We start from the raw sequence: 56,556 nt of genomic DNA on the forward strand, positions 1-56,556 counted from the left end.
TCGACTTCGAGCGGACCCACGACGACGCGCGCGTGGTGCGCCTGGAACGCAACTATCGCTCCAGTGCGCCGGTGCTGGCCGTCGCGAACGACCTCATGCGCGGCCGCGCGGGCGCTCTCGAACTGGTCGCCGCCCGCGACGACGAGGCGGTCGTCCCCACCGTCCGCGGGTTCGACGATGACGAAGCCGAGGCCACGGCCGTGGCCCGATCCATCGCCGATTCGATGAAGCGAGGCGTCGATCCGCACGACATCGCCGTGCTGTACCGCTCGCACGCGCAGTCGGCGGCGCTGCTGTCGGCGCTGTCGGCGGTGGGGGTGGCGGCATCCGTCCTGGGCGGGCGCAAGTTCTTCGACCTCCCCGAGGTGCGGCAGGCGCTCATGGCCCTGCGCGCGGCGTCGGTGGCGCCGCTGGAGACGGGCTTCCACGCCACGGTCCGTGACGTTCTGCGCGGCATGGGGCTCACCGACGATCCCCCCGAGGCCGGGGGCGCCCTCCGCGAAGCGTGGGAGGCACGGGCGGCGCTGCTGCGCCTGGCCGAAGAGGCCCCGGACGATATGGACCTCCGTGCGTTCACCGACGACCTGCAGGCGCGCGCGCGTGACCAGCACGAGCCGACGACGCGCACGGTGACGCTGGCGACGCTGCACGCGGCCAAGGGTCTGGAATGGGATCACGTCTACCTCGTGGGGGTGAGCGAGGGCCTGCTGCCGATCTCGTACGCGAAGACCTTCGAGGCCGTCGACGAAGAACGTCGACTCGCCTACGTCGGGGTCACCCGTGCCGCGCGCACGCTCTCGGTCAGCTGGGCACGGGGACGCGGCCGGATGGAACGCTCGCCGTCGAGGTTCCTTCGAGAGATCGGCAGTGGCAGTCTGCACTCGGTCGATGCAGCTGCCAGACCCGCCGGAACGAATCGACGCGCAGCCGCACCGACCGTGTCGTCTCGGCGATCGGCGAGCTGAGTAGCGAGCGCGCCGCGCGTCCGGCCTCGGCAGCCAGCGCCGCGTCGACGTCGGGTCTGGGCCGCGCGAGCAACTGCGCGGCGAGCGTCGGCCATTGCTCGTCGTGGTGGCGGGTCACCGCGTCGAGGCACGCGAGGCACGCGGTGCGCCCGGGGGAGACGACGGGGCCGACGGTGGCGCTCGCACCGTCGAGCGCGAGCGGCAGATGCACGACGTCGTCGCGCACGTACATCGCCGCGCGGCGGGGATCGACACGGTGCGACGCGAGCACGACGACCCGCGTCCCCCGGGGGACGGACTCGGTCACGCGCCCCGCCCAGGCGATCAGGCGCGTGCGGGGCGGGAGCGCCGCGAGCACCGCCTGCACCGCCCGTGCGGACAGGTCGTCGCCGGCCTGGAGCACGAACGGCGCGTGACGCCCAGCGCGGCGCAACGCCGGCGAGACCTGCGCGAGCAGGGCGTCGGCATCGCGATCGGTTCCGCCGTGCACACGCGTCAGGGCGCGCAGGGCCGGGGCCGTCGTGCCCTCTTCGAGGGCGGCGACGCAGGCGTCGACCCAGGCGTCGGCGCGGGGGATGCGCGCGATCGCCGGAGCGCCGAACTGCACGCTGCCGTCGGGGCGCCAGAGCGGGGGAGCGGAGGGGTCGAGTCTGATCATCGCCCGAGCATGACGCAGGGGTTGACCCCGGATGCCGTTATCCCCAGCCATCCTCGCCGGATTGCGCGTGGGGAGGACGGGACGGGGAACCGATGCCCGGGTCGGCGCGACGGCCGACCCGAGCCGACCGATCAGACGGGGCGCTGGTCGCCCGGGGTGCCGTCGTCGTCGCGCCGGTCGTCGTCGCGTCGCGCGTCGTCGGGGAGCACGTCGCCCGGGAGCACGTCGCCGGGGAGGGCCTCGTCCGCCGAGGAATCGGCATCCGGCGCGCCGTCGCGACCGTCGCCACTGGTCTCTTCGGCGATGAGCTGGGCGAGGGCGTCGTCCATGGCATCCGAGGGAGCCGCTTCGCCCCGTGATGCGGCGGTCAGACGGGCGATGAGGGCGGCGGGGTCGTCGATGTCGTCGGCCGACGGCATGAGGTCGGGGTAGTCCCACAGTGCGTCGCGTCCGGCGACACCCACGGCGTCGGTGACGGAGCGCCACATCGCGGCGGCCTCGCGCATGCGACGCGGACGCAGCTCGAGGCCGACGAGCGAACCGAGCGCCTGCTCGGCGGGCCCGCCCACGGCACGGCGTCGACGCACGGCCTCGGCGATGCGCGCGGCCGACGGGAGGCGCGAGGTGGCGTCTTCGGTGACGACGTCGACCCAGCCCTCGATCGTCGCCAGGAGGTTCTCGAGACGCGTCAACGCCGCCGTCTGCTCCTCGGAACGCGCCGGCAGCAGCGCGCCGCTCTCGAGCGCGCCGCGCAGCTCTTCGGGCTGCGACGGATCGAAGCGCGAGGCGAGGTCTTCGAGGGCGTCGGTGTCGACGCGGATGCCGTGGGCGAAGTCGCGCACCTGCGCGATGACGTGCAGCCGCAGCCACCGGGCGTGCCGGAAGAGGCGGGCGTGCGCGAGCTCGCGCGTGGCGAGGTACAGCGCGAGCTGGTCGTCGGGGATCTCGAGATCGCGACCGAAGTCCGCGAAGTTCTGCGGCAGGATCGCCGCGTCGCCCTCGGGCATGACCGGGATGCCGACATCGCCGCCGCCGACGACCTCGGTCGACAGGCGACCGACGACGTGCCCGAGCTGGGTGGCGAAGAGCGAACCGCCGACCGTGCGCATGAGCCGCCCGGCGCCCGCGATCATCTCTTGCATGTCGTCGGGCGCTTGCTGGCCGAGGGCCTCGGTCAACGCGTCGGCGATGCTGGTCGCGACGGGTTCGGCGAGCTCCTGCCAGAGGGGCAGGGTCGCGCTCACCCAGGCGCCGCGGGTGACCACGCGCGGGGGACGCGGAAGGTCCGAGATGGTCGTCGCTTCGCCGAGCCAGAGACCGGCGAGCGTGAACGCCTGGTCGATGTCGGTGCGCTGACCCGTCGACACGCCGAGGCCGTCCTGATTGGCGATGTGCAGGGCCTGGCGTTCGGCGAGGCTCCAGTCGACGCCCTCCTGCGTGCCGGCGAAAGCGCCCTGCAGTTGGTTCATCACCTGCTGCAGCATGGCCGGGTCGATCTGCATGCCCGACAGGCGCGACAACTGCTCGGGGTCGATGCCGCTGGTGTCGCCCGACATGAGGCGACGCATGAGTTCCTGGAACTCTTCTTCGGGGCTCCGGTCGTCGGCGCCTCGGTCGTCGTCTGCCACTTCAGCCGCCTTTCAGCCGGGTCATCGGGATCACGACCTACGCTAGTCGCACGCTTCCCCGCTTCCCCCGGCACGGCTCCTCGCCGCTTACGCCGCGCGCGAACGACCCGGCAAAGGATTGAGACCGTGACCCTGTTCGACGACAACGCCTCCGTCGTGCCCGCATCGCCGCAGCGGTGGCGGCGCAGCACCGTCGCGGGCCTGTGGTCGCTCGCGATCGCCGTGATCCTGCTGTTCGTGATGACCTTCCTGCCGTCGGCGTACGTCATCCAGCAGCCCGGCCCCGTGTTCGACACCCTCGGCACCTCGACCAACGCCGAGGGCGAGGAGGTGCCGCTGATCAGCGTGCCCGACGAGGACGACGACACCTCCACCGGTCAGCTCGACCTGCTCACCGTGCAGGTCAGCGGCAACCGCGAGCGCACACCGTCGTGGATCGAGCTCGCGCTGGCCTGGTTCGACCGCTCGCGCGCCGTGGTGCCGATCGACCGCATCTTCCCCGCCGGGCAGACGACCGAGCAGCGCAACACCGAGAACGCCGCCCTCATGACCGACTCGCAGGTCGAGTCCTCGGCCGCGGCGCTGCGGGCGCTGGGCTACGACGTGCCGCAGCAGATCGCCGTCGCGACGGTCGATGACTCGGGTGCGGCGGCCGGCCTGCTGCAGCAGAACGACGTCCTCACCACGGTCGACGGCGTCACGGCGCCGAACGTCGACGCCGTGCGCGCGGCGGTGCAGGCAGCCGCCGGTGCGCCGGTGACGATCGGCTACGAGCGCGACGGCGCAGCCGGGACGGTCGAGATCACCCCGCGCCAGACCGACGTCAACGGTCAGCAGCAGTACCTGCTGGGCGTCGGCCTCATGCTCTCGTTCGACCTCCCCGTCGACGTCAAGATCCAGCTGAACGACGTGGGCGGCCCGAGCGCCGGCATGATGTTCGCCCTCGGCATCATCGACAAGATGTCCCCGGGCGACCTCACGGGCGGACAGCACATCGCCGGCACCGGCACGATCGACGCCGACGGCAACGTGGGCCCCATCGGCGGCATCCGGCAGAAGCTCTACGGAGCACGGGATGCCGGGGCCACCTGGTTCCTCGCACCCGCGGCGAACTGCAACGAGGTCGTCGGCCACGTGCCCGACGGCATCCGGGTGTTCTCCACCTCGACGCTCCAGGAGTCGCTCACGGTGCTCCAGACGATCCGCGACGGAGGCGATCTCGACGCCCTCCCGACGTGTGGTTCGGGATCGTAGCATTCACGGCGTACCCCGAGAAGGGCGCGCCTAGGATGGGGGAGTGACCACGACCTCAGCGCCGAACCAGGCCACGCCCCCGAACCGCTCACGACGGATCATCTCGATCACCCTGGCGGTGATCGCAGCTCTCCTCGTCGCCTTCTTCGTCTTCGCGAACCTGTACTCCGATTGGCTGTGGTTCGCCCAGCTCGGCTTCACGGAGGTGCTGACCACCCAGTGGATCGCGCGCACCGTGATGTTCGTCGTGGGCTTCCTCGCGATGGCGGTGCCGGTGTGGGGCGTCATCCAGCTCGCTTACCGACTCCGCCCCGTCTACGCGCGTCTGAGCTCGCAGCTCGACCGCTACCAGGAGGTCGTCGAGCCGCTGCGCCGCCTGGCGATGTGGGGCATCCCGATCTTCTTCGGCTTCTTCGCCGGGTTCGCGGCATCCGCCCAGTGGGAGACCACCTGGCTGTGGTTCAACGGGGTCGCCACCTCGGTCACCGACCCCCAGTTCGGCCTCGACACGGGCTTCTACCTGTTCGGGATGCCGTTCTACGCGGCCGCGCTCGGCTTCGCCTCGGCCGTCGTGCTCGTCAGCCTGCTGCTCACCGCCGTGGTGTCGTACCTCTACGGCTCGGTGCGGGTCGGTCAGCGCGAACTGCGCATCTCGAAGGCCGCGCGCATCCAGCTCGCGATCCTCGCCGGTGTCTACCTGCTGCTGCAGGGTGCGAGCCTCTGGCTCGACCGCTTCCGCACGCTCGTCGAGCCGTCGGAGCGCATCACCGGACCGGGCTACGTCGGTGCTAACGCCGTCATCCCCGGACAGACGATCCTGGCGATCGCGGCGGTCATCGTCGCGGCGGCGTTCTTCGTCACGGCTTTCATCGGCCGCTGGCGCTACCCGCTCATCGCCACCGCGCTGCTGGTCGTCTCGGCGATCGTCGTCGGTGCCGCGATCCCGTGGGCGGTGAACACCTTCCAGGTGCGCCCGAACGAGCTCGCCCTCGAGAGCCAGTACTACCAACGCAACCTCGACGGGACGAAGGCCGCGTACGGCATCGACGGTGTCGAGAAAGAGGACTTCCAGGCCGAGACGCAGGCCCAGGCCGGTCAGCTGCGCAACGACGCCGAGTCCACCGCGCAGCTGCGCATCATGGACCCCGCGATCATCGGCCCCACCGTGCGTCAGCTCGAGCAGTACCGCGCGTACTACCAGTTCAACACCCCGCTCGACGTCGACCGGTACACGATCGACGGTCAGACGCAGGACACCGTCGTGTCGCTGCGCGAGCTGAACATCGGTCAGCTGGGCGATGCCGCGTCGTGGCAGAACACGACCCTCGTCTACACCCACGGCTACGGCATGGTGGCGGCGGCGGGCAACGAGCGCACCGCCGACGGCGACCCGGTCTTCCTCGAGCAGGCCATCCCCGGCACCGGTTTCCTCACCGACCTCAAGTACGAGCCGCGCGTGTACTTCGGCGAGCAGTCGCCGGCGTACTCGATCGTGGGTGGAGAAGAGGGCGGTGAGCAGATCGAGCTCGACTACCCGCTGGGTGCCGACGGGGGCAGCGAGACCCGCACGACCTTCGCCGGCGACGGCGGACCGAGCGTCGGCAACGTGTTCAACCGGCTCATCTACGCGCTGAAGTTCCAGTCCGAGCAGATCCTGTTCTCGGACTACGTCAACTCCGAGTCGCAGATCCTGTACGACCGCAACCCGAAGGAGCGCGTGCAGAAGCTCGCGCCCTACCTGACCCTCGACAGCGACCCTTACCCCACGGTCGTCGACGGACGCATCAAGTGGGTCATCGACGGCTACACCACGAGCGCGAACTACCCCTACTCGTCGGGCGTGTCGCTGTCGCAGGCCATCGCCGACTCGAACAACCCGGCCCCCACCTACGCGCTGGATGACATCAACTACATCCGCAACTCGGTGAAGGCCACGGTCGACGCCTACGACGGTTCCGTGAGCCTCTACGCCTGGGACGACGAGGACCCGCTGCTCAAGGCGTGGCAGAACATCTACCCCACGACGATCAAGCCGTGGACCGACATGTCCGCCGATCTCATGAGCCACGTGCGGTATCCCACCGACCTCATGAAGGTGCAGCGCTCGATGCTCGGCGTCTACCACGTCGACGACGCGCGCTCCTTCTTCCAGCAGGACAACCGGTGGACGACGCCGAACGACCCGCAGGACCCGGCCGCCTTCCAGCCGCCGTACTACCTGACGATGAAGATGCCGAGCCAGGACGACCCGTCGTACTCGATGTTCACGAGCTTCATCCCGGCCTCGCAGGGCGGGCAGGCTCGAAACGTGTTGACGGGCTACCTCGCCGTCGACTCGAACGCGGGCGATCAGAAGGGCACGAAGCGCGAGGACTACGGCCGATTGCGCATGCTGGTGATCGATTCGTCGACCACGGTGCCCGGACCCGGACAGGTGCAGAACACGTTCGACTCCGACACCAACGTGTCGTCGCAGATCAACATCCTGAAACAGGGACAGTCGCAGGTGCTCAACGGCAACCTGCTGACCCTCCCGGTCGGTGGCGGTCTGCTCTACGTGCAGCCCGTGTTCGTGCAGTCGTCGGGTGACACCAAGCTCCCGCAGCTGCGGCGAGTCCTCGTGGCGTTCGGTAACAAGATCGCGTTCGAGAACACCCTGAGCGAAGCGCTCGACACCCTGTTCGGCGGTGACTCCGGAGCCAACACCGGCGACGAAACGGTCACCCCGACCGACCAGGGCGACGGCACCGGGAACACCGGGGGCACCCCGACGGTCCCGGCCGGCGACTACGCGGCCGCGCTGGCCGAGGCACGCAGCGCCCTCGAAGCGCGTCAGTCGGCGTTGACGAGCGGAGACCTCGCGGCCTTCGCGACGCAGGACGCCCGCCTCACCGCGGCCGTCCAGCGCCTGCTCGACCTCGAGAGCGAAGGCCAGGGCGGCACGGTGTCGCTCGACCCGTCGGCGACCCCGACCCCCGAGGCCACCCCCGCGGGCTGATTCCGCTCACCGACGCCGGCGCTCCGCTCACGCGGGGCGCCGGCGTCGTCGTTCCCGCCGCGCATCCCCGTTGAGTGTCCAAGACACGCCGTGTCGCCCCGGCCCGGGACGGCGTTTCTTGGACACTCGACGGTGGGGTGGTGGCATCCCGGGCCCGTCCATGTGCGGTGACGGCCGCGACGCCGCGCTCACCGTGCCGCGCTCACCGCGGCGCCCACCCTGTTGAGTGTCCACGAAACGCCGCGTTACCTCGGCCCACAACGGCGTGTATCGGACACTCGACGGTGGGGTGCCGGCATCCCGCGCCCGCCCGTGCGCGGTGACGGTCGCGCTGCCGACCGCGACGCCGCGCTCCCCGCGCTGCGTACCCAGTCGAGTGTCCGAGACACGCCGCATCACTCCGGCCCGCAACGGCGTGTCTCGGACACTCGACGGTGGGGTGCCGGCATCCCGGGCCCGTTCATGCGCGGTGACAGCCGCGCTGCCGACCGCGACGCCACGCTGACCGCTCCCCGCGCCGCGCGCCCCGCGCTGCCCACCCCGCCGAGTGTCCACGACACGCCGCATCACCCCGGCCCGCAACGGCGTGTCTCGGACACTCAACGGTGGGGATGCCGCCACCCCCGCACCCGTTCGCGCGCGCGGACGGACGCGCGGGCCGAGCGCGGCGCCCGCGACGCGTCAGGCGCTCAAGAACCACCACCAGATCAGCAGCATCGTCGTGCCGAAGCCGGCGATCTGGTTGAGCCAGAGGAAGCGGTTCCATCCGGCGGTGGCGCGGTCGCTCTCGGCGTCGGTGACGTTGCGGTACGGCCAGCAGACGACGAGGTACGGGATGACGAGCACGGCGGCCAGCGGCCCCGGCCACGCCGTGAGCAGCATGGCGACTCCGGCCAGGGCGTAGGCGACGAGGGCGAAGCGCACGGTCCAGCGGGCGCCGCGCGCCGTGGCGATCGACGAGATGTCGGCGGCGCGGTCGGCTTCGACGTCCTGCACGGCGCCGAAGGCGTGCGACGCGATGCCCCACAGCGCGAAGGCGACGAGCACGGCGACGAGCTGCCAGGTCCACATCGCCCCGGCGAGCACGAGGCCGTACACGGCGGGCGAGAAGAAGTGGATGCTGCTCGTCATCGAGTCGGCGAACGGGCGCTCCTTCAGCCGCAGGGGAGGGGCGGAGTAGAACACGACGAAGAACAGGCTGATGGCCAGCACGACCCACGACAGCGGCGATCCGATGGCGACGAGGTACACCACGAACGGCACGCACGACAGCGCCGAGGCCCACAGGGTGATGCGGTGCATGCGCTTGTCGAGCACGGCGCCGTGGGTGCCGCCCTTGCGCGGGTTGCGCAGGTCGGACTCGTAGTCGAAGACGTCGTTCACCCCGTACATCGCGAGGTTGTACGGCACGAGGAAGAAGATCGCGCCGACGATGAGCGGGGCGTCGATCTGCCGGGTCGTGAGCAGGTACGCCGCGGCGAAGGGGAAGGCGGTGTTGATCCAGCTCACCGGCCGCGAGGACACGAACAGCTCGCGCAGCACGCGTGCGGGGGTGAGGGCGGCGGGGGTGGTCATGCGGGGTCCTTCCGCGACGAACGCGAGGGTGAGGGCTGCGGCGACGGAGACCGCGACGACAGCAGGGTGTACACCGCCGGCACGAGGAACGCGGCGCACAGCGGGTACGCGAAGTCCTCGATCGGGGCGAGGCCGAGACGCAGCCCGCTCAGGTGCTCCTCGGGGTACGAGAACAGGTCGACGGCGATCATGAGGTTGTCGAACACGAGGGTGAGACCCACGAGGACGAGGGCGGTGAGCCCCGACGAGGCCATGCGCTCAGCGAAACGCGGACGCCGGAGCGTGGCCAGCGTCACGAGGACCGTGACGATCACGAACGGCAACACGATCAGCGGGTACGTCACGGCCGCTCCCCGGGCGCCCCCGCGGGGTGCCGCGCCGAGACGCCGAGCCCCCGTCGCCGCGCCGCCCGCCGCTCGAACACCGCGAACATCACGATCGACAGGTAGCTGAGGAACAGCAGGAAGAAGACTTCCTCGAGGGGCAGGTGAGGGGCGAGCGTGACCCCGATGAACAGCGGGCTCTCGCCCTTGACGAACACTCCGGTGACGATGCCGACGACGTCCCAGACGAGGAAGAACGCCGTCGACAGCAATACCGCGGCACTGGTGCGCACCGGGGCGACGCGCAGGGCCAGACCGAACTTCAGATCGATCGCGATCATGCCGGCAAAAGAGAAGAGGATCGCGCCCAGGTAGATCCCCGGCACCTCAGACCGCCGTGTGCACGGGCTCTGCGAGGGGACCGGCGGAGGTGTCGCCCGTCAGGCGCTTGACCACGAGCTCCGCCGAGATCAGGCACATCGGCAGGCCGATCCCCGGAAGCACCGAGGTGCCCGCGTAGTACAGGTTGCGCACCTTGCGGGAACGGTTCTTCGGTCGGAAGATCGCGCTCTGGTTCAGCGTGTGCGCGAGTCCGAGCGAGTTGCCGTGCCACGCGTGCAGGTCGCTCGCGAAGTCCTCGGGGGCGATCGTGCGACGGACGACCACGCGCTCGGCAAGATCCGGGATGCCGGTCCACTCGGCGATCTGCGCGATGACACGGTCGGCGGCCTTCTCGATCCGCTCGTCGCCGGCTCCCGAGACGCCTCCGCGTCCGCTCACGGGGTCGGCGGGCACGGGGACGAGCACGAAGAGGTTCTCGTGTCCCTCGGGTGCCACGGAGTCGTCAGAGGCGCTGGGGCGGCAGATGTAGATCGAGGCGGGGTCGGGGATCTTCTTGTTCTCGCCGAAGATCGCGTCGAAGTTGGTGTGCCAGTCGTCGGTGAACAGCAGGGTGTGGTGGGTGAGCTGCGGAAGCTCGCCCTTCACGCCCAGCAGCAGCAGCAGGGCGCCGGGGCTGGGCACCTTGTCCTTCCACCACTTCTCGGGGTACTGGCGGTCCTTCTCTTCGAGCAGGTCGTTCTCGGTGTGGTGGAGGTCGGCGCCCGACACCACGGCATCCGCCGAGATGACGCGTCCGTCGGCCAGACGCACGCCGCGCGCGACACCCGACTCGGTGATGATGGCATCCACCGGCGACGAGGTCTCGATCTGCACGCCGCGCTCACGCGCGAGCCGCTCGATGGCCGTGATGATCTCGGTCATGCCGCCCCGGGGGTAGAGCACGCCGTCGCCGAGGTCGAGGTGGCTCATGAGGTGGTACAGGCTCGGCACCTCGAACGGGGAACCGCCGAGGAACACCGCCGGGTAGGCGAGGATCTGCTGCAGTCGCGTGTTCGTGAAGTCCGTCGTCACGCGCTTCCACAGCGTGCGGGTGAGCAGCGGGATGAGCGTGGGCAGACGCTTGACCAGCGCGGGGTCGCGCAGGCCCTTCGTCGACGAATACGGGTCGTACAGGAACTTCGAGGTCGACAGCTCGTAGGCGTCCTTGGCGGAGTCCAGGTAGGCGTCGATGTTGTCGCCGGAGCCCGGCTCGTGCTCCTCGAACAGGGCGCGCACCGCTTCGCGTCCCGAGACGATGTCGATGGGCTCGCCCTTCCCGGGAGGGCCGTAGACGCGGTACGCCGGGTCGAGACGCACGAGATCGAGCTGCTCCGCCGCGCTCGTGCCGAGCAGGCGGAAGAAGTGGTCGAACACCTCGGGCATGAGGTACCAGCTGGGGCCCGTGTCGAAGCGGAAGCCGTCGCTCTCCCACGATCCCGCTCGACCGCCGAGGGCGTCTCGGGCCTCGAAGAGCTGGACGTGGTGACCCCGGTCGGCCAACAGGGCGGCGGTGCCGAGTCCGGCGATCCCGCCTCCGACGACGACGATGCGCTGGGCGCTCATGAGCGTGAACCTTTCGGGGGACGCCCGAGGAGGGCGCGGGCGGCGAGGGTGGCTTTGACACCGTCGGGGACGCGGACGCGGGGGGCGCCGGCGGGAGACGCGCGCAGTCGACGCGACAGCTCGGCGAACAGGTCGTGCGCCGTGGTCACCGCCGCGCGGCAGTCGGGCGGGAGGGTGGGGATGACGGCGGCGGCCGCCGCCAGGTCGGCGTCGATGCGATCGAGCACGGCGACGCGGCGCTCGTCGTCGGCGGCACCGTCGAGGTAGTCGCGCCCGAGTCGGTCGGCGTCGTCGGCGAGGTCGCGCAGGAAGTTGACGTCTTGGAAGGCGGCGCCGAGGCGTCGCGCGCCGTCGACGAGGTCGGGCGCGGGCCGGGCGGGCGCCGACATGCCGGCGTTCAGGAACACCTGCAGGCACATCAGTCCGACGACCTCGGCGGAGCCGTAGACGTAGGCGTCGTGCGACAGGTCGTCGTGGGCGGCGGTGTCGAGGTCGGTGCGCATGGATGCGAAGAACGGGGCGATGAGATCGGCTCCGATGCCGCATTCCCGTGCGGTCCGGGCGAACGCGTGCACGACGAGGTTGGCGCTGAAGCCGGTGGCGATGGCATCCATCACCTCGGTCTCGAGACCGTCGAGAACGGCGCGCTCCCGCTCGGGCGTGAGGCCGGCGTCGTGAGCGGGACCATCGACGATCTCGTCGGCGACGCGCACCAGGGCGTAGATGTTGCGCACGTGCGGGCGGGGTCGCGCGCCCAGCAGCCGGGCGGCGATGCCGAACGACGTCGAGTACCGGTTGATGACGGCGGCGGCCGCGTCGTCGGCGGTCTGGGAGTACAGCGCCAGACCCGTGGGGACGGAGCTCACGGCATGCGCCCCTGCACGGCGTCGACGAGGTTCAGCAGCATGGACTGGCACGCGGGCGGCAGCGTGGAGGCGGCGGCGATGCCTCGAGCCTCGTCGAGCGTCTCGCGCACGAGATCCTCGAGTCGCGCGCGGGCACCGGATGCCGACAGCGCCACCTGCGCGGCGCGCACCGCCACCGGGCCGGTGTGGGCGTGCGCCAGGGCCTCGCTGACGACGGGCCAGTTCTCGCTCTCGCGGGCCAGGGAGATGAGGTGGGTCTTCTTGGCCTCGCGGAGGTCGCCGCCCTCGTCCTTGCCCGCGTCAGCGGAGGTGCCGAACGCACCGATGAGGTCGTCGACGAGCTGGTAGCCCAAGCCCAGACGCTGACCGAAGCGCGACAGCGCGTGTCGGAGCGGCGCGTCGGCGCCCGCCATGACGGCGCCCGCCTCGAGGGGGGCCGAGAAGGAGTACACGGCGGTCTTGTCGTGGGTGGTGCGCAGGATGGACTCGGCGTCGACCTCACCGCCCGACACGGCGTTCTCGACGTCGGACAGCTCGCCGGCCGCCGAGATGAGCACGGCGTCGTCGATCAGGCGCAGCAACTCGGCGCGGATCGGCGCGGGGATCTCGGCGAGGGCCACCAGGCGTCCGGCCTCGTGCAGCAGCAGGTCGCCGGCGAGGATCGCGGCGGCGTCTCCGAGTAGGGCCGCGCCCACGGCATTTGCGCCCCGACGCAATCCGCGCTGGCGGAACTCGCCGCCGACGTTGGGGACGCCGCGGCGCTCGGTGTCGTGGTCGATGACGTCGTCGTGCACGACGAACGCCGTGTGCAGCAGCTCGAAGGCCGCGGCGACCTCGAACAGGGCGGGGCGCGCGATATCGGGGCCGTCGAGCGTGTCGAAGGCGGCGACGACGAGCAGGGGGCGGAAGCGTTTTCCGCCCTCGGCGGCGCGACGGATCGCGGATGCCAGCGCCCGGGCGCCGTCTCCGAGATCGGCCACGCGGCTGTCGAGGCGGGCCAGTGCCGCTTCGATCGCGGCGTCGATGCCCTCACGGGCGACGGGAGTCGTCGACAGCGCGATCATGAGGCGCGCCGCACGGCGGGAGAGGAGTCGAAGAGGTGAAGTTGCTGGGCCTGGAGGACGAGCCAGGGGCTGAACGCCCAGGGAGTCGCCTCGAGCGACGCGGCGAGCTCGAGGGGGTCGACCCAGCGGTACTCGGCGACCTCGTCGGGGTTCGGCTGGGGCTCGGCGTCGGTGCGCGCGATGTAGACGGGGCAGATCTCGTGCTCGACGATCCCGCTGGCGTCGACGGCGCGGTAGCGGAAGAGCGGCAGCGCCACCTCGAGGTCGCGCAGCGGGAGGCCGACCTCGAACTGCGCGCGGCGGTGCACCGCCGACGCCACGGGCTCGGCCGGTCCCGGGTGCCCGCAGAAGGAGTTCGTCCACACGCCCGGCCACGTCTTCTTGTGCAGAGCCCGGCGGGTGACGAGCACCTCACCGGCGGCGTTGACGACGTGGCACGAGAAGGCCAGGTGCAATGCGGTATCGGTGTCGTGCACGCTCGCCTTGGGCGCGGTGCCGATTTCGTTGCCGAAGTCATCGAGAAGGACGACATACTCGGTCTCGCTCATCGTGCCTCCTGTTTGCTAGTTTAGCTAGCGATGTCAGCGACTATACCCAGCCGGAAAGGGGGTGTCCACCGTGAGGAAACCCGCTTCGGCGTCTGGTACGCGACCCGCTGTGACCGACACATTACGTGCGGTTCAGACCCTCAGTGACGCCCTTGACCGCATGCACAGCGGCATGAAGGGCGACATGGACATGAACGCGAGCGATCTCGCGACGCTGCGCATGCTGACCATCCGCGAATACCGGGGGCAGAGCGTGAGTCCGCACGACGTCGCGACGCACCTGCGCATCTCGACCGCGTCGACCACGAAGCTCATCGACCGCCTCGTCGCGTCCGGCCACCTGGAGCGCCGGCCGCACCCGTCCGACGGTCGCGCGCGTGTGGTCGTGCTGACCGAGAAGTCGCGGCGGGAGTTCTTCCAGCACTTCGGTGCTCACCTGAGCGCGATGGGAGAGGTCGCCGCGCGGTACGACGACGCCCAGCTCTCCACGATCAACGACTTCCTGGGTTCGCTCACCGAGGCCATCACGACCGACGGCTGAGGGCGCCGCGCGCCACGCGCACGCCGACGTCGTCGTAGGCGTCGCGGGGACGACCGGCGCGACGGGTGGCCGCGCGCACCTGTGCGGCGCTGTCGGCCCAGCCACCGCCGCGGAACGTCCGTGTCTCGCTCGCGCCCTCGGGGTCGAAGCGGTCCCAACACCACTCCGACACGTTTCCCAGCGTGTCGAACAGGCCGTGCAGGTTGGGCAGACGCAGGCCCACATCGACGGGGGAGCCCAGGCGATCGGCGGCCGTCCATCCGATCTCGCGGATATGGCCGTAGGTCGATCCGGTCGCCCCGGCGCGGCACGCGTACTCCCACTCGTCTTCGGTGGGGAGGCGGAACCCGTCGCCCTCGGCATCCCAGTCGACGACCTCTCCGTCGAACGAGTAGACCGGGTCGAGTCCCTCCCACTCGCTCAGCGCGTTGCAGAGGCGGATCGCGCGGAACCAGCTCACCTCGACGGCAGGGCGCCGGGGATGCCGCGCGGACACCCCGAGATGCTCGGCGAGCTGTTCCTCGGTGATCGGGTACACGCCGATCTCGAAGTCCGCGACGGTGATCTCACGCCGCTCGGCTCCCCGCTGGTCGCCCCGCAGAACGGTGCCCGCGGGGATGCGGGTCATCTCGACGTCGCTCACGCGAGCTCCACCATCCACAGGTCGCTGTCGCCCGTGATGAACAGGCGCTTCTCGTCGGCGTCGAAGGTGCAGTTGCTCACCACGTGAGGAGTGGGGATGACGCCGAGGCGCCGACCGGTGTCGTCGACGATCACGACGCCCGCCTCGCTCGAGATCCAGAGCCAGTCTCGGCTGTCGACGACGAAACCGTCGGGGATGCCGGCATCCACCGTCGCGAAGGTGCGCGGGGCGCCGAGCGTTTCGCCGTCCCAGCTGCATGCGACGACGCGGGGCAGACCGTCGGCGCGTGACTCGGCGACGTAAAGGGTGCGCTCGTCGCGGCTGAAGGCGAGGCCGTTGGGCTGGTCGAGGTCGATCATGCGCTGCAGGGCCTCGCCCTCTCGCCAGCGGTACACGCTCTGGTGGTCGATCGCCGGATCCGCGGGGTACCCCTCGCGGGGGTCGGAGATGCCGTAGGTGGGATCGGTGAACCAGATCGCCCCGTCGGAGGCCACGACGAGATCGTTCGGGCTGTTCAACGGCCGGCCCTCGAACGCGTCGGTCAGAACCGTCGTGCCCTCGGCGTCGGTGCGGCTGATCGCGCGACGGCCGTGCTCGGCCTGTACGAGGCGCCCCTGGGCGTCGAGGGCATTGCCGTTGGCGAATTCCGATCGATCACGCACGGTCACGATGGCGCCGTCTTCGCGCCACGCGAGCGTGCGGCGACCGATCACGTCGCTGAAGACGAGCGACTGCTCGGCGGGCCACCACACCGGGCCCTCGGCCCACGTCGCGTCGGCGTAGAGCGAGAGCAGGCGCGATGACGCGGGCAACACCGACGCGAGGCGGTCGTCCCACACGCGCGGGGGAGCGACGTCGACGGGCTGCGGCTCCCGCGGGTTCTGCAGGACCTGGCCGTCGAGGGAGAAGCGGAGCATGCCCCCAGTCAACCTGGTGCCCCGGCATCGCGAGGCCGGGTTGACGGCTCAGCCGAACGGGTTCGGCGTGGGAGCACCGGGCGAGGCGGCGAACTGGATGAGCACCTGCAGGCACGGCTCGTCGCCGACCGTGCCCGAGAGGTGTCCGGTGCTGCCGTCGACCTCGGTGGTCTCGGTGTCCTGCCCGAAGTGCAGGTCGCCGGGTCCCATCTCGACGCGGGAGCCGTCCTGCGTCTCGAGGAACCACCGACCGCGGAGCGGGATCACCCACTGCGGATGGGGAGAGGGATGCCACTGACCGACCCATCCGACCGGGAGCGCCGCGAAGAGCACCGCCGACACCTCGCCGGGGAAGGGGCGCATCCACTGGGGGTCGGCGCCGCCCCCGACGCTCTGCAGTCCGAAGCCGCGCAGCGTCGACTCGTCGAGGCGGCTCCGGCCGTCGAGTCCCGTCCACATGTGCACGAAGGGGAGCGCCGGCGGGCTGTTCTCATCGCGGCCGTCGTCGTCGAGCGGGGTGGTGGTCGTGGTGCGCATGCCCCGAGTCAAGCAACGAGGCCGCGAGGGAAGGGCCGGGTTGACGGCGCGCGCGCGGATGTCGCGGTGTGCGAATGGCAGCGGGCGGGAAGCGTCGCCGGGAAAGGCAGAAGGCCCCGGATCTGACGATCCGGGGCCTTCTTCTTGTTGCGGGGGCAGGATTTGAACCTACGACCTCTGGGTTATGAGCCCAGCGAGCTACCGAGCTGCTCCACCCCGCGGCACAAGAGAAAACATTACGCCGAGATGAACCGGAGCACAAATCCGCAGGGGTGGCCCGGGCGTGTTGCAAAATAATGTCCCGGTGAGCGACATCTTCGGGGATTTCGGGTGTCACGGGCGTCGACCGGCGTAGTTGCGGTCGATGTCGTCGTGAACCGTGCTGCCGGCGGCACAGACGGGGTCGTGCACGCCCTGGTGATCCTCGTACTGTGGGTCGTGGCGCCGGCGTTCACCGGGTGCCGGCGAGAGGAGAACCCGCGATGAGCCACGACACCGTCGGCGTCGCCGTCGCGCAGTTCGCGCCGGCCGCTTCCCGCGAGGGCAACCTGGCCGACATCGACGCCACCACCCGCACCGCGGTGTCGCGAGGTGCGCGCGTGGTGGTGTTCCCCGAGTACTCGAGCTACTTCGTCGACCCCTTCGACGACTCGCTCGCGCAGAACGCCGAGGACCTCGACGGCCCCTTCGTCTCGGCGCTGACCACCCTGGCCGCCGAGCTCGACGTGATCGTCGTCGCGGGGCTGCTCGAGCGGGCCGACGACGGCCGACGGGTGCGCAACACCGTCGTGGCAGTCGGGGGAGACGGCATCCGCGCGGTGTACCGCAAGCTGCACCTCTACGACGCCTTCGGCCAGCGCGAGTCGGACTGGGTCGAGCCGGGTGAGATCTCGCCGCCGCAGACCTTCGAGGCGCACGGCCTGCGATTCGGTCTGATGACCTGCTACGACCTGCGCTTCCCCGAGGTGGCGCGCACGCTCGCCGACGCCGGCGTCGAGGTCGCACTGGTGCCGGCCGAATGGGTGCGGGGGCCGCTCAAGGAGCACCACTGGCGCACCCTCGTGCAGGCACGGGCCATCGAGAACACGTTCTTCGTCGCGGCGGCCGACCACCCGCCGCCCCTCGGCGTGGGGCACTCGATGATCGTCGACCCCCAGGGCGTCGCTCTCGCGCAGGTGGGCACGGCGACCGACGTCGCCGTCGCGCACATCGACCCGGATGCCATCGCCCGGGTGCGCCGGGTGAATCCGGCCCTCGCGCTGCGACGATTCCGCGTGACGCCGCGCTGACGGTCGTCGCCGGCGTGCTGTGCTTGGGCGACCGCCCGACCGGTCAGCCGCGCGACATCCCCGCGAGCCGCTCGGCCGCGTCGGTGAGGACCTCGACGCGCTTGCAGGCGGCGAAGCGCACGAGGGTGGCGTACTGCCCGCGATGCGGCGGCGACACGAAGGCGGTGAGGGGGATGCCGACGACGCCCGCGCGAGCGGGGAGCTCACGGCAGAACGCGTCGGCGTCGACGGCGCCGAGCGGGGCGGCATCCACCACCGTGAAGTACGAACCCCCCGGCGTCGACACGTCGAACCCCGCGGCGCGTAAGCCCGTGCCCAGCAGCGCGGCTTTCGCGGCCATCTCCGCCGCCACCGAGGTGAAGAACGCGTCGGGGAGGCGCAGACCCACCGCGATCGCGGGCTGGAAGGGCGACGCCCCGACGTAGGTGAGGAACTGCTTCACCGCGAGCACGGCCGACACGAGGGCGGCGGGACCGGTGACCCACCCCGTCTTCCACCCCGTCAGCGAGAACGTCTTACCGGCCGACGAGATCGACAGCGTGCGCTCAGCGGCACCGGGAAGGGTCGACAGTGGCACATGGGGCGCGCCGAAGACGAGGTGCTCGTACACCTCGTCGGTGACGATGATCGCGTCGTGCAGGTGCGCGAGACGCACGATCTCGTCGAGCACCTCGCGCGAGAAGACCGTGCCGGTGGGGTTGTGCGGATCGTTGACGAGGATCACGCGCGTGCGGTCGGTGACGGCGGACGCCAACTGCGCGAGGTCGGGCTGGAAGTCGGGCCAGCGCAGCGGCACCGGCACGAGGCGTGCACCCGAGAGGGCGACGCACGCCGCATACGAGTCGTAGTAGGGCTCGAACACGACGACCTCGTCGTCGGGGCCGTCGACGAGAGCCAGCAGGGTGGCGGCGAGCGCCTCGGTGGCCCCGACGGTGACGAGAACCTCGCGCGTCGGATCCAGCTCGATGCCGTAGAAGCGCCGCTGGTGCTCGGCGATCGCGGCCAGCAGGTCGGGGAACCCCCGCCCGGGGGCGTACTGGTTCACCCCGTCGGCGATGGCGCGGCGAGCCGCCTCGAGCACGGGCTCGGGCCCGTCTTCGTCGGGGAAGCCCTGTCCGAGGTTGAGCGCACCGGTGGAGGCGGCGAGCGCGCTCATCTCGGCGAAGATCGTGGGAACGGCGCTGCCGTCGGGCGAGAGGAGGCCCGCTCCGCGGGCGGTGCGCTGCCAGGCGCCGGGGATCTGCTGCATGGTGGGGCTCTCCGAAGGAACGGGGCGGGTGGCTTTCACCGTAGCGGAGCCCCGGTCGGGGCCGGCGACCGAGGACACCCGGATGCCGGGAGCCACGGCATCCGCGCCGCCGACGTCGGGCGGTGCGAGAGGGGGCGGCATGTCACGCCCTCGTGCGCAACCGGGGGATGCCCCGCGGGCGACTGCTGTTACACCCATAGAGAGGGCTCACGCGCGTCATAGGTAGACCACAGGATGCGCGGTCATCGTAGAAGCGCCTGGAAGAAGGAGCACCCCATGAGCGACACCACGAACAACCGTCCTGACGGTCACGACGACAGCACCACCCCCGCGGGCGACGCCGCCGCGCCCACGCCCGCGCAGCCCGAGGCCCCGCGCGCCGAGGCGTTGAACGTGCCGCCGAAGCCGACGCGCTCGCCCGCCGCGGCCGCCGCCGCCTGGCCGCCGCCCGTCGCGGGCAGCGCCGCGCCGCAGCCGACCCACGGCTACGCCTCGGCCCCCTCGGGCGCCACCTCGCCCACCGGTCAGGCCTTCGGCCCCGCCGTGTCGGGCGCGCACCCCACCCTCGTGCTGCCCGAGAATGCCGCGCACGCCACGCCGCGCAAGAAGAGCTCCGTGCCGCGCATCGCCGCCCTCGTGGTGGCCGCCGCCCTCGTCGGCGGCGCCGCCGGTCTCGGGGGCACCTACGCGGGCCTCAGCATGTGGGGCGGATCCGACAGCTCCACCGTCGCCGGCCCCACGGCCGTGACCGTGAACGACACCGACGACGTCAACGAGACCGCGGCCGTGGCATCCAAGGTCGTCCCCAGCGTCGTCACCATCAGCGCCACCGGCACCTCGTCGGGCGGCACCGGCTCGGGCGTCATCCTGAGCGACGACGGCTACGTGCTCACCAACACGCACGTCGTCACCCTCGACGGGGCCACCGGCGACGCCAAGATCTCGGTCACCACCTCCGACGGTCACGTGTACGCCGCCACGGTGGTCGGCACCGACCCCACGTACGACCTGGCCGTCATCAAGCTCGAGAACGCGACGAACCTCACGCCCATCGAGTGGGCCGACTCGTCGAAGCTCAACGTCGGCGACGCCACCACCGCCATCGGCGCCCCGCTGGGCCTGCCCAACACGGTCACCACCGGAATCGTCAGCGCGCTGAACCGGTCGATCCAGGTCGCGTCGTCCGCCGCGCCGAAGGACGGATCCGAGCAGGACCAGGGCACCGAGCCCGGAGGCGAGAGCCCGTTCCGCTTCGACTTCGGCCAGGGCCAGCAGTCGCAGCAGGCGACCCAGACCATCAAGATCGCCGTCATCCAGACCGACGCCGCCATCAACCCGGGCAACTCCGGCGGGGCACTCGTCGACAACGAGGGCAAGCTGATCGGCATCAACGTCGCCATCGCCAGCGCGGGCGGCTCGTCGTCGGGTGCGCAGTCGGGCAACATCGGCGTCGGCTTCTCGATCCCCTCCGACATCGCCAAGCGCATCTCGCAGGAGATCATCGACAACGGCTCCGCCACCCACGGCCTCTTGGGCGCCTCGGTCCAGGATGCCGCGTCGATCCAGGGAGCGACCACGACCGGCGCGTACGTGGCCGAGGCCACCAGCGGCGGTGCGGCCCAGGCCGCGGGCCTCACGAAGGGCGACGTCATCACGGCGTTCGACGGCGTGCCCGTCACCAACTCGATCGACCTCACCGCCCAGGTGCGCGCGCTCGCCGCGGGCGCCCAGGCCGAGGTGACGTACAACCGCAACGGTCAGGAGAAGACCGTCGAGGTCACCCTCGGCACGATGCAGAACTGACCTCGGATCGGGTCGTCTCCGACCCGCCGCCCGCCGCCGGACGACCGGCGCGGGTCCTCTTCTCCAGGTGACGGACGCCACCCCGCGATAAGCTCGCGGGGTGGCGTCTTTCTCGTTCGGTGCGGGGAACGCGCAGAAACTCCGCCGTCTTCCGCTGTATCTCGCGGGTCGGCTCCTGACGTTGCTCGTGCCCCGGTCCCGCGACGAATGGGTCTTCGGCAGTGCGGTCGGCGTCGCCGACGGCGCGCTGGCCCTGCACCGGGTCGCCGCCGACCACGGTGAGAAGACGACGTGGCTCGTCGCCGACGACGGGCAGGCGCGGACGGCCCGGGATCTCGGCATCCGGTGGGTCAGGCGCGACTCGGCACGCGGCCTGTGGCGCACCGCGCGCGCCCGGGTGATCGTGGTGACGCACGGCTTCGGCGACGTGCAGCGCTACGCCGTCGGCGGGGCGTTCGTCGTGCAGCTCTGGCACGGCATTCCGCTCAAGCGCATCGGCCTCGACTCGGCCGAGACCACGCGCGCTCCCGTGCTGCCGAGCGTGCTGAGTCCGGTGCTGCGGCTGCTGTACCGGCGCACCACGCGTCGCATCGCCGTGGTGCCGGCCGCCTCGCATCTCGTGCGGGGCCGCCTCGAGACGGCGTTCGCGCTGACCGACGCCCAGGTCCCCGTGACGGGGGAGCCCCGCGTCGACGTGCTGTCTTCCGGCGAAGCGGCGGAGCGCCGTGCCCGTGCCCGCGCGGCGCTGCAGACGCTCACGGGCACGCTGCTCGGCGAACGTCCCGTCGTGCTCTACGCCCCGACCTGGCGAGACGGCGACCCCGATCCGGCGATTCCCACGGCCGACGAGTGGGCGGCCATCCGCGCCGTGCTCGACCGCCACGACGGCATGCTGCTCGTGCGCTCGCATCCCCTCGGCGCGGGGGAGTACCGACCTCCCTGGCCCACCGACCGGGTGCGTCCGCTCGGCAGCGACCTCGTCGCCGACGTCACGCCCCTGCTCCCCGGTCTCGACGTGCTGGTGACCGATTACTCCTCGCTCGCGTTCGACGCCGCCCTCGTGCCCCTGCCGGTGGTCTTCTTCGCCCCCGACCTCGAGGCGTACACGGCCCGCCGCGGCCTGTACGGGCGCTATGCCGACGTCGCCGGCGACGTTCCCGCCCGCACGTGGAGCGCGGCGGTCGCCGCCATCGAGGCCGTCGTGAACGACCCGACCGAAGCGCTGGCCGCCTCCGTCGCCCGCAGCGCCACCGTGCATGCGCACCGGGACGGACGGAATGCCGAGCGCGTGCACCGCCTGATCCGCAACCGCCTCGATGCCGGCGGCGCGACACCCGGTACCGGCATCCTGCGCGGCGCGCGCCGGCGGACGACGAGAAAGGCGACGCGATGACCGAGGCACGGTTCTTCGACGACGACGGCACTCCCGCGCTGGAGCTCAGCGGAACGGGTGCCCGTCCGGCATCCGTCGATCTGGTCGGGGCGCGGGCCCGATCGACCGGGCGCCTGCACGGACGGGGGCGCACCTGGCGCGCGGTCATCCCGCTGCGGGCCGCGCGGTGGGGTGGATCGGCCCTGCCCCTGCCGTCGGGCCGGTACCGCGTGCGCATCGACGCGGGCGGGGCTCCGGATGCCGCGCCTCCGGCGACGACCCTGCCGGAGGTCGCCCTTGCGGGGCTCCGCGCGGCGTTGTCGGACGGCACGGTCTCCATCGGCCCTCCCGGTGACCCCGCCGACCGCACGCCGGCGGGCCGGGCCGCTCTCGAGCGCCGGTACGCGCGCGAACGCGACCCGCTCGAGAACGCCGTGTTCTTCGAGAGCTTCTACGGCCGTACCGCCGGCTGCAACCCGCTCGCGATCGACCGCGAGCTCGCCCGCGTGGCGCCGGGGGTGACCCGTTACTGGAGCGTCGTCGACCACTCCGTCGACGTGCCCGCCGGAGCCGTCGCCGTCGTCGAGGGGAGCCCCGAGTGGTGGCGTGCCCGTGGGGTGTCGCGACTGCTCGTGGTCAACGACTGGCTGCGGCGCCGGTTCGTGCGCCGCCGCGGGCAGGTCGTACTGCAGACCTGGCACGGCACGCCCCTCAAGCGCCTCGCGCTGCACCGGCCCGGGTTCGACCCGCGCCGTGCGCTCGCGGTGCTGCGCGAGAGCCGCCGGTGGAACGTGCTGCTCGCGCAGAGCCCGTACGCGGCGCGCGTGCTCACCCGCGCCTACGCGATCCTGCGCCGACCGGTGTGGATCGAGGGCTACCCGCGCAACGACGCCCTGCGCACCGACGACGGCGCTCTCACGCGCCGACGCCTCGGCATCGGCCCCGACGAACGGGTGCTGCTGTACGCCCCCACCTGGCGCGACGACCGCGAGGCCATGGTCGACTTCGTCGACCCGGCGGCCCTCGCCCGCGCCGCCGACGCCGTGGTGCTCGTGCGCGGCCACACGCGCACTCTGCAGCCGGGCCGAGACGCCGACGGGGCGCGGGTCATCGACGTCACCGGGTACCCCGACACCAGCCGCCTGCTCGCCGTCGCCGACGCACTGATCACCGACTACTCCTCGGTGATGTTCGACTTCAGCGTCACGGGCAAACCCCTGTACTTCCTCGTGCCCGACCTCGAGCACTACCGGGGCGAGCTGCGCGGGTTCTACTTCGACCTTCTCGACGCCGCCCCCGGGCCCGTCGTGCGCACGCAGCACGAGTTGGAGCGAGCCCTGGCCGAGGTCGACCCCGACGTCTTCACCGAGCGGTACGCGCGCTGGCAGCGCGAGTTCACCGCCCGTGACGACGGGCGCGCCGCCGAACGCGTCGTGGCGCGCATCCTCGACCAGGGCTTCGTCGACCGCGCCTGATGCCCTCGCTGATGCCCGCGCCTCATGCGAGCGACCGGACGCCTCGACGAACGGGGCAGGGCTAGGGCAGAGGCGTGTTCCGGCCGTCCAGGCGCGACGTGTCGACGGTGTCGCGCGCACCGCGCACGAGCGCCCACACGAACCCGAGCCCCCACGAGACGTGCATCGACGGCAGCACGGCGGCCGTCCACGCCTTGTCGCGCCACCCGCGGCCGCCGCCCCGACCGAGAGCGACGAGGGCGATGAGCAGGGCGTACCCGGCGACCGGCAGATGCAGCACCCAGGAGCGCCCCCGCCGACGGCGGCCGAGCTGCACCCCGGCCGTCACCGCCGAGACCGCCGCCGCACCCACCAGCGCCGGGGGAGCGAAGTACCGCAGGGAGTTGCCGCGCCCGTAGCGGCGCACGAGCTCGCCCCGCCATGCCCCCGTGGCGCGGAACTGGCGCACGAGTCGCGTCCAGCTCTCGCGTGGCCAGTAGACCGCTTCGAGCCGCGGGTCGAACCAGACGCGGTACCCGGCGCGCCGGATGCGCAGGTTCAGCTCCCAGTCCTCGCCGCGGCGGATGCTCTCATCGAACAATCCGACCTCGTCGAGCACCGCGCGCCGCATGACGCCGAGGTACGCCGACTCGGCGGGGCCCTCCTCGGTGCCGCCGTGGTACGCACCCCCGCCCAGTCCGACGCGGGAGTTGTAGGCCCGGGCGACGGCGCGCTGGAAGGGGGAGCGCCCGTCGGCGCGCATCACTCCGCCGACGTTCGCGGCCTGCACCCGCGCGAGGGTCCGCAGCGCTCGCCGCGCGTAGCCCGGCGCGAGTTCGGAGTGGGCGTCGACGCGGACGATGGTGGGGTACCGGCTGGCGCGGATGGCCCGGTTCAGCCCCACGGGGATGTCGGCGGCGGGGTTCTCGATCAGCACGATGCGGTCGTCGGCATCCGCCAGTTCTCGAGCGAGGGCGTCGGTCCCGTCGGTGGAGGGTCCGAGGGCCACGACCAGCTCGACGGGTCCGGGGACGTCCTGCGCAAGGGTGGAGGCGATGGCGCGGCGCAGGTACCGCTGCTCGTTGAGCACGGGCATGACGAAGCTCACGCCGGCATCGTCGGGGGGAACGGGCGCGTCTCTTTCGCCGGGGGTCGAAAGGGGCATCCGTCGATCCTGTCACGAGAGGCTGGCCGGTACCCTGGAACGATGCCCCTCGCCCGCGACACCCGGCTCGCTGTGGGCCTCCTCCGCAAAGCCCTCGCCACCCGCCGCGCGCGCCGCGACCTGCGCACGGCGCTCGACGCCCGCGGTCCCCTGCCCGAGGGGCGGTTCCGCGTGGCGGTGTACTTCGCCGACGGCGCCGCGAACATGTACCAGATGCGGCAGTGGTACGCGCCCCTGCAGCACCTGGCGGAACGCTGGCCGGTCGTCGTCATCAGCCGGGCGATCCGCGGCGCCGACGCGCTCCTGCGCGACGATGCTCTGCCGGTCGCGTACGCGCCGACGATCGCCGACGTCGAGCGGGTGCTGAGCGAGCAGGACATCCGCGTGGTGTTCTACGTCAACCAGAACACCCGCAACTTCCAGATGTTCCGCTACGGGCGGCGCTGGCATGTGTTCATCAACCACGGCGAGTCCGACAAGATGTACATGACCACGAACCAGGTGACGGCGTACGACTACGCCTTCGTCGCCGGAGACGCGGCCCGCGAGCGGCTGTCGCGGGAGCTGTGGGACTACGACCTCGACCGCCGCACGTTCTCGATCGGGCGCCCGCAGGCCGACCACTACGGTGGTGAGCCGCCGTTCCCGCCCGACGAGCGCACCGTGGTGCTGTACGCCCCCACATGGGAGGGCGACCGGCCCTCGGCGCGGTACGGCTCGGTCGTCACCCACGGGGAGTCGCTCGTCGCGGCCCTGCTCGCGACGGGACGTCATCGCGTGATCTACCGCCCGCACCCGCGGTCGGGAATCGTCGATCCGGCGTACGGGGCGGCGAACGCCCGCATCGCGGCGGCACTTCAGGCCGCGAACCGCGCCGACCCCGGCGCGGGCCACGTGCACGGCACCGGCGCCGAGATGGGCTGGCAGCTCACCGCGGCCGACCTCGCGGTGGTCGACATCTCGGCGATGGTCTACGACCGTCTCGCCGTGGGCAAGCCCCTGCTCATCACGCGGCCCGTGGACCCCGCGGCCGTCGTCGACGAGGGCGGGTACCTGTCGGCGTGTGAATGGCTGGATGCCGCGGCATCCGGCGACATCGTCGGACACGCCGAGCGCGTGCTCGACGACCCCGCGTCGGGTGAGCGTCTCGCGCACTGGGTGCGGCACTACTTCGGCGACACCACGCCGGGATCGGCCACCGTCCGGTTCGAGACCGCGGTGGCCGAGCTCATGACGCGCTGGGACACCTGGCACGCGCGCGAAGAATCGCGCGACGACACCCCGCCCTCGGACTGAGGCTCCGGGCCGTCACTCCAGCGGAGCGAGCCGACCGATCGCGGCGAGGGGGATGCCGACCCAGTCGGGGCGGTTGCGCGTCTCGTAGATCGCCTCGTAGACGGCCTTGTCGAGTTCGAACGCGGCACGTAGCGTCTCGTCGTCCGTGCTCTGGGGGCCGGCGGTCTCGGCGTAGCCGTCGAGGAACGCCTGCTGGGCGGCGATGACCCACGCGCGCACCGCGGCGCCGTCGTCGTCGGCCACGGCGCCCGAGACGTAGTCGAACGAGCGCAGCATGCCGGCGACGTCGCGCACGGCGACGTCGGGCTGCAGGCGTTCGGCGATGGGACGCAGCGGCTCGCCCTCGAAGTCCAGCAGCACCCAGCCGTTGCGGGCGGTGTCGAGCACCTGCCCGAGGTGCAGGTCGCCGTGCACGCGCTGCAGCGCAGGCCAGGGGGCGGTGGCAGCGGCCGCGTACACGGCACGGATGCGGTCGGCGTACGGCTCCAGCGCCGGGACCTCGGCGAGGGCGATCGACAGACGTCGCTCCCACGCACCGACCACGGCCGCGCGGTCCTCGGCGTCGGGCTCGCGCGTGGGGAACGCCCGCGAGAGAGAGACGTGCATGCCGGCGACGCTCGCGCCGAGCGCGTGGGCGCGCGCAGCGAAGTCGTCGTCGGCGGCCGCGGCGTCGAGGGCGACGCGCCAGGCGTCCTCGACGCCGTCGAAGAACTCCTGCGCGAAGGCGAGCGACCCGCTGACGGGAACTCCCTCGGGCGTCACCCACGATCCGCGCACCTCACCGATCGCGGCGGGCACGAACGCCGCACCGGCGGCGGCGAGAGCCGACTGCAGCTCCACGTCGGGGTTGATGCCCGGATGCACCTGCCGGAAGAGCTTGCAGATCACGGGAAGGCCGGCATCGTCGGGCCGGAAGATGAGCGAGGTGTTCGACTGTTCGCCGCTCAGCACGCGGGCGGTGGCGCGGGGCGCAGGCGCCTCACCGTCCGGCGAGGCGAGGGCGAAGGCGGTGAGGCCGTCGTCGGGGGTTCCCGCTGCTCCGCCGCGAGTGACCCAGGAGTACAGCAGGTCGGTGAAGGCGGGGTCGGTGGTGGCGTCCGCCCACACCCGCCCCTCGTCGGCCGCGCCGATCAGGCTGCCCGGCAGCACGGAACCCTCGGCCCGCACGACGACAGGTACCTGGTAGAGGATCGCCGGCGCCGCAGCGTCATCGCGCACGAGAAGCAGTCGCGTGTCGGTCGCGTCGAGTGCCCAGTCGGCCACGATGGTCAGCCGCGGATCGCGGCCCTTCGTGCCGTACCAGCGCTGACGCGGCATCCAGACCGCGAGGAGATCGAGGAGGTCGCCCATGCGGCGAGGCTAACGCGCCGGGGCGAACGACGCGCGGGACTTGCGCCGGAGGCCGTGTCGGTGAGATGGGTCAGGATGCCGCGCCGCGGCCGTCGCCGGCGGTCTCGCCCGTCGTGTCGTCATCGCGTGCGCCCTCCGCACCCGTGCGGCGGCGGCGAGGCAGGGCCTTGCGGGCCGCGGAGCCGGTGCGGCGACCCGCTCCGCCGACGGCCCCGGCGATCGCGCCGCCCACGCGGTGGATGCCGCCCAGGGTCGCGCGTTGCATCGTCTCGGCACCGGGCCTCGGCTCGAGGTCGGCGGGGAGCTGGAGCGGGGCAGACCCGAAGGCCCGTCGCGCGTTGACGAGAACGCGCCGGCCGAGGAGGTGGTTCCCGGCACCTCCGACGACGGCCCCGACGCCGAAGGGGAGGGCCTTCCCGAGCCACGACGCGCCGCCGCGCGTGGCGAACTGGCGCACGAACATCGTCTTGAGGCGGTCGACGAGGGGACCGACCGCGGCGCGCGGCAGCGTCTTGGTCACCATCTCGCCCCAATAGCTCGCGCGGGTGCCGCCGCGACCGGCGGCCTGCGAAGCGAGCTGCGACACGAGGTCGACGCCTTCTTTGCCGAGCAGTAGCGCGAGAACCAGCGCCCGACCTCGATCGGGGTCCTGCACGACGAGCCCGTGCACCTCGGCGACCGACTGCGCGTACAGCGCGGTGGCCTCGAGGAAACCGACGGTCTCGACCCCGCTCAGCGCGAGGGTCACACCGGTGCCGATACCGGGGACCACCGCGGTCGCCCCCACGGCCGCGCCTCCGGTGGTGACGGCGGCGAGGTAGCGGCGCTCGAGGATCCGCAGGATCTCGTCGGGAGCGGCATCCGGATGCCGCAGCCGGACGCTGCGGAGATGCGCGAGCACCGCGGGGCGCTGCACGGCGAGCACGCGGTCGAGCATGCGGACGGTTCGGGGGTGTTCCTCCGACCCTGCCGGGGGGAGCCCGCCCTTCCAGGGCGCGTCGTCGGGGAGGGAGTGGATGCGGTGCACCTTCTCGGACATGGAACCATCCTTGCTCGTCGCGCGCCGAGGCGAGGGCGACTTGACGATGACGTGTCGGCGCGTGCGGGGGAGAGGTTCGGGGCCCTGCCGAATGACGGTCGGGTGAGGCCTTCGCCGCGCAGTGCCGCCGGAGGACCCCGACGACTGACCGCGACGGTCAGACGAAGAGGTTCGCCCGCTCGAGGTCTTCGGCGAAGTCGACCTCGACCGCGTAGAGATCGGAGATGTCGAGCGGTTCGACGCGCATGCCGTCCTCGGCGATCGCGAGCTCGATGCCCCGTTCGAAGTAGTCCTGGTCGTCGACGCGCTGCAGCTGACGTTGCAGGGCCTTCTTGTCGCGCGCCGAGACGTAGTTGATGCCCACGGCTTCGCCGATGCCGCCGACGACGACCTTCGACAGCTCGGCGATGAAGCCCTCGGCATCCACCGTGTACTTCACCTCTTCGTCGCTGACATTGGCCGTGTCGACGGTCACGAACGAACGGTCCGCGTCGATGAGTTCGACTGCGCGACCGAGGACGCGGGGGTCGAAGACCACGTCGCCGTTCATCCACAGCACTCCGCCTCGGCCGCTCTTGGCCAGCGCGCGCAGGAGGCTCTTCGAGGTATTGGTCTGGTCGTATCGGTCGTTGTAGACGTAGTCGACGTGCGGGAACGTGTCGACGATGGTCTCGGCGCGGTAGCCGACGACGCTGGTGATGCGAGCCGTGCGGCCGAAGGCGGCGCGGATGTTGTCGTGCTGCTGCTGCATGATGCTGCGGCCGTCGGCGAGCACGGTGAGGGGTTTCGGCAGGCTGCGGCCGAGGCGCGAGCCCATGCCCGCGGCGAGGATCACGATCTGAACAGTCAAGGCTGGCTCCTGGGGGGATGAGTCGTCATGTCCGGTTCACCGGATTGTCACGCCTTCGTGTTCGATCGATGCTAGCGAAAGGGCCCTGTGAGGTGGCATTATTCGCGCCGGTCGTTGTGGTTTCGTGATGCCGTCCTGGGGTTGCGTCCCGCGACCCGGCGTCGGGCGATGTCGGAGGTGCTTGCTAGTTTGGGATGATGACAGCGTCGCTGCCGCAGCCCCCCGAAAGTTCCTCGTCCGACACCGAGGGCGCCGCGGCGAGCGCCGAATCCTCCGAGTCTCCGCAGCCGGCCGCGAAACCGCGCGCCCCACGCGCTCCGCGTACCACCGCACCCCGCGCTCCCCGTCGTCCTCCCGCTCGTCCGAAGGCGACAGTCGAGGCGGCAGATGCCGCGACCGACGCGTCCGCGGAGCCGTCCGAGGCCGTCGACACGCCGAAGCCCGCGCCGAAGCCGCGAACTCCCCGCACGACCGCCAGTCGCGCGGCGTCCTCGGGGGCGGCGCCACGCACCCCCGCCAAGAAGCCGGCCGCACCGCGTCCCTCCGCAGCGTCCGCATCCACGTCATCGACCCCGCGCACGACGGCTGCGAGAAAGCCCGCGGCCAAGCGCCCCGCGGCGAAGAGGCCGACGACGCCGCGCGCGTCTGCGTCGACCGAGACGAGCGTCGACGCCGCCACGACGCCCGACGCGGTGGCTCCGTCACCCGACCTCGTGATTCCGCCGCGTCCTCCGCTCCCGGTGCGCACGACGGATTCCGGCGCCTCGGCAGACGCGATCTCAGCCGACACGACGTCGGTCGACGAGGTGTCCGCTGACGCTGTGCTTGAGGACGCTGTGCCTGCGGACGCTGTGCCCGGCGACGCTGTGCCCGTTGACGCTGTGCTCGCGGATCCCGCGACCGCCGATGCTGTGCCCGCCGATCCCACCCCCGCCGACGTCGCCGTCGAGGAGCCCGTCGTCTCCGAGGCCGCTCCCGGCGGCCCTGGTGCCGACGCTGCGAGCGCCACGGACGAGGACGAGACCGCGATCGACGCGCCGGCCGACCAGGCATCGCCGATCGCCGCCGCTCACCCCGGCGTGGTGGTCGATACGCCCCTCGCCGACGGCGAGACGGGCCCCGCCGACGCGCTCACCCCCTCGGTGGCCGACGACGCCTCGGGGGAGTCCGAGTCGGCTGAGCCCGAGGCGACCGAGCAAGAGGCCACCACCGAGCCCGCGCCGACCGAGCTCGAGGCAACGGAACCCGAACCCGCGGAGCCCTTCTCCGATCCGACGCCTCCCGATGTCCGGGTCGCTGACGAGAACGATGTCGTCCTTTCAGACGAGATCGACCTCGCGTCCGAGGCCGACGCGACGCGGGAGGCCTCCCTCGCGTCCGAGGCCGGGTCGGCGGGCGAGACGGAGTCCTCGCCCGAGAACGACGCCCAGACCGTGCGCGACGAGCCCGAGCGGGCAGCCGATCCGGAGCCCGAGCCCGCACCCCTCACCACCCCGCACTCCGCCTCCGCGCCGGCCAACACCGCCGATGCCGACCAGCACACCGCCGACGCCGTCCCGGCGCTCACGCTGCGCGGCGTCACCAAGACGTTCGGCGAGCTGCGGGCCGTCGACGCGATCGACCTCACCGTGCCGGCGGGTTCGTTCTACGGCCTCGTCGGGCCGAACGGGGCGGGCAAGACGACCACGCTGTCGATCATCGCCGGCCTGCTGCGCGCCGACGGCGGCACCGTGCAGATCAACGGTGTCGACGCCGCCCGCCGCTCACGCGAGGCGAAGAAGCTCATCGGCGTGCTGCCCGACCGTCTGCGCACCTTCGACCGGCTCACGGGCCGGCAGCTGCTGTCGTACTACGGCGCGCTGCGCAGTCTTCCCGCGCCCCTGGTCGAGAGCCGCATCGCCGACCTGGCGCGCGCGTTCGATCTCGTCGACGCCCTCGCGCGGCCGGTCTCGGACTACTCGGCAGGTATGACGAAGAAGGTCATGCTCGCCGGAGCGATGATCCACTCGCCCCGCCTGCTCGTCCTCGATGAGCCGTTCGAGGCCGTCGACCCCGTCTCGAGCGCGGTCATCCTCGACATCCTCGGCACGTACGTCGACCACGGCGGCACCGTCATCCTCTCCAGCCACGGCATGGAGCTCGTCGAACGCGTCTGCTCGCGCGTGGCGGTCATCGTGTCGGGCCAGGTGCTCGCCGAGGGCACTGTCGACGAAGTACGCGGGGAGGCGACGCTGGAACAGCGCTTCCTCGAGCTCGCGGGTGGTCTGGGCGACGTGGAGGGCCTGGAGTGGTTGCACACGTTCTCCGCCTGAGACTGGCGATGATGTGGGGCGCCCTGCGGGGCGATCCCCGCGAGGTCGTCCGGCGCGTCATCGGTGTGGTCCTCCTCGTCGCTGCAGCGGCGGTCGCGGCCGTGAGTGCCGCGGGTCTCGCGGATGCCGATCGGCTGACCACCGCCGTGGTCACCGTGCTCGCGGGGTCGGCGGTCACGCTCGGCTTCGCGGTCGGTCCGCCCGTCACCGCCTCGATCGACCCGCTCGACCCCCGACGATTCGCGGTGGTCGGGCCGGAGCCGCGGCCGCTCGCCGGCGCACTCCTGCTCGCCGGGTTCCTCAGCGTCCCGGTTCTCGTCGTTCTGGTGCTCGGGGTGAGCCTCGCCGTCGCGTGGGGCGCCCACGGGGCCGCGGCGGTCGCGAGCGTGGCCTCGGTCCTGCTCGGTCTTGCCACCTGCGTGCTGTTCGCCCGCGTCAGCATGGCGCTCGGCGCGCTCGTGCAGCGCCCGCGGCAATCGCGGGAGCTCATGGGCGTGTACCTCGTGGCCGTGCTCGTCGTCGTCGTGCCGGTGGGGGTGTTCCTCGGCTCGCTCGAATGGCGCGGGGCCGTTCCCTCTCAGCTCGCCTCGGCAGCCGAGATCCTGGCGTGGACCCCGATCGGCGCCGCCTGGGGGATCGCGTTGGCACCGTCGGCGGGGGCCGCCGTCGGCAGCCTGATCGTCGCCCTCGCCACGGTCGGTGTGCTGGCCGTCGCCTGGTTCGTCCTGGTGGACCGCCTGCTCACCACGACCCGTCGTCCCGTCGCCGCTCGCGAGCGCGGGGGAATGGGATGGTTCGCGATCCTCCCCGGCACGCCCGGGGGAGCGGTCGCCGCCCGCAGCCTGTCGTACTGGCTGCGCGACCGCCGCTACATCGTGAACGTCATCATCGTGCCCGTCGCCGCCGTCGTGTCGACCGTGCCGCTGCTGGTCGCGGGCGTGCCCTTCGAGATCGCGGTGCTGCTGCCCGTGCCGATCATGGCGTTGTTCTTCGGATGGCTCCCGCACAACGACCTCGCCTACGACTCCACCGCGTTGTGGATGCACATCGCCTCGGGCGTGCGCGGTGCGCCGGATCGCATCGGCCGTCTCGTTCCGGTGCTGCTGATCGGCCTGCCGGTCCTCGCGCTCACTCTTCCCCTCGCGGTGGTGGCCCACGGTCGCTGGGCAGTCTTCCCCGCCCTGGTCGGAGTGTGCGCCGCCCTGTTCCTGGCGGGGCTCGGCCTCTCGAGCATCTCGTCGGTCGTGGCGCCCTACGCGGTGTCGCGGCCCGGCGACAGCCCGTTCCAGCAGCCTCAGCGGTCGGGCTCGGGGGGCGTCATGGCGCAGGGCCTCGTGATGGTGGGAGCCCTGCTGGCCGCGGCCCCCGCGATCTGGCTCACCTGGCGTGCCGTGGCGGGCGACTCCATCGACGCGATGTTCGCGCTGGCGGTCGGCGTCGGCGCGGGGCTCGTCGTGCTCGTCGCGGGTGTGGCGATCGGAGCGGCCCTGTTCGAGCGCCGCGGAACCCGTCTGATGGAGTTCGCCGAAGCGACCTGACGTGGGCTCCACCGTCCCTTCGGCGCGGTCCGCGGCTACACTGGCTGACCATGAGCACGCCTCTCGACAGTCCTGACAGCGGGGGTCTCGCGACCCTGGATCGAGAGCTCGAAGAGCTCATCCGCGAAGAGAACATCGAGCCCGGTGACCACGAGCGTTTCTCGCATTACGTCAAGAAAGACAAGATCCTCGAGTCGGCCCTCACCGGCAAGCCGGTGCGGGCACTGTGCGGCAAGAAGTGGACCCCGGGCCGCGATCCCGAGAAGTTCCCCGTGTGCCCGCAGTGCAAAGAGATCTACGAGTCGCTCATCAAGTGAGAGTCATGCCACCTCGACGGTCGTCGTCGCCGAGGTGGTTCCGTCGGAGCCGTACAGCGCCAGCGTGAAGCGATAGGTCCCCACGGGCAACGGGTGGAACCCGTCGAGCGGGTAGGTACGGACGTCTTGGGCGTACCCGCCGATCGAGATGGTGAGCACCCCCGTCATCGATGACGGCCCGAGGGGCCCGTCCACCGAGACGGTGTACGGAATGACCGCCACCGCGGGGTCGGGCCGCGGCCACCACACGATGTTCTGGTCGTACCGCGCGCGGACGTACACCGCGATCGGTCCCCGGTTGGTGTTCGTCGCCGGGTCGTACTCGTGCAGATCCTGCGCCGCGAAGTCGGAGCTCGGGCGGATCTTCGCGACCGGGACGCCGCCGCCGGATGTCGCCAGGGCGGGGGTAACCGTCACCGACACGATCGCGGGAACCGCCCACGCGGCCGCGGAGATCACCTGGCGGCGCGTCGATCGAGGAGCGTTCGGCATCAGGATCCCCTCCTGCGGCGTCGGTGGCCGCATCGCAGAACGCTCCACGCTAACCGGGGGGTCTGCGTGAGAACGCCGCCTCCGCGTTCCGCTCACCCCGCGTCTCACCCGTTCGCGGTCGGAGACCGAACCGCACGCCGACGTGCGTGCGCGATGCGCCCCCGCGGCATCCCCTGTTCACTCCGGTACGGGCGGACCGCCCGGCGGTCAGCCCGCCTCGCGGTACTCCGTCGGCAGTGCGGGCTCCGACCCGCTGAGCGCGAGCGCCCGCACCGGCAACTCCTCGCGCACGCGGGCGTGGTGCGCGCGTGCCGCCTCGACGCCCTCGTGGCCGAGGGTCGCGGCATCCGCCTCGCCGTCGACCATGAGCGTGGCCTGGAGGGGACGGGCATCGGGATGCTCGGCGGCGGTGGACAGCTCTTCGAACCCGTCGCTGACCATGATGAGCTCCGAGGTGGAGGTCCCCCCATCGAGGGTGCGGAACGCCGCCTTGCGGCCCCCGTGCGAGGCCTTCTGCGCCGACGCCTTCGCGACACCCACCCATGAGCCGTCGGCGGATTCGCGCGCGACGAGCTTGAACACCAGACCCGCGGTCGGAACGCCGGAGCCGGTCGCGACCGACGTGCCGACGCCGTAGGAGTCGACCGGAGAGGCCGCGAGCGCGGCGAGCGCGTACTCGTCGAGGTCGCTCGTGACGGTGATGCGCGTGCCCGTGGCGCCGAGCTCGTCGAGCAGCGCCCGCACCTCGCCCGCGACGATCGGCAGGTCGCCCGAGTCGATGCGTACGCCGCCGAGCTGCGGACCGGCCACGCGCACGGCGGTTCTCACGCCCTCGGCGATGTCGTAGGTGTCGACGAGCAGGGTGGTCCCGCTGCCGAGCGCGTCGATCTGCGAACGGAAGGCGTCTTCTTCGCTGTCGTGCAGCAGGGTCCACGCGTGGGCGGCGGTTCCCATCGTGGGCACGCCCCAGCGGCGCCCCGCCTCGAGATTGCTGGTGGCCGAGAAGCCGACGATGTAGGCGGCACGCGCGGCGGCGACCGCTGCCTCTTCGCTCGCGCGACGCGAGCCCATCTCGGCGAGCGGTCGGTCGCCGGCGGCGATGCTCATGCGCGCTGCCGCCGTGGCGACGGCGGAGTCGTAGTTGAGGATGCTGAGCGCGAGCGTCTCCAGCAGCACCGCCTCGGCGAAGGTTCCCTCCACGGTCAGCAGGGGGGAGCCGGGGAAGTACAGCTCACCCTCGCGGTAGCCGGTCACCGATCCCGTGAAGCGGTAATCGGCGAGGAAGTCGAGGGTGGTGGCATCCACCACTCTCGCGTCCCGCAGGTAGCGCAGTTCGTCGTCGCCGAACCGGAAGTCGCGGATCGCCTCGAGCAGCCGGCCGGTGCCCGCGACGACACCGAAGCGGCGTCCGCCCGAGAGTCGGCGCCCGAACACCTCGAACACGCAGCGTCGCGAGGCCGTGCCGTCGCGGAGGGCCGCGTCGAGCATGGTCAGTTCGTAGCGGTCGGTGTGCAGGGCGGTGCTGCGGCTCATCGCGCCAGCCTATTCCGGCGTCGTGGGCAGCTCGGGAGTTTGTGCGCGTATTCGTACGGCCTTGCGCTGTGCCGAATTCCTGAGTTCTGCGCCCGCGAACACCCCTGAGGGCTGGATCGGCTTGGGCGCGCGGAAGTCCTCAGGAGTTCGGCACGCGCCCCGCACCGCCCCCGCGCCCCCACCGCAGGTGTGCGGCCCCCGCGCCCCGCACCGATCCGTGTCGGCCCTGCCCGGTAGGCTGGGCACCTATGGACAACGCGCCGATCGGGATCTTCGACTCGGGAGTCGGCGGTCTCACCGTCGCCCGGGCCGTGTCGGCGCAGCTGCCGCGCGAGTCGATCCTCTACATCGGCGACACCGCCCGCTCTCCCTACGGCCCGAAGCCCATCGCCGACGTGCGCAAGTACGCGCTCGAGGTGCTCGACACCCTCGTCGATCAGGGCGTGAAGATGCTCGTGATCGCCTGCAACACCGCGTCGGCGGCGATGCTCCGCGATGCGCGCGAGCGCTACGACGTGCCCGTGGTCGAGGTGATCGGCCCCGCCGTGCGCACCGCCATGTCGACGACCCGCAACGGTCGCATCGGCGTGATCGGCACGGCCGGGACGATCGGCTCGCGGGCCTACCAGGACATGCTCGAGGTCAACGAGAACCTCACGGTGTTCGCCGAGGCGTGCCCGCGTTTCGTCGAGTTCGTCGAGGCCGGCGTCACCGACTCGCCCGAGGTGCTCGCCACCGCCGAGCAGTACCTCGCGCCGCTGCGGCACGCCGGGGTCGACACGCTCGTGCTCGGCTGCACGCACTACCCGTTCCTCGAGGGCGCCATCAGCTACGTGATGGGTCCCGAGGTCAGCCTGGTGTCGAGCGACAGCGAGACGGCGAAAGACGTCTATCGCCAACTCGTCTCGCGTGACCTCCTGGCGAGGCCGGATGCCGTTCCGACGCACCGCTACGAAGCCACCGGGTCGTCGGCCGACGACTTCCTGCGCCTGGCGCACCGCCTCATGGGCCGTGAGGTGCGCGAGGTGCAGCTCGTGCAGACCGGCGCCATCGACCTGCCGCGCCGAGGCACGGCATCCCTTTCGTCCGAGGAGGACACATGACCCGTAAAGACGGCCGCACCGCCGATCAGCTCCGCCCCGTCACCATCGAACGCGGCTGGTCGGCACACGCCGAGGGTTCGGCCCTCGTCACCTTCGGCGGCACCAAGGTGCTGTGCACGGCGTCGTTCACCAACGGCGTTCCCCGCTGGCTCACCGGCAAGGGCAAGGGGTGGGTCACGGCCGAGTACGCCATGCTGCCGCGCGCGACGAACAGCCGCAACGACCGCGAGAGCATCAAGGGCAAGGTCGGCGGCCGCACCCACGAGATCTCGCGTTTGATCGGCCGGGCGCTGCGCGCCGTCGTCGACACCAAGGCTCTGGGTGAGAACACGATCGTCATCGACTGCGACGTGCTGCAGGCCGACGGCGGCACCCGCACCGCCGCCATCACGGGCGCGTACGTCGCCCTGGCGGATGCCATCGCCTGGGGCCGCGAGAAGAAGTTCATCGCGCAGCGCTCCGAGGTCCTGCGCGACTCGGTCGCGGCGGTATCGGTCGGCATCGTCGACGGCGAACCGCTGCTCGACCTGGCCTACGTCGAAGACGTGCGCGCCGAGACCGACATGAACGTCGTCGTCACCGGTCGCGGTCTGTTCGTCGAGGTGCAGGGCACCGCCGAGGGAGCTCCGTTCGACAAGGCTGAGCTCGACCGCCTGCTCGAGCTGGGCGTGAACGGCTGCGCCGAGCTGCGCGGCATCCAGATCGCGACGCTCGAAGGCTGACCATGCCGCGCATCGTGCTGGCCACGCACAACCCGCACAAGGTCGAGGAGTTCCAGGCGATCGTCGCCGAGGTGCGCCCCGATCTCGACGTCGTCGCCTACGACGGTCCCGAACCGGTCGAGGACGGCGTCACGTTCGCGGCGAACGCGCTGATCAAGGCCCGCGCGGCCGCGGCCCACACGGGGCTGCCCGCGCTGGCCGATGATTCCGGGATCGCCGTCGACGTGCTGGGCGGGTCGCCGGGGGTGTTCTCGGCCTACTGGGCGGGGCACAAGAAGGACTCCACGGCCAACCTCGAGCTGTTGCTCGACCAGTTGTCCGACGTCGCCGATCCGCACCGCACGGCGCAGTTCGTGTCGGTGATCGCGCTGGTGCGTTCCGACGGCACCGAAGAGACGATCGAGGGACGCTGGCCGGGTCGCCTGGCGATGCAGCCGGCCGGACCGGGTGGGTTCGGGTACGACCCGATCTTCGTACCCGACGGCCAGCCTGCCGATGCCGAGCGGACGGTCGGCGAGTGGAGCGCGGCCGAGAAGAACGCGTCATCGCACAGGTCCCGCGCCTTCGTCGCCCTCGCGCCGCTGCTCGAGTCCCTCTGAGCGTGGAGGCGGACCGATGAGCCCTCTTCCGTCGGTGTCGATCATCGTTCCCGCCTACAACGAAGAGGCGGTCATCGAGCAGTGCCTGAACGCCATCGTGGGCCAGACGCTCCCCGCCACCGAGGTGCTCGTCGTCGACAACCGCTCGACCGACGGCACGCGCGCGGTGGTCGAGGGCGTGAGGGCTCGGCATCCCGACGCCGGCATCCGTCTGCTGCGTCAGGACGACCGCCAGGGCCTGGTGCCCACCCGCAACCTCGGAATGGATGCCGCCACCGGCGACGTGCTCGCGCGGATCGACGCCGACACCGTCCTCAAACCCGAGTGGGTGGCCCGGGTCTCGCACATCTTCGCGTCGACCGACGTGGATGCCGCGTCGGGACCCGTCGAGTACTACGACCTGCCTCTGCGTGCGGTCGGACATCAGATCGACGATGCCTTCCGACGCCTGCAGGTGAAGCTCGCCGGCGACTTCGTGTTCCTGTTCGGCAGCAACATGGCCGTGCGGCGGGAGGCGTGGCACGACGTGCGGGAGTTCCTGTGCGACGACGAGGCCGATGTGATGCACGAAGACCTCGACATCGCCATCCACCTCGCCCTCGGGGGGCGTCGGATCGGCTACTTCCCGCGGATGGTCGCGGGCATCGGCGCGCGGCGCCTCGACGACCGCCCTCGGGACTTCCGGCGTTACATCGACCGTTTCGAGAACACGTACGCCGCGCACGGCATCCGCGACGTGCGACTCCGGGCTCCGATGGCGGTGTTCCTCGGCGTGTACCCGGCGCTGCACGCGCATCGGCGGATCCAGGCGCAGCTGAATGCACGTCGGCGCTGACCGAGAGGGCGGTCGGGCGACCGCGTCGGGCCGGGACAACCCTGTCGGGTCGCCGCGGGGGAGCCGACACCGGTTCTCATTCCCGACTACCGCGATGACACGCAGCCCCCGCTGTGCGCGGCCTAGCCTGTAACCATGCACGATCACGCGCCTGCCGGCGGCATCCGCGATGCCGGCAACAGACGTCTGCTCACCATCGCTCTCACCCTGACCGCGACGGTCATGGTCGTGCAGATCGTGGGGGCGATCCTGTCGGGCTCGCTCGCCCTGCTGGCCGACGCGGCGCACATGTTCACCGACGCGGCCGCGCTCGTGGTGGCGCTGATCGCCACGGCGATCGCCGCCCGCCCGGCCGATGACCGCCGCACCTTCGGATACCAGCGTGCCGAAGTGCTCGGCGCGCTCGCGAACGGCGTGATCCTCATCGCGCTGTGCGCCTGGGTGGGCGTCGAGGCCGTGCAGCGGCTGCTCGCGCCGGCCGACGCCGAGGTGCAGGGCGGGCTCATGCTCGTCGTCGCGACGGTCGGCATGATCGCCAACGCCGTGTCGATGTGGGTGCTCGGTCGCGCGCAGAAGCGCAGCATTAACGTGCGCGGCGCGTATCTCGAGGTGCTGGGCGACCTGGTCGGGTCGATCGCGGTCATCATCGCGGCGATCGTGATCGTGACCACCGGATTCGCGCAGGCGGATGCCATCGCCTCACTGCTCATCGCGGTGCTGATCGTGCCGCGTGCCATCGGTCTTCTGCGCGAGGTCGTCGTCGTGCTCACCGAGTCGGCGCCCGTCGGCGTGCACGTGGCCGAGATCCGGCAGCACCTGCGCGAGGCCGACGGCGTGGTCGACGTGCACGACGTGCACGTCTGGCAGCTCACGCGGGGCGCGCCGGTGTTCAGCGCGCACGTGATCGTCGACGACGCGGCGCTGTCGGACGGTCGCGCCGCCGCGATCCTCGCGACGCTGCAGGGCTGCCTCGCCGAGCACTTCGACGTGGAGCACTCGACCTTCCAGCTCGAGCCCGCCGGGCACGTCGAGCGCGACTCACAGCACGCGTAGAGCCGGGGATCCCGCCGGGCTCGGCCCGGGTCGGCGAGGGCGCGCATACGCCCGGGCTCCGCGCTCAGCCGGCCCGTGCTCAGACCTCCCGCACCACCTCGCCCGGATCCTTGTCGGGCCGCAGACCCCGCCAGCGTGCCTGGCGCAGGATGCCGCCGGGGGCGAACTCCGCGAACTCCACCTCGGCGACGAGTTCGGGCCGCACCCACAGCGCGTCGCGGGCGTCGGCGGCGGGCACCCCCACGAACGGGTCGGTGTCGCTGCCGAGCGCGCCGAGCACCTCGCCGAGTCTGGCCAACGTCTGCTCGCCGAAACCCGAGCCGACGCGGCCGGCGTAGTGCAGGCCGTCGGGTCCGGGAACACCGACCAGCAGCGACCCGATCGTGCCCGAACGGTTTCCTTTGCCCGGGCGGACGCCGCCGATCACGACCTCCTGCGTGCGAGAGTGCTTCACCTTGAGCCACTGTTCCGAACGCTCGCCGCGGCGGTAGGCCGAACCGGGGTCCTTGACCACGACGCCCTCGAGCCCGAATCGGCCGCTCGTGGCCACGGCGGCGTCGACGTCGTCGAACACGGGCGGCACGACGACGGGGTCCCCGGCATCCTGCGCCAGCGCCTCCAGGATGCCGCGCCGCTCGGCCAGCGGCAGGACGGCGACGTCGCGCTCGCCCACCGAGAGCACGTCGAACAGGTACAGCTGCACCGGTGTCCGCCGCGCTTCGCGCTCGATCTCGCGGGGCTGCGCCAGGTTCATCCGCTTCTGCAGCAGGGGGAAGCTCGGGCGCCCCTGCGCGTCGAGCGCGACGATCTCGCCGTCGACGACCGCGGGCTTCGGGCCGAGTCCGAGGTCGACGGTCGTGAGTTCGGGGTAGGCGGCGGTGAGGTCGTTGCCGTTGCGCGATCGCAGGCGCAGCCGCTCGCCGTCCCAGAGACCGATTCCCCGGATGCCGTCCCACTTCATCTCGACCCACGGCTCGCCCCAGCGGCCGGCGGCGGCTCGGGCGATACCGGCCGTGGCGGCGGTGGACAGCATGGGGCGCAGCTGCGCGGGGCTCGGGGGACTCGGCGACGTCGAGGTACGGGGCGCCGGCTCGGGCGCGGGCTCCGGCGCCCGGTCGCTCTCCGTCGCAGTCACCGTCACCGCGGCGCGATCCGCACGGCCGTGATCGAGGGCCACCACCGGGTCGCCCTCGCTCTGCGGCCGACCCTCGGCATCCGTCTTCATCCGGTGCAGCAGCCACTGCGACTTCTCGCCCGCGCCCTCCGTGCGGATGAGGGCCAGACGCACTCGGCCGAGCGGCCCGTCGGGCCCGCCCTCGAGTGTGGCGATGACTTCGTCGTCGCGCCATTTCTCGAGCTCGTAGGTGCCCGTGTCCCACACCGTCATGATGCCGGCGCCGTACTCGCCGCGGGGGATCTCGCCGGCGAAGTCGAGGTACTGCATCGGGTGGTCCTCGGTCATGACCGCGAGGCTGTTCCTCGCCGTCGTCGGGGGGACGCCCTTCGGCACGGCCCAGCTGACCAGTACCCCGTCGTGTTCGAGTCGCACGTCCCAGTGCAGGCGGGTGGCGTGGTGCTCTTGGATGACGAAGCGGGGGAGACCGTCGGGTGCGACGTCGGCGTGCGGGGCACCGGGCATGGGCTCGGGGGTCGCGCCCGCGGTGCGCTTGGAGATGTACGCACGAAGGGGTCCCGCGTCGCGCTCGACCGGCGCGAGCGGATCGCCGGGGCGATCGAGCACCTCGGTGAACAGCAGGTGACGCAGGCCCGGGTCGTCGAGCTCCTCCCACGTGCGCGGGGCGGCGACGGTGGGGTGCGATCGTCCCCGCAGCGAGTACGGCGCGATCGTGGTCTTTGAGCCGTTGTTCTGGCTCCAGTCGATGAAGACCTTGCCGGGGCGCGCGGACTTCGACATCTGACTGACCACCAGGTCGGGGTGGTCGGCCTCGATCGCCCGGGCGAGTTCTTTCGCGATGGCGCTGGCGGCGTCGCTGGACTGGCGGCCGTCGAGGTGCGCGTAGAGGTGGATGCCCTTGCTTCCGCTCGTCACCGGCAGGGGGTCGAGACCGATGTCCTGCAGGATGACGCGTGCCCACCGGGCCACCTCGGCGCACTCGGCCAGGCCGACGCCGGGTCCGGGGTCGAGGTCGAGTACCAGGCGATCGGGGGGGAGTTTCTCGCCGTCGGGCGAGAACCGCCACTGCGGCACGTGCAACTCGAGGCTCGCGACCTGCGCCAGGTAGACGACGGTGGGCAGATCGTCGACGAGGGGGTAGTCCTTGGCGCCCGAGGAGTGGTCGATCGGCAGGCGCCGCACCCAGGCCGGCGCTCCGGGTTCGAGGGCCTTGGCGAAGAAGGGCTCGCCCGGGTCGGCGTCGGTGCCGACGCCGTCGGGCCAGCGCTTGCGCGTGACGGGACGATCCCGCACGTGGGAGAGCAGTCGAGGGGCGATGCGGGAGTAGTAGTCGATCACCTCGCCCTTGGTGGTCCCGGTCTCGGGGTACAGCACCTTGTCGAGGTTCGACAGACGCAGGCGGCGTCCGCCGATGCGCACCGTCTGCTCCGTCATCGCCCCAGCGTAGGGCGGGAAGGGCTCCGGATGCCGAGGGGCTTGCGAGATCGCACTCCGGTCGGTGCCCGGGCTGCGCGGGGTGGTCGATACGGGGGCGAGGTCATCCCGTCGCGCCGGACCGGCGTCGTTCGGCCTCGAGGTGCAGTCGCTCGAGCTCCGGGGCGAACACGTCGAAGGGCCCGCGCGCGACGACTCCCGGAGCGACGTCGGAGATGGCGAGGGGCCGGATCGGCGAGGGGGCTGCGCCCCACGAGGACCGCCACGTCGTCAGCTGCGCGGTCGAGCCGGCGAAGACGATGGGACCGAGCCCCGCCCATGCATGAGCCGCGGCGCACATGGCGCAGTGCTCGCCCGAGGTGTACACCGTCATCGATGCCCGCTCCGTCGCCGAGTACCGCGCGACCGCCCACCGCACGAGGGCGATCTCCGGGTGCGCGGTGGGATCGCCGCCGCCGATGGTGTTCCTCTCCTCCCGGAGTAGGTGCCCGTCACCGTCGACGAGCAGTGATCCGAAGGCGTCGTCGCCCGCGTTCACCGCCTCCGTCGCCAGTTCCAGGCAGCGCTTCAGTGCGTCGATGTCGTCCACGGGTTCCTCTTCTCCGGATCGTGCCGCTGCGGGCGGGGCACGCGTTCGCGCGTACCGTGTCCATCTTGTCGTCACGGAGCCGGGGCGGGGTCCGCCGGTCGTCGAACGAACCGGGGCCCCCTCGTGACGCAAGGTCTCGGCATCCACCGTCGTTTCGGTGTTCACTGTTCCCATGCGATCGATCTGGAAGGGCGCCCTGACCTTCGGCCTGGTCAACGTGCCCGTGAAGGTGTACTCGGCCACAGAGGACCACGACGTCTCTCTGCACCAGGTGCACAACAAGGACGGCGGGCGCATCCGGTATCAGCGCATCTGCGAGGTCGACGGCGAGGTGGTGCCCTACGCCGACATCGATCGCGCGTACGACGATGGCGAGCAGACGGTCGTGCTGACCAAAGACGACCTCGCGTCGCTGCCGAGCGAACGCAGTCGCGAGATCGAGGTGGTCGAGTTCGTCCCCAGCGATCAGGTCGATCTGCTGACCCTCGACAAGGCGTACTACCTCGAGCCCGACTCCTCGTCGCCGAAGGCGTACGTGCTGTTGCGCAAGACGCTCGAGCAGACCGACCGCACCGCGATCGTGCGCTTCTCGCTGCGTCAGAAGACGCGGCTCGCGGCTTTGCGCGTGCGCGACGATGTGCTGGTGCTGCAGACGCTGCTCTGGGCCGACGAGGTGCGCGAGGCGGCATTCCCCGCGCTGGACGAGAGCGTGCGCATCTCGGCGAAGGAGCTCGAGATGTCGGCCTCTCTGGTCGAGAGCTTCTCGAGAGACTTCGACCCCGAGGAGTTCACCGACGAGTACCAGGCCGAGCTGCGCACCCTCATCGACGCGAAGCTCGAGCAGGGCGACGCCATCGACACCGCGGCGACCTTCGGCGAGCAGGAGAGCGACGACGACGGCGGCGAGGTCATCGACCTCATGGAGGCCCTGCGCGCGAGCGTCGAGCGCAGCCGCGCAGCCCGCACCGAGAAGGCCGACGACGCGCCGGCCAAGAAGGCGCCGGCGAAGAAGAAGAGCTCGAAGGCGTCCTGATCAGCGCGCGGGCTGGTCGCCGTCTTCGAGCGTCTTCGGGTCGAGCGTGAGGGCCTCGGCCTCGGCGTGCGTCACGACTCCGTGGCCCGCGGCGGCGTCGCGCTTGGCGGCGGCGCGTTCGCGGAAGTAGTGGATGCCGATGAACACGACCGTGCCCGCGACGGCGGCGAGCAGGATGACGTCGATGTACTCCGTCACGATGTCGCGGATGAACGGGATGTATCCCACGACGTAGCCGAGCATGGTGAGGCCGATGCCCCAGATGATGGCGCCGATGAGGTTGTACAGCGTGTACTTGCGCCACGGCATGTGGCCGACGCCGGCGGCGATGGGGGCGAACGTGCGCACGACGGGCACGAAGCGGGCGAGGATGACGGTCAGACCGCCGAACCGCTCGAAGAACGCGTTCGTGCGCTCGACGTTCTTCCTGCTGAAGATGCCGGATTCTTTGCGCTCGAAGATCGAGGGCCCGGCCTTGTGCCCGATGTAGTACCCGACCTCACCGCCGATGAAGGCGGCCACACCGATGGCGAGCGCCACCCACCAGGCGTTCAGTCCGAACACGCCGTTGGGTGCCTGCGGGGTGGAGTGCGAGAGCAGCCCGGCCATGATCAGCAGGGTGTCGCCGGGCAGCAAGAAGCCGATGAGCAGACCGGTCTCGGCGAAGATGATGAAGCACACGACCAGCAGCGCCCAGGGCTGCGAGTTGGTGATGATCGTCGCGGGGTCGAGCCACGGGAGCAGCGCGCTGGTGGTGTGGATCACATCGGTCCCGTCGGGTCGGAGTATCGGTGCGGGGAGCAGCGAGAATCGTGCGGAAGGGGGGACTTGAACCCCCACGCCCGAAGGCACAGGAACCTAAATCCTGCGTGTCTACCGATTCCACCACTCCCGCGAATGGGTTCATTCTAGGTCCGCGTGAGCGGCGCTACGTGTGAAGCGGCCCCCAACCGCCGCGACCTCACCCGCGGGTGGTGCGCGGGGGCGACACGCCGGGGGAATGCGGGCGTCGACCGCGTGCTTGTCTTCCGCATGAAGGCGATCACGTACTCCCAGCCCGGTGACTCCTCCGTTCTCTCGCTCGCGGAGCGCCCGCTTCCCGAACCCGGCGCGGGCGAAGTGCGCGTGCGCATCGTCGTGTCGGGGGTGAACCCCACCGACTGGAAGGCCCGGGCCAGCACCGACCGGCCGCTCGCGTTCGACGAAGTGACGCCCAACCAGGACGGGGCGGGAATCGTGGATGCCGTCGGCGACGGCGTCGAGGGTCTCTCGGTGGGCCAGCGGGTGTGGGTGTACCTCGCCGCGCACCAGCGTCCGACCGGAACCGCGGCCGAGTACTCGGTGCTCCCCGCCGAGCGCGCCGTGCCCCTGGCCGACGCGGCGTCGTTCGAGCTCGGCGCGAGCCTCGGCGTTCCCGCGATGACGGCCCATCGCGCCCTCACCGTGCACGAAGACGGCCCGTCGCGCCTCGCCCCGGGCGCCCTGTCCGGGCGCACCGTGCTCGTGCAGGGCGGGGCGGGAGCGGTCGGACACGCCGCCATCCAGCTCGCCGTCTGGGCCGGAGCCACCGTCATCGCCACGGTCAGCAGCGACGCGAAAGAGGCGCTCGCGCGCGCGGCCGGCGCCCACCACGTTCTGCGCTATCCGAACGAGGCGCTCGCCGACGGCATCCGCGAGCTCGCTCCGAACGGGGTCGAGCACATCGTCGAGGTCGCCATCGCCGACAACGCCGGTCTCGACGTCGAGGTGATCGCGAACCACGGCACCATCGGGTACTACGCCGACAACGGGGGCGATGCCTTCACGGCGGCGGTGCGCGCGAGTTTCGCCAAGAACGTCCGCTGGCAGGGCCTGCTGCTGTACACGGTGGGCGAGCGCGCGCTCGCCGCGGCCGCCGAAGACGTCTCGGCCGCGGTGGCGGCCGGAGCGCTGCCGGTGGGCGAGGAGGCCGGACTGCCCCTCAGCGGGTTCCCCCTCGACCAGACCGCCGCCGCGCACGACGCCGTCGAGTCGGGTGTCACCGGCAAGGTCCTGATCCGCGTGGCCGACGAGGACTGAGCCCCGGCCGACGCGCAGCGCAGCGGGACGGATCGTCCCGCCCCGAACGACGACGTCCCGCCGGGATCACGCACCTCACGGTGCGGATCCCGGCGGGACGGTCGTTCCGGGGCCGCGCGTCTCACGCGGCCCCGGTCCTCGTCACTGCTGCGGACGTCGGCGGACGACGGCGGTGCCGGCGGCCACGATGACTCCGAGGGCGAGCATGCCGATGCCGATGGCGGGCAGCGGCGAACCTGCGACGTCGGAACCGGTGCGCGGCAGGTTGCCGCCGGGGCCGTTCGCGCCGGGACCCGTCGTCGCCGTGGGCACCGGGCTCGGCGTGGCCGTCGGCTCGCCCGTGGGCTCACCCGTGGGCTCGGGCGTCGGCTCGGTGGTGGGGTCGGGCGAGGGCTCGCCGGGCGTGGGCTCGGGAGTGGGCTCCGGATCGACGGCGGCGTCCCACGCCAGGGCGAAGGCGGCGTGCCCGATCGCGGGAGTGAAGATGTCGATCGAGTCGCGGTTCACGTTCGCGAGGGTGTCGTCGACCGTGTGGTAGTTGCGGTCCATGAAGACCCCGGGGGTGCCGCCGAAGAGCTCGGCCTGCTCGTCGGTCTTGATGTCGTCGCCACCCGAGAACAGGCCGCCCGAGGGGATGCCGTTGTCGATGAACGCCTGGTAGTCCGAGCGACCCGAGTACTCGGAGTCGATCCACGGCTGTTCGATCGAGTCGAAGTAGTCGGTGTAGATCTTCTCGATCTCGACCGAACCGTCGGGGATGGTCACCCCGTCGGCGGGGAACGTCGAGCGATCGGCGTCGTAGACGCCCACCGTGAAGTTCTCGGAGCCGATCATGTCGTAGTTGAGGTAGGCCGAGATGCGCGCGAGTTCGGCGGGGTCGTTCTGCACCAGGTCGTCCACGTAGGCGGTCGAGCCGAGCAGGCCGATCTCCTCGGCGCCCCAGAGCGCCAGACGGATGCGCTTGTCGTTGGGAACCTCGGATGCCGCGACCTTCTCGGCCAGGGCGAGCACGGCGGCCGAGCCCGAGGCGTTGTCGTTCACGCCCGGGCCTTCGGCCACGCCGTCGAGGTGCGCGCCGATGACGACGGTGTCCTCGGGGTCGCCCGCGATGCTGTCGGCGATGACGTTGAAGGTCTGTGAGACGAGGAACTGCTTCTCGATGACGGCGGTGGCCTCGACGGGCGCGTCGGCGGCAGCGGCCTCGACGAGAGCGGCGAGCGTGTCGCCGGCGGACTGGGGAAGGGTCGCCGCGGGGGAGTCCTCTTCGTTGCGGGGACCCGAGCCGACGTTGGTCAGCTGGTCGTCGGGCGAGACGCCCTCTTCGGCCGGCCGTTCGTTGTTGTAGACGAAGACGCTGCCCGCTCCGGCGGCCGAGGCGAAGTCGATCTTCTCCTCGAAGGTGCAGACGCCGCGCTGGACCAGCACGATGGCGCCGGCGGGGACGGTGGCGTAGTCGGTCGCGGCGCAGCCGATGTGCGTGCCCTCGGCGTCGAGGGGCAGCGCCAGAGTCGCGGTGTACGGCTCGTCGGTGCCTTCGCTGTTGTCGAAGTGCGAGCCGGTGTAGGTCGTGCCATCGACGGTCAGCGAGGCTTCGCCCAGCTCGGAGTACGGCACGTCGAAGGTCTGCCGCGAGACGGTGAACGCCCCGGTGCCCTCGAGGATCTGCTCGGCGTACTGCGCCGCAGCCTCGTAGCCCGGACCGTTCCAGGTGCGGTAGCCCTGATCGGCGAACGACTCGGTGATGTCGGCCAGCTCGGTCAGGTGGGTCATGACGTCGGCGCCGGTGAGGCCGAGGTCGTCGGGGGCCTCGCCGGGGGCGGGTGCGGCGAACGCCGCGGGGGCGATCATCAGGGCGCCGCCGACGAGAGCGCTCGTCGCCAGCACGGCCGACGCGCGTCGAGCGCGTGAGGCAGTGGGGTGCAGGGTGTTCCGGGGCACGATGGGGAAACCTCTCCGCGGGCACCATCGCCCGCTTCATCCAGGGGGAATGACACGTCACCGTGAAAATGGCGATCGCGTGACCGATTCTCATCGGAAATTCATCAGATGGCCAGAGTCCGCCGGATTTTTTACCGTCCCGAAACACGTCCCCGAGGTCGTCGGGGTATCGGGCGGCGGCCGTTCCGGCGCGCTCCCGCGCGTCAGGGGCGGCTTCGCGGGACGTACCGCGGCACCCATCGCACGAACCCGATCGCGCCGAGCAGGGCGATGAATCCCATGGCCCCCACGCCGACCGACAGCGAGACGAGCGCTGTCAGAGCCGACACCAACAGGGGGGCGATCGCGCCCCCGGCGTCGGTGAGCGTGCGCCACGAACCGAGGAACGCGGCCGGCTCCGTCGGCGGGGCGATGTCGGCACCCAGGGTGAGCAGGATGCCGCTCGACAGCCCGTTGCCGACGCCGAGCACCGCGGCGAACAGGGCGAACCACATCTCGGCGGTGCCCAGATCGTGGGTGAACGAGAGCGCGAGGAATCCCGCCCCCATCAGCACCATCGCGGGCAACGCCGCCCACAGGCGCCCGAAGCGGTCCATGACCTGGCCGCTGGCGTAGAACAGCGCGAAATCGATGGCGCCCGAGACTCCGACGACCACGGCGATGGTCCCGGCATCCAATCCCAGCGACACACCCCAGAGCGGCAGCACCACCTGACGCGCCGAGCGGACGGCAGACAGCGAGGCCGCCGCGAGACCCAGGCGAGCGAGCACACCGCGGAAGCGCCACATCGTGCGGAACACCCCCACCCGCTCGACGACGGGAATCGCTCCGGTCACCGGCTCACCGGTGTCTTCGGCCTCGCGGGAGTCGGCCTCGCGGGAGTCGCCCTCGTCGCGTCGGCTCACGGAGCCTGCGCCCACCGGCACGGCCTTCTCGGGATCGGGGCCGAAGAACACCAGGAGGATCGTCGCAACCTGGCACACGGCGAAGAAGACGATGGATGCCGTCTCGTCGCCGAAGATCCCCAGCAGCGCCGCCGAGATGAACGGCCCGACGAACATCCCGAGGCGGAAGGTCCCGCCCAGCAGCGACAGCGCACGAGCGCGGAAGTGCAGGGGAACCCGGGTGGTCATGAAGGAATGGCGCGCGAGGGCGAACGCCGCGGCGCAGAATCCGATGAGGAACACGGCCGCGGCGAACAACAGCAGGGAGTTCGCGAAGACCACCCCGGTCAGACCGCCCAGGATCACGATGCCGGCGACCCCCATCGTCAGGCGCTCGCCGAATCGCGCGACCGCCCATCCGGCGGGGATGTTTCCGCAGAGCTGGCCCACGACCAGGGCCGCCGCCACGAGCGCGGCCACCGCGACGTCGGCCCCCAGGCGGTCGGCGATCACCGGGATGAGGGGGATGACGGCCCCCTCGCCGAGGGCGAACAGCAGGGTGGGACCGTAGATCATCGGCGCGAAGCGCACCAGCACGTTCCGGGGAGAGTCGGCTGTCACCGTCTCCACGATAGGCTGAATCCAAATGCTCGAACTCGATCTGACCGCCGACATCCAGGCTCTTCGCTCGACCTTCGCCGATATCCAGGCCGTGGTCGACGTCGATGCACTCACCGCCGACATCGCTCGCCTCAGCGAAGAGGCCGGCGCGCCCAACCTCTGGGACGACGTCGACAACGCTCAGAAGATCACCAGCCGTCTCAGCCACCGCCAGTCCGAACTCAAGCGCGTGACCGAGATCGAGCAGCGCCTCGACGACCTCGAGGTGCTCGTCGGTCTCGCGATCGAGATGGACGACGACGAATCCGCCGACGAGGCGCGGCGTGAGCTCGCTTCACTCAAAGACGTGATCGGTCAGCTCGAGGTGCAGACCCTCCTCGACGGCGAGTACGACCCGCGTTCGGCGGTCGTCACGATCCGCTCCGGCGCCGGGGGCGACGACGCCACCGACTTCGCCGAGATGCTGCTGCGCATGTACCTCCGCTGGTGCGAGCGTCACAAGTACCCCGTGAAGGTCATGGACACGTCCTTCGCCGAGGGCGCGGGCATCAAGTCGGCCACCTTCGAGGTCGACGTCCCCTACGCCTACGGCACCCTGTCGGTCGAGGCCGGCACGCATCGCCTGGCGCGCATCAGCCCGTTCGGCGGCGCCGACAAGCGCCAGACGAGCTTCGCCGCGGTCGAGGTCATCCCCGTGATGGAAGAAGCCGTCGAGGTCGAGGTCCCCGAGGGCGACATCCGCGTCGACGTCTTCCGTTCGTCGGGCCCCGGCGGACAGTCGGTCAACACGACCGACTCCGCCGTGCGCATCACGCACCTCCCGACCGGCCTCGTCGTGTCGATGCAGAACGAGAAGTCGCAGATCCAGAACCGTGCGGCCGCCATGCGCGTGCTGCAGACCCGACTGCTGCTGCTCAAGCGCGAAGAAGAGGCCGCGAAGAAGAAAGAGCTCGCCGGCACGATCACCGCGAGCTGGGGCGACCAGATGCGCTCCTACTTCCTCTACGGCCAGCAGCTCGTGAAAGACCTCCGCACCGGGTACGAGGTCGGCAACCCCGCGGTCGTCTTCGACGGCGACCTCGACGGGCTCATCGCCGCCGGCATCCGGTGGCGCAAGCGCAAGGACGACGACTGATCCGCGACCCCCGCGGTCCGAGAGTCCTGTGGATGCCGTCACCCCGGCATCCATAGGACTCTCTCGGTTTGCGGACACGGCGCGTCCTGTCGAGGTCGTCGGGGCACCCGCTTAGGCTCATCGAGCCATGATCCGGTTCGAGAACGTCACCAAGCGGTATCGCGGCACCGCGAAGCCCGCCCTGAACGCCGTCGACTTCGAGGTGCAGCGCGGGGAGTTCGTCTTCCTCGTCGGTGCCTCGGGTTCCGGCAAATCGTCGTGCCTGCAGTTGATCCTGCGCGCCGAGACCCCCAGCGACGGTCGTGTCGTGGTGCTCGGTCGCGACCTGCGCACGCTGTCGAACCGCAAGGTTCCCTACTTCCGTCGCCACATCGGCTCGGTCTTCCAGGACTTCCGCCTGCTCCCGAACAAGACCGTGCATCAGAACGTGGCTTTCACCCTGCAGGTCACGGGCGCTTCGCGCGGGTTCATCCAGCAGGCCGTGCCCGAGGTGCTGGCGCTCGTCGGCCTCGACGGCAAAGAGAAGCGCCTTCCCCACGAGCTGTCGGGCGGTGAGCAGCAGCGCGTCGCGATCGCCCGCGCGCTGGTCAACCGCCCCCAGGTGCTGCTCGCCGACGAGCCGACCGGAAACCTCGACCCCGGCACGTCGATCGACATCATGCGTCTGCTGGCCCGCATCAACGCCGGCGGCACGACGGTCGTCATGGCGACCCACGAGGCCGGCTTCGTCGACCAGATGCAGCGTCGCGTGATCGAGCTGAGCGGGGGCGAGATGGTGCGCGACGAGCGCCACGGCGGCTACGGCGACACGTCGAGCCTGCCCCGCCTGGCCCCCGAGGTCGAGAAGGGTGCGGCCGCGGTGGCCGCCCTCACGGCCGTGCTCGAGGTGCAGCGCGAAGTGACCCACATCTCCGGCCCCGTCGAGCCCCTGCGCGGCCCCGAGGGCGCGCCGGCTCCGGCCCCGTCCGCCGAGCCCGCGGCGGCCCCGGGCGCCACGCCCGCCGTGACCACGCCGTCCGCCGACGCCCCGCGCGAACCGGGCACGAACACGCGCTCCATCCCGGTCACTACGCCGGACGTCGATGCCCTGGGCCTCGCCGATCGGCTGGGACTGGGCGAGAAGAAAGACCGCAACGACGAAGTGGGACCCACGTCATGAGGTTCGGGCTCATCCTCTCGGAGGCCTTCACCGGCCTGCGTCGCAACGCGTCCATGGTGATCTCGGTCATCCTGGTCACCTTCGTGTCGCTGACCTTCGTCGGCGCGGCGATGCTCATGCAGATGCAGATCGGCAAGATGCAGTCGTACTGGGCCGATCGTGCCCAGGTGGCGGTGTTCATGTGCGCGGCGGTGTCCGACGTCGACACCTGCACCCCGGGGCAAGCCGCGACGCAGGAGCAGATCGACGCCGTGAAGGCGACGCTCGACGGCGAGGCGCTCGCCCCGCTCATCCGCGACTACACCTACTCGACGAGCGACGAGGTGTTCGAGAACGCGAAGAGCCTGCTGTCCGACGACATCGCCGACGTGGTGACGGCCGACCAGTTCAACGCGACCTTCAGCATCAACCTCGTCGACCAGAATCAGGCCGACGTCATCTCGGAAGCCTTCGGCGGCCAGACCGGCGTCGAAGAGGTGAAGGACCAGATGCAGTACCTCGAGCCGCTGTTCCAGGCGCTGACGGTCGCGACCTACGTCGCCGTCGGCATCGCCGGTCTCATGCTCATCGCCGCGGTACTGCTGATCGCGACGACCATTCGCCTCTCGGCGTTCGCCCGACGGCGCGAGCTCGGCATCATGCGCTTGGTCGGCGCCTCCAATCGCTTCATCCAGACGCCGTTCATCGTCGAGGGCGTGTTGGCGGCCCTCATCGGGTCGGCTCTGGCGAGCGTGGCCGTCTGGGCGATCGTGGGGGTCGGGGTCAACCAGTACCTGCGCGACCGCATCGGCTTCATCACGTCGTGGGTGGGGCTGTCCGACGTCGCCTTCGTGATCCCGGTGATCGTGGTGATCGGCGTGATCCTCGCGGCGCTCAGCGCGAGCTTCGCGATCCGTCGCTGGCTGCGCGCATAAACCCCGCGTCGTTCGACATCGGATCCCGGATGCCGGTGACCCCGGCATCCTGTAGGCTGGAGGGCTCTGTGTGCCCATGATCATGAGGAGGTGGCACCATGCCTCGTGAGCAGGGTGAAAAACTGATCGCGTCGAACAAGAAGGCGCGCCACGAGTACGCCATCGAGAAGACCTACGAGGCCGGTCTCGTGCTGACCGGAACCGAGGTCAAGTCGCTGCGGCAGGGTCGCGCGAACCTCACCGACGGGTACGCCTACATCGACGGCGGGCAGGCGTATCTCGACGCCGTGCACATTCCCGAGTACTCGCAGGGTCACTGGACGAACCACTCGGCCAAGCGCACCCGCAAGCTCCTGCTGCACCGCGAAGAGATCGTGAAGCTCTCGCACGCGGTGTCGGCCGGCGGGTACACGCTCGTCCCGCTGCGGTTGTACTTCCTCGACGGTCGCGCGAAGGTCGAGATCGCGGTGGCCAAGGGCAAGCGCGAGTTCGAGAAGCGTCAGACCATCCGCGAACGCGAAGACAAGCGCGAAGCCGAGCGCGCCATGCGTACGAAGAACCGGCTGGGTGACTGAGGTCGGGTTCGTCGCGGTGACGTTCGTTGCCGCGGCGTTCGTGCGCGCTCAGCGCGCCTGGCTGCCGCGTGACGCGGTCACTCCGCGCGGAAGCGCCCCTCGACGACCGACCTCACGACGATCTCGGGTGGCTGCAGGCTGAACGACGGGCCGCTCGAGTCCGAGGCCGCGGCGAAGCGCGCCGACAGGTGTGCCGTCGGTTCCGGCCGTGCCCCGAGCAGGCCGGCGTCGGCGATCTCGACCGGTGACACGGAGGCCAAGCCCAGGGCGCCCGCGTACGCGCCCGCGCGCTCGACGGCGACGTGTACCGCGGCGGCGGCCACGTCGCTCTCGACGCGCACGCGTGTGGCAGGGGAGAGGCGCCATTCCACGGCGATGACCTGCACGTCGTCGGACTCGGTGACGTCGCCGAGCCACCACGACAGGGCCCCGGCGTCGGTGAACGTCGCCGACAGCTCGACGCTGGCGTGGTGCACGAGCGGCAGCTGCGCTCCGTCGCTGTTCCACGGTCGGTCCGACCAGACCGACACCCGAGCACTCGACCATTCCGACACCTCGCCGGAGCGCAGGTGCGCCACCAGGCCGTCCTGCACCGACGAGGCTCGTACCTGGGCGCCCTCGATCACGGGTCCGCGGAACGGCCCGTCGGTCGACACCGTCACCCGGACGGCGGCCTCTTCGGCGCGCACGCGTGCTTCGCTCTCTCCTCGGACGGTGACCACGACCTCGCTCATGCGGTGAGCATACGCGAGGGAAATTGCTGTTCCGCGGAGGAGATCGAGGGGGCGGGGTGCGGGGCCGCGCGTCGTGCCGACCGCCGCGGGGTCGCGTCGAGTTCCCGGCACCACCTCGCCACCGCTGCGGGCCACGCGGAATGCGCCGGGTGTCGGAGCGTTGTAGACTGTGAGGCTCCGGTGCTTCGGCATCCGGATTGGTAATTCAACAGCGTGACAGTGGCCGCTCCACACGGAGTTCACGGGGCTGATCGGTTTCGACAGCGTCTGCGAACCCGCGAGAAAGCGGGCCGAGGATGTGGGGTTATCTCGTAAACGCTCCCTGCAAAACAATAAGTGCCGATGCTAAGCGCACTGACTTCGCCCTCGCTGCGTAAGCGAGCCCGATAGTCCGTCAGACCGTGTGCGACCCCGCCACGGATCCTGGCGTCATTTAGGGGTCTTGCTGTGTGATGGCGTCTGGACGTCACACGGGACTTTTCCCAGGCTGGGCTTGTCGACTTAGGTGTCTGTGACAAAGGTCGGAGCCGAGTAGAACGTCTGCACAGACTGCGCCCGGAGAAAACGCGGAGACCCAGCGTTGGACGGGGGTTCGATTCCCCCCAGCTCCACGAGTCACTGTCACGTGAGAAAGCCCTCGTTCCCGCCCGTTTCGGCGGGGACGAGGGCTTTCTTGGTTTCGGGATCGAACCGAGCGCGTGGTCTGGGCGCTCAGGCGGCCGTGCGGGTGTGCACGTCGCTCTCGCCCGACACGTCGTTGAGTTCGAGGTAGACACGCCCCTCGGTGCGGGTGAGGGTGGCCGTGTTGCGCCGCTCGATGCCTTCGGAGACGCGCTCGACGAAGCCGGGCTCGAAGCTGTGCAGAAGCAGGTCCTCGGCGCGGTGGATGCGCTTGCCCGCCCACGCGGCGGCGACCTTCTCGGGGTCGCGGTGCGTGTAGACCACGGTGCGCTCGGCTTTCATGCTGCCGGTGTGCAGGCGGGCAGCATCCGGGGCACCTACCTCGACCCAGGCGACGATCGAGCCGGTCAGGTCGCGCACCATCACGGCGGGCTCGTCGGTGGCGGCGACGCCCTCGCTGAACGTGATGCCCTCTTCGTACTCGAGGCAGTACGCGAGCACGCGAGTCAGCATGTACGGGGCGGTCTCGGAGGGATGCCGCGCGACGCGCAGGGCCAGCTCCTCGTAGACGCCGCGGTCCACGTCGGACAGTTGCACGGTGAACGTGTGAATGGTCGCGCCGATAGCCACGAGGCTCGAGCCTACGTCAGGACGGGGTGGGGAAGAGGCTCGCGAGAAGCGGGGCGGTCCGCCCCGGTGGTCGATCGGCTGCGGGACGGTTGCCGCGCGTGCCACCCCGACCGTAGCGTCGAGGGATGCCAGACCCCCGCGCCGCACGGATCGACGTCGGTCCGTTCCACCTCGCTCCCACCCCGAACGCCGGAACCTGGACCGCCCTCGCGCGCCGTGGCACGGGGACCGGTCCCGGGCAGAGCGGGGGCGCGCCGGCATCCGGGATCACCGCTGCCGATGACGACGGGGAACGGGGTTCGGGTCTGCACGCGACCCAGCGGCCGGGGGAGCCGGCATCCGGGATCACCGCCTCGTGGGCGGATTGGGTCGCGTTCGCGCACCGCGTCGTGCAGGCGGACGCGCTGTGGCGCGAGGTCGAGGCGCGGGGCGACGCCTGGGACGAGGGGTTCGGGGCCGCGCGCGATGCGGCTGCGGTCAACCCGTACCGGTGACCGTCCGAGTGGACGCCCTCGACCGGGTGTACCGAGGCGGTGGGGCTGTTACTGCGGACCCTCGACGAGCACGAGGCTCTGCCGGGTGTCGGCGAGCTTCACCCACCCGTCACCGAACAGGTAGGTGATGCCGTACCCGTCGCCGTCCTTGCTGATCGCCCACGAGGGGTCCTCGGTGATGTAGGTGCCCGCGTCGCCGACCTCGCGACGCCAGCCCGAGGCGACGAGCTCCTTCTCGGCCGCCGCGGCGTCGGTGTCGTCGATGCGTGCCCAGCCGAACATCTGCACGCGATCGGTCGTGATCTTCTGATCACCCCACTTGCACTGGATGCCCTCGTCGAGCTCGATGCTTCCGATGCGGAACGGCTCGGACTGCGCACTCCACCCCAGGCTGACGAAGTCGTCGGCCGTCGCCCGGGGAATGATGTTCTGGCAGGTCGGGTCTTCTGCGACGGGGTCGGTGGTCGGTGTGACCTCGGGCTCTGCGGAGGCCGACGGCGTCGAGGTGACCGTTCCCGCCGGTGCCTCCTGAGGCGCTGCCGGTCCCGAACACCCCGCGAGGATCATGAGGGCGACGGCGGTCAGCGTCGTCGTCGAGAGCGCGAGGGCGAGGGGACGGCGCCTCACGAGGCGTCCTCGTGCAGCAGGGCGAAGAACGCGTCGTGCAGCAGGCCATTGGTCGCGAACGACGACTCGGCGTCCAGACGGTCGGAGCCGTCGAAGGCCGTGAAACGTCCGCCGGCTTCGCGCACGATGGGGGCGATGGCGGC

The 56,556-nt window shown here is 71.2% G+C and carries 52 protein-coding genes, 2 tRNA genes and 1 other RNA gene (2 of these 55 only partly in view); 25 read left to right on the top strand and 30 right to left on the bottom strand.

Translation table 11 applies throughout. The annotated features are described in order from the left end of the window. Positions 1-965, top strand: partial view of an ATP-dependent helicase gene (locus ASF96_RS12020; protein ID WP_055939653.1) — the 3' portion only. 787 nt of this gene lie to the left of the window's left edge; 965 of the gene's 1,752 nt are visible here — the last part of the coding sequence; its start codon lies beyond the left edge, outside the window; it ends in the stop codon at positions 963-965. Between the two features lie 789 nt (positions 966-1,754). On the opposite strand, the gene ASF96_RS12025 is transcribed toward ASF96_RS12020, so the two are convergent. Further along, a complete protein-coding gene (locus tag ASF96_RS12025) occupies positions 1,755-3,191 on the bottom strand; it encodes a zinc-dependent metalloprotease (RefSeq protein WP_055940018.1) in 1,437 nt (478 codons plus the stop codon). A gap of 186 nt (positions 3,192-3,377) precedes the next feature. On the opposite strand from ASF96_RS12025, the gene ASF96_RS12030 reads away from it, so the two are divergent. Both ASF96_RS12030 and ASF96_RS12035 read left to right on the top strand, forming a co-directional pair. Continuing rightward, on the top strand, positions 3,378-4,505 hold the full coding sequence (locus ASF96_RS12030) for a YlbL family protein (RefSeq protein ID WP_055939654.1): 1,128 nt from the start codon (positions 3,378-3,380) through the stop codon (positions 4,503-4,505). Positions 4,506-4,548: 43 nt separating this feature from the next. After that, complete coding sequence (locus ASF96_RS12035) at positions 4,549-7,503, top strand: UPF0182 family membrane protein (RefSeq protein ID WP_082509628.1); 2,955 nt, start codon at positions 4,549-4,551, stop codon at positions 7,501-7,503. A gap of 681 nt (positions 7,504-8,184) precedes the next feature. On the opposite strand, the gene ASF96_RS12040 is transcribed toward ASF96_RS12035, so the two are convergent. From ASF96_RS12040 to idi, 7 genes are read right to left on the bottom strand one after another with little or no spacing between them, the layout of a single operon-like run. Continuing rightward, a complete protein-coding gene (locus ASF96_RS12040) occupies positions 8,185-9,078 on the bottom strand; it encodes a prenyltransferase (protein ID WP_055939657.1) in 894 nt (297 codons plus the stop codon). Further along, on the bottom strand, positions 9,075-9,422 hold the full coding sequence (locus ASF96_RS12045) for a lycopene cyclase domain-containing protein (RefSeq protein ID WP_055939659.1): 348 nt from the start codon (positions 9,420-9,422) through the stop codon (positions 9,075-9,077). The genes ASF96_RS12040 and ASF96_RS12045 overlap by 4 nt, the downstream gene beginning before the upstream one ends. After that, on the bottom strand, positions 9,419-9,787 hold the full coding sequence (locus tag ASF96_RS12050) for a lycopene cyclase domain-containing protein (RefSeq protein ID WP_055939661.1): 369 nt from the start codon (positions 9,785-9,787) through the stop codon (positions 9,419-9,421). The genes ASF96_RS12045 and ASF96_RS12050 overlap by 4 nt, the downstream gene beginning before the upstream one ends. A gap of 1 nt (position 9,788) precedes the next feature. Then, a complete protein-coding gene (gene crtI, locus ASF96_RS12055) occupies positions 9,789-11,345 on the bottom strand; it encodes a phytoene desaturase family protein (RefSeq protein ID WP_055939663.1) in 1,557 nt (518 codons plus the stop codon). Then, positions 11,342-12,211 (bottom strand): phytoene/squalene synthase family protein, encoded by an 870-nt coding sequence (locus tag ASF96_RS12060; protein WP_055939665.1) that lies wholly within the window; start codon positions 12,209-12,211, stop codon positions 11,342-11,344. The genes crtI and ASF96_RS12060 overlap by 4 nt, the downstream gene beginning before the upstream one ends. Then, entirely contained in the window at positions 12,208-13,275 is a 1,068-nt protein-coding gene (locus ASF96_RS12065) for a polyprenyl synthetase family protein (RefSeq protein ID WP_055836298.1), read from the bottom strand. The genes ASF96_RS12060 and ASF96_RS12065 overlap by 4 nt, the downstream gene beginning before the upstream one ends. Continuing rightward, the gene (gene idi, locus ASF96_RS12070; RefSeq protein WP_055939667.1) at positions 13,272-13,823 is read right to left on the bottom strand and encodes an isopentenyl-diphosphate Delta-isomerase; all 552 of its coding nucleotides are present in this window, start codon (positions 13,821-13,823) and stop codon (positions 13,272-13,274) included. Before idi ends, ASF96_RS12065 begins: the two co-directional genes overlap by 4 nt. Positions 13,824-13,932: 109 nt before the next feature. On the opposite strand from idi, the gene ASF96_RS12075 reads away from it, so the two are divergent. Then, a complete protein-coding gene (locus tag ASF96_RS12075) occupies positions 13,933-14,364 on the top strand; it encodes a MarR family winged helix-turn-helix transcriptional regulator (RefSeq protein ID WP_327037388.1) in 432 nt (143 codons plus the stop codon). Here the strand turns inward: ASF96_RS12075 and ASF96_RS12080 are convergent. The 4 genes from ASF96_RS12080 to ASF96_RS12095 all read right to left on the bottom strand — a co-directional run bounded on the left by ASF96_RS12080 (position 14,348) and on the right by ASF96_RS12095 (position 16,682). After that, the gene (locus ASF96_RS12080) at positions 14,348-15,007 is read right to left on the bottom strand and encodes a formylglycine-generating enzyme family protein (protein WP_055836304.1); all 660 of its coding nucleotides are present in this window, start codon (positions 15,005-15,007) and stop codon (positions 14,348-14,350) included. The two genes, ASF96_RS12075 and ASF96_RS12080, sit on opposite strands and share 17 nt — an antisense overlap. Further along, on the bottom strand, positions 15,004-15,924 hold the full coding sequence (locus ASF96_RS12085; protein ID WP_055939669.1) for an SMP-30/gluconolactonase/LRE family protein: 921 nt from the start codon (positions 15,922-15,924) through the stop codon (positions 15,004-15,006). Before ASF96_RS12085 ends, ASF96_RS12080 begins: the two co-directional genes overlap by 4 nt. 48 nt (positions 15,925-15,972) lie before the next feature. Beyond that, positions 15,973-16,461: a hypothetical protein gene (locus ASF96_RS12090; RefSeq protein ID WP_055939671.1), complete on the bottom strand. Its 489-nt coding sequence runs from the start codon at positions 16,459-16,461 to the stop codon at positions 15,973-15,975. 147 nt (positions 16,462-16,608) lie between these two features. Then, positions 16,609-16,682: transfer RNA gene (locus ASF96_RS12095), tRNA-Met, on the bottom strand. A 261-nt stretch (positions 16,683-16,943) separates the two neighbouring features. Between ASF96_RS12095 and ASF96_RS12100 the strand changes: the two genes are divergently transcribed. Then, positions 16,944-17,750: a carbon-nitrogen hydrolase family protein gene (locus tag ASF96_RS12100; RefSeq protein ID WP_055939674.1), complete on the top strand. Its 807-nt coding sequence runs from the start codon at positions 16,944-16,946 to the stop codon at positions 17,748-17,750. Between the two features lie 43 nt (positions 17,751-17,793). On the opposite strand, the gene ASF96_RS12105 is transcribed toward ASF96_RS12100, so the two are convergent. Then, entirely contained in the window at positions 17,794-18,999 is a 1,206-nt protein-coding gene (locus ASF96_RS12105) for an aminotransferase class I/II-fold pyridoxal phosphate-dependent enzyme (protein WP_055940020.1), read from the bottom strand. A gap of 276 nt (positions 19,000-19,275) precedes the next feature. On the opposite strand from ASF96_RS12105, the gene ASF96_RS12110 reads away from it, so the two are divergent. The 3 genes from ASF96_RS12110 (at position 19,276) to ASF96_RS12120 (ending at position 23,649) form a co-directional block, all read left to right on the top strand. Then, positions 19,276-20,802 carry a S1C family serine protease gene (locus ASF96_RS12110; protein WP_055939676.1) on the top strand — a complete coding sequence of 509 codons (1,527 nt, stop codon included), beginning with the start codon at positions 19,276-19,278 and terminating at the stop codon, positions 20,800-20,802. Between the two features lie 100 nt (positions 20,803-20,902). Continuing rightward, positions 20,903-22,195, top strand: coding sequence for a CDP-glycerol glycerophosphotransferase family protein (locus tag ASF96_RS12115; protein WP_082509630.1), 1,293 nt, complete (start codon positions 20,903-20,905; stop codon positions 22,193-22,195). Continuing rightward, positions 22,192-23,649, top strand: a complete 1,458-nt coding sequence (locus ASF96_RS12120) for a CDP-glycerol glycerophosphotransferase family protein (RefSeq protein ID WP_055939678.1) — start codon at positions 22,192-22,194, stop codon at positions 23,647-23,649. Before ASF96_RS12115 ends, ASF96_RS12120 begins: the two co-directional genes overlap by 4 nt. A gap of 61 nt (positions 23,650-23,710) precedes the next feature. On the opposite strand, the gene ASF96_RS12125 is transcribed toward ASF96_RS12120, so the two are convergent. Then, entirely contained in the window at positions 23,711-24,793 is a 1,083-nt protein-coding gene (locus ASF96_RS12125; RefSeq protein WP_055939680.1) for a glycosyltransferase family 2 protein, read from the bottom strand. 42 nt (positions 24,794-24,835) lie between these two features. Between ASF96_RS12125 and ASF96_RS12130 the strand changes: the two genes are divergently transcribed. Beyond that, entirely contained in the window at positions 24,836-26,089 is a 1,254-nt protein-coding gene (locus tag ASF96_RS12130) for a hypothetical protein (protein ID WP_055939682.1), read from the top strand. Positions 26,090-26,101: 12 nt separating this feature from the next. Here the strand turns inward: ASF96_RS12130 and ASF96_RS12135 are convergent, their stop codons facing one another. The 4 genes from ASF96_RS12135 to ASF96_RS17440 form a co-directional block, all read right to left on the bottom strand. Further along, on the bottom strand, positions 26,102-27,439 hold the full coding sequence (locus tag ASF96_RS12135) for a maltokinase N-terminal cap-like domain-containing protein (RefSeq protein WP_055939684.1): 1,338 nt from the start codon (positions 27,437-27,439) through the stop codon (positions 26,102-26,104). Between the two features lie 70 nt (positions 27,440-27,509). Next, positions 27,510-28,478 carry a hypothetical protein gene (locus tag ASF96_RS12140; RefSeq protein WP_055939686.1) on the bottom strand — a complete coding sequence of 323 codons (969 nt, stop codon included), beginning with the start codon at positions 28,476-28,478 and terminating at the stop codon, positions 27,510-27,512. A 157-nt stretch (positions 28,479-28,635) separates the two neighbouring features. Further along, positions 28,636-29,328, bottom strand: coding sequence for a phosphocholine cytidylyltransferase family protein (locus tag ASF96_RS12145; protein WP_055836338.1), 693 nt, complete (start codon positions 29,326-29,328; stop codon positions 28,636-28,638). Positions 29,329-29,512: 184 nt separating this feature from the next. Continuing rightward, positions 29,513-30,118 carry a hypothetical protein gene (locus tag ASF96_RS17440; protein WP_055939688.1) on the bottom strand — a complete coding sequence of 202 codons (606 nt, stop codon included), beginning with the start codon at positions 30,116-30,118 and terminating at the stop codon, positions 29,513-29,515. A 76-nt stretch (positions 30,119-30,194) separates the two neighbouring features. Here ASF96_RS17440 and ASF96_RS16565 point away from each other — a divergent pair, with 76 nt between their 5' ends. The 3 genes from ASF96_RS16565 to ASF96_RS12165 are packed head-to-tail and all read left to right on the top strand — an operon-like array spanning position 30,195 to position 33,495. Next, complete coding sequence (locus ASF96_RS16565) at positions 30,195-31,640, top strand: ATP-binding cassette domain-containing protein (protein WP_235560604.1); 1,446 nt, start codon at positions 30,195-30,197, stop codon at positions 31,638-31,640. Next, positions 31,616-33,178 (top strand): hypothetical protein, encoded by a 1,563-nt coding sequence (locus ASF96_RS12160; protein ID WP_055939690.1) that lies wholly within the window; start codon positions 31,616-31,618, stop codon positions 33,176-33,178. Before ASF96_RS16565 ends, ASF96_RS12160 begins: the two co-directional genes overlap by 25 nt. A 50-nt stretch (positions 33,179-33,228) precedes the next feature. Beyond that, positions 33,229-33,495: a DUF3039 domain-containing protein gene (locus tag ASF96_RS12165; RefSeq protein ID WP_055836348.1), complete on the top strand. Its 267-nt coding sequence runs from the start codon at positions 33,229-33,231 to the stop codon at positions 33,493-33,495. 3 nt (positions 33,496-33,498) lie between these two features. Here the strand turns inward: ASF96_RS12165 and ASF96_RS12170 are convergent, their stop codons facing one another. Together ASF96_RS12170 and ASF96_RS12175 are read right to left on the bottom strand one after the other, a co-directional pair. Beyond that, on the bottom strand, positions 33,499-33,987 hold the full coding sequence (locus ASF96_RS12170) for a hypothetical protein (protein ID WP_055939693.1): 489 nt from the start codon (positions 33,985-33,987) through the stop codon (positions 33,499-33,501). Between the two features lie 207 nt (positions 33,988-34,194). Continuing rightward, the gene (locus tag ASF96_RS12175; protein WP_055939695.1) at positions 34,195-35,520 is read right to left on the bottom strand and encodes a nicotinate phosphoribosyltransferase; all 1,326 of its coding nucleotides are present in this window, start codon (positions 35,518-35,520) and stop codon (positions 34,195-34,197) included. Between the two features lie 248 nt (positions 35,521-35,768). On the opposite strand from ASF96_RS12175, the gene murI reads away from it, so the two are divergent. The 5 genes from murI (at position 35,769) to ASF96_RS12200 (ending at position 39,832) form a co-directional block, all read left to right on the top strand. Next, positions 35,769-36,623: a glutamate racemase gene (gene murI / locus ASF96_RS12180; RefSeq protein ID WP_055939697.1), complete on the top strand. Its 855-nt coding sequence runs from the start codon at positions 35,769-35,771 to the stop codon at positions 36,621-36,623. Then, positions 36,620-37,345 carry a ribonuclease PH gene (rph, locus tag ASF96_RS12185; protein ID WP_055939699.1) on the top strand — a complete coding sequence of 242 codons (726 nt, stop codon included), beginning with the start codon at positions 36,620-36,622 and terminating at the stop codon, positions 37,343-37,345. Before murI ends, rph begins: the two co-directional genes overlap by 4 nt. A 2-nt stretch (positions 37,346-37,347) precedes the next feature. Next, the gene (gene rdgB, locus ASF96_RS12190) at positions 37,348-37,944 is read left to right on the top strand and encodes an RdgB/HAM1 family non-canonical purine NTP pyrophosphatase (RefSeq protein ID WP_055939702.1); all 597 of its coding nucleotides are present in this window, start codon (positions 37,348-37,350) and stop codon (positions 37,942-37,944) included. A gap of 16 nt (positions 37,945-37,960) precedes the next feature. Then, positions 37,961-38,779 (top strand): glycosyltransferase, encoded by an 819-nt coding sequence (locus ASF96_RS12195; RefSeq protein ID WP_055939704.1) that lies wholly within the window; start codon positions 37,961-37,963, stop codon positions 38,777-38,779. A gap of 135 nt (positions 38,780-38,914) precedes the next feature. Beyond that, positions 38,915-39,832 (top strand): cation diffusion facilitator family transporter, encoded by a 918-nt coding sequence (locus ASF96_RS12200; protein WP_055939705.1) that lies wholly within the window; start codon positions 38,915-38,917, stop codon positions 39,830-39,832. 79 nt (positions 39,833-39,911) lie between these two features. Here ASF96_RS12200 and ASF96_RS12205 read toward each other — a convergent pair whose 3' ends face one another. Both ASF96_RS12205 and ASF96_RS12210 read right to left on the bottom strand, forming a co-directional pair. Further along, positions 39,912-42,401 (bottom strand): ATP-dependent DNA ligase, encoded by a 2,490-nt coding sequence (locus ASF96_RS12205; RefSeq protein WP_055939708.1) that lies wholly within the window; start codon positions 42,399-42,401, stop codon positions 39,912-39,914. A gap of 103 nt (positions 42,402-42,504) precedes the next feature. Further along, positions 42,505-42,990 (bottom strand): deaminase, encoded by a 486-nt coding sequence (locus ASF96_RS12210; protein ID WP_055939710.1) that lies wholly within the window; start codon positions 42,988-42,990, stop codon positions 42,505-42,507. Positions 42,991-43,162: 172 nt separating this feature from the next. Here ASF96_RS12210 and ku point away from each other — a divergent pair, with 172 nt between their 5' ends. After that, positions 43,163-44,023 carry a non-homologous end joining protein Ku gene (ku, locus tag ASF96_RS12215; RefSeq protein ID WP_055939712.1) on the top strand — a complete coding sequence of 287 codons (861 nt, stop codon included), beginning with the start codon at positions 43,163-43,165 and terminating at the stop codon, positions 44,021-44,023. Here ku and ASF96_RS12220 read toward each other — a convergent pair whose 3' ends face one another. Continuing rightward, on the bottom strand, positions 44,024-44,788 hold the full coding sequence (locus tag ASF96_RS12220) for a DedA family protein (RefSeq protein WP_055837845.1): 765 nt from the start codon (positions 44,786-44,788) through the stop codon (positions 44,024-44,026). Positions 44,789-44,836: 48 nt separating this feature from the next. Continuing rightward, positions 44,837-44,918 (bottom strand) — tRNA-Leu (locus ASF96_RS12225). Positions 44,919-45,055: 137 nt separating this feature from the next. Here ASF96_RS12225 and ASF96_RS12230 point away from each other — a divergent pair. Next, complete coding sequence (locus tag ASF96_RS12230; protein ID WP_055939714.1) at positions 45,056-46,081, top strand: NADPH:quinone reductase; 1,026 nt, start codon at positions 45,056-45,058, stop codon at positions 46,079-46,081. A gap of 141 nt (positions 46,082-46,222) precedes the next feature. Here the strand turns inward: ASF96_RS12230 and ASF96_RS12235 are convergent, their stop codons facing one another. Beyond that, the gene (locus ASF96_RS12235; RefSeq protein WP_156458855.1) at positions 46,223-48,019 is read right to left on the bottom strand and encodes a M20/M25/M40 family metallo-hydrolase; all 1,797 of its coding nucleotides are present in this window, start codon (positions 48,017-48,019) and stop codon (positions 46,223-46,225) included. A gap of 203 nt (positions 48,020-48,222) precedes the next feature. Then, on the bottom strand, positions 48,223-49,479 hold the full coding sequence (locus ASF96_RS12240; protein WP_055940024.1) for an MFS transporter: 1,257 nt from the start codon (positions 49,477-49,479) through the stop codon (positions 48,223-48,225). Positions 49,480-49,549: 70 nt separating this feature from the next. Between ASF96_RS12240 and prfB the strand changes: the two genes are divergently transcribed. From prfB to smpB, 4 genes are all read left to right on the top strand, one after another. Then, positions 49,550-50,659, top strand: coding sequence for a peptide chain release factor 2 (gene prfB, locus ASF96_RS12245; protein WP_055939718.1), 1,110 nt, complete (start codon positions 49,550-49,552; stop codon positions 50,657-50,659). Positions 50,660-50,786: 127 nt separating this feature from the next. Further along, positions 50,787-51,818, top strand: coding sequence for a cell division ATP-binding protein FtsE (gene ftsE / locus ASF96_RS12250; protein WP_055939721.1), 1,032 nt, complete (start codon positions 50,787-50,789; stop codon positions 51,816-51,818). Beyond that, positions 51,815-52,732 (top strand): permease-like cell division protein FtsX, encoded by a 918-nt coding sequence (ftsX, locus tag ASF96_RS12255; protein WP_055836391.1) that lies wholly within the window; start codon positions 51,815-51,817, stop codon positions 52,730-52,732. The genes ftsE and ftsX overlap by 4 nt, the downstream gene beginning before the upstream one ends. A 98-nt stretch (positions 52,733-52,830) precedes the next feature. After that, positions 52,831-53,307 (top strand): SsrA-binding protein SmpB, encoded by a 477-nt coding sequence (gene smpB / locus ASF96_RS12260; RefSeq protein WP_055939723.1) that lies wholly within the window; start codon positions 52,831-52,833, stop codon positions 53,305-53,307. A 77-nt stretch (positions 53,308-53,384) separates the two neighbouring features. Here smpB and ASF96_RS12265 read toward each other — a convergent pair whose 3' ends face one another. Then, complete coding sequence (locus ASF96_RS12265) at positions 53,385-54,041, bottom strand: SIMPL domain-containing protein (RefSeq protein ID WP_055939726.1); 657 nt, start codon at positions 54,039-54,041, stop codon at positions 53,385-53,387. A gap of 243 nt (positions 54,042-54,284) precedes the next feature. Here ASF96_RS12265 and ssrA point away from each other — a divergent pair. Then, positions 54,285-54,655, top strand: a transfer-messenger RNA (tmRNA) gene (gene ssrA / locus ASF96_RS16570). A gap of 97 nt (positions 54,656-54,752) precedes the next feature. Here ssrA and ASF96_RS12270 read toward each other — a convergent pair. Beyond that, the gene (locus ASF96_RS12270) at positions 54,753-55,292 is read right to left on the bottom strand and encodes a YaeQ family protein (RefSeq protein ID WP_055939728.1); all 540 of its coding nucleotides are present in this window, start codon (positions 55,290-55,292) and stop codon (positions 54,753-54,755) included. Positions 55,293-55,417: 125 nt separating this feature from the next. Between ASF96_RS12270 and ASF96_RS12275 the strand changes: the two genes are divergently transcribed. Next, on the top strand, positions 55,418-55,786 hold the full coding sequence (locus ASF96_RS12275; RefSeq protein WP_055939730.1) for a hypothetical protein: 369 nt from the start codon (positions 55,418-55,420) through the stop codon (positions 55,784-55,786). Positions 55,787-55,834: 48 nt separating this feature from the next. Here the strand turns inward: ASF96_RS12275 and ASF96_RS12280 are convergent, their stop codons facing one another. Together ASF96_RS12280 and ASF96_RS12285 are read right to left on the bottom strand one after the other, a co-directional pair. Further along, entirely contained in the window at positions 55,835-56,413 is a 579-nt protein-coding gene (locus ASF96_RS12280; protein ID WP_055939732.1) for a hypothetical protein, read from the bottom strand. Continuing rightward, positions 56,410-56,556, bottom strand: the 3' end of a protein-coding gene (locus tag ASF96_RS12285) for an inositol monophosphatase family protein (protein WP_055939734.1). Its footprint extends 675 nt past the window's final position; only the last 147 of its 822 coding nucleotides appear in the window; its start codon lies beyond the right edge, outside the window; the stop codon is at positions 56,410-56,412. Before ASF96_RS12285 ends, ASF96_RS12280 begins: the two co-directional genes overlap by 4 nt.

The organism is Microbacterium sp. Leaf179, assembly GCF_001423785.1.
GTDB lineage: Bacteria > Actinomycetota > Actinomycetes > Actinomycetales > Microbacteriaceae > Microbacterium.

What these genes read in the sequence shown, in the direction of transcription:
- ASF96_RS12025 (WP_055940018.1), bottom strand. Translation starts at nt 3,191, where the DNA reads ATGCGTCGCCTCATGTCGGGCGACACCAGCGGCATCGACCCCGAGCAG.
- ASF96_RS12040 (WP_055939657.1), bottom strand. Translation starts at nt 9,078, where the DNA reads ATGACCACCCCCGCCGCCCTCACCCCCGCACGCGTGCTGCGCGAGCTG.
- crtI (WP_055939663.1), bottom strand. Translation starts at nt 11,345, where the DNA reads ATGAGCGCCCAGCGCATCGTCGTCGTCGGAGGCGGGATCGCCGGACTC.
- ASF96_RS12065 (WP_055836298.1), bottom strand. Translation starts at nt 13,275, where the DNA reads ATGATCGCGCTGTCGACGACTCCCGTCGCCCGTGAGGGCATCGACGCC.
- idi (WP_055939667.1), bottom strand. Translation starts at nt 13,823, where the DNA reads ATGAGCGAGACCGAGTATGTCGTCCTTCTCGATGACTTCGGCAACGAA.
- ASF96_RS12085 (WP_055939669.1), bottom strand. Translation starts at nt 15,924, where the DNA reads ATGCTCCGCTTCTCCCTCGACGGCCAGGTCCTGCAGAACCCGCGGGAG.
- ASF96_RS12090 (WP_055939671.1), bottom strand. Translation starts at nt 16,461, where the DNA reads ATGCGCACCACGACCACCACCCCGCTCGACGACGACGGCCGCGATGAG.
- ASF96_RS12100 (WP_055939674.1), top strand. Translation starts at nt 16,944, where the DNA reads ATGAGCCACGACACCGTCGGCGTCGCCGTCGCGCAGTTCGCGCCGGCC.
- ASF96_RS12105 (WP_055940020.1), bottom strand. Translation starts at nt 18,999, where the DNA reads ATGCAGCAGATCCCCGGCGCCTGGCAGCGCACCGCCCGCGGAGCGGGC.
- ASF96_RS12110 (WP_055939676.1), top strand. Translation starts at nt 19,276, where the DNA reads ATGAGCGACACCACGAACAACCGTCCTGACGGTCACGACGACAGCACC.
- ASF96_RS12120 (WP_055939678.1), top strand. Translation starts at nt 22,192, where the DNA reads ATGACCGAGGCACGGTTCTTCGACGACGACGGCACTCCCGCGCTGGAG.
- ASF96_RS12125 (WP_055939680.1), bottom strand. Translation starts at nt 24,793, where the DNA reads ATGCCCCTTTCGACCCCCGGCGAAAGAGACGCGCCCGTTCCCCCCGAC.
- ASF96_RS12130 (WP_055939682.1), top strand. Translation starts at nt 24,836, where the DNA reads ATGCCCCTCGCCCGCGACACCCGGCTCGCTGTGGGCCTCCTCCGCAAA.
- ASF96_RS12135 (WP_055939684.1), bottom strand. Translation starts at nt 27,439, where the DNA reads ATGGGCGACCTCCTCGATCTCCTCGCGGTCTGGATGCCGCGTCAGCGC.
- ASF96_RS12140 (WP_055939686.1), bottom strand. Translation starts at nt 28,478, where the DNA reads ATGTCCGAGAAGGTGCACCGCATCCACTCCCTCCCCGACGACGCGCCC.
- ASF96_RS12165 (WP_055836348.1), top strand. Translation starts at nt 33,229, where the DNA reads ATGAGCACGCCTCTCGACAGTCCTGACAGCGGGGGTCTCGCGACCCTG.
- ASF96_RS12170 (WP_055939693.1), bottom strand. Translation starts at nt 33,987, where the DNA reads ATGCCGAACGCTCCTCGATCGACGCGCCGCCAGGTGATCTCCGCGGCC.
- ASF96_RS12175 (WP_055939695.1), bottom strand. Translation starts at nt 35,520, where the DNA reads ATGAGCCGCAGCACCGCCCTGCACACCGACCGCTACGAACTGACCATG.
- murI (WP_055939697.1), top strand. Translation starts at nt 35,769, where the DNA reads ATGGACAACGCGCCGATCGGGATCTTCGACTCGGGAGTCGGCGGTCTC.
- rph (WP_055939699.1), top strand. Translation starts at nt 36,620, where the DNA reads ATGACCCGTAAAGACGGCCGCACCGCCGATCAGCTCCGCCCCGTCACC.
- rdgB (WP_055939702.1), top strand. Translation starts at nt 37,348, where the DNA reads ATGCCGCGCATCGTGCTGGCCACGCACAACCCGCACAAGGTCGAGGAG.
- ASF96_RS12195 (WP_055939704.1), top strand. Translation starts at nt 37,961, where the DNA reads ATGAGCCCTCTTCCGTCGGTGTCGATCATCGTTCCCGCCTACAACGAA.
- ASF96_RS12200 (WP_055939705.1), top strand. Translation starts at nt 38,915, where the DNA reads ATGCACGATCACGCGCCTGCCGGCGGCATCCGCGATGCCGGCAACAGA.
- ASF96_RS12205 (WP_055939708.1), bottom strand. Translation starts at nt 42,401, where the DNA reads ATGACGGAGCAGACGGTGCGCATCGGCGGACGCCGCCTGCGTCTGTCG.
- ku (WP_055939712.1), top strand. Translation starts at nt 43,163, where the DNA reads ATGCGATCGATCTGGAAGGGCGCCCTGACCTTCGGCCTGGTCAACGTG.
- ASF96_RS12230 (WP_055939714.1), top strand. Translation starts at nt 45,056, where the DNA reads ATGAAGGCGATCACGTACTCCCAGCCCGGTGACTCCTCCGTTCTCTCG.
- ASF96_RS12240 (WP_055940024.1), bottom strand. Translation starts at nt 49,479, where the DNA reads ATGATCTACGGTCCCACCCTGCTGTTCGCCCTCGGCGAGGGGGCCGTC.
- prfB (WP_055939718.1), top strand. Translation starts at nt 49,550, where the DNA reads ATGCTCGAACTCGATCTGACCGCCGACATCCAGGCTCTTCGCTCGACC.
- ftsE (WP_055939721.1), top strand. Translation starts at nt 50,787, where the DNA reads ATGATCCGGTTCGAGAACGTCACCAAGCGGTATCGCGGCACCGCGAAG.
- ftsX (WP_055836391.1), top strand. Translation starts at nt 51,815, where the DNA reads ATGAGGTTCGGGCTCATCCTCTCGGAGGCCTTCACCGGCCTGCGTCGC.
- smpB (WP_055939723.1), top strand. Translation starts at nt 52,831, where the DNA reads ATGCCTCGTGAGCAGGGTGAAAAACTGATCGCGTCGAACAAGAAGGCG.
- ASF96_RS12265 (WP_055939726.1), bottom strand. Translation starts at nt 54,041, where the DNA reads ATGAGCGAGGTCGTGGTCACCGTCCGAGGAGAGAGCGAAGCACGCGTG.
- ASF96_RS12275 (WP_055939730.1), top strand. Translation starts at nt 55,418, where the DNA reads ATGCCAGACCCCCGCGCCGCACGGATCGACGTCGGTCCGTTCCACCTC.